Here is a 40,570-nt window from a genome sequence, read left to right on the forward strand (position 1 = left end):
GCCCCCCCGCCCCCCCCCCCCCCGGCCCGCCCTTTAAAAACTTTGTGGGCCCCGCCCCCGGGGGGGCCCCCCCCAAACTTCTTGATCAACTCTGCCGGCGGGTGCGGGTGGGCCGCCGGGGCGTGGGTGAGTTGTGGGAAGGGGTTAGCGTGCCGGGCTGTGATCGATTCCTCGTCGCCGGCTGGGCGGAGTGGGCACAGCGGCGGTACGTCGGCGGCGGTGGGGTTATTCGCGCGGGGCGTGGCGCTGGTGGTGGTGCTGCCACTGCGGCTGGCCTGGGAGGTGTTGGCGGCCGTCGGTCGGGGGCTGTACCGCTGGGTGCTCGCCCCGACGGCGCGGTTCGCGGACCGTTGGCTGCTGCGTCCACTCGGGTGGCTGCTGCGGCACCTGGTCTGGATTCCGTTGCTCTGGCTGGCCCGCGCCGCGCTGTGGTTGTGGCGGACGTTGGTCTGGCTGCCGCTGACCTGGCTCTGGGACGGTCTGGTCTGGCTGTGGCACAACGTCCTGTGGCCGCCGCTGCGCTGGTGCGGGCGCGGGCTGGCGTGGCTGTTCCGGACTCTGGTCCTGGTTCCGTTGTACTACCTGGTGTGGGTGCCGTTGACCTGGCTGGTCCGGGTGCTCACCCCGGCAGTTCGGCAGTTGGGCCGGTGGCTCGTCGCCCTGGCGGACCACACGGGCGCCGCGTTGTCCTGGGCCTGGCGGGTGGCCGGTCGGATCCTGTGGTGGTGCTGGGCGCTCACCCTGCGTCCATTCTGGCTGGCGGGCCGCTGGGTGTGGTGGCACGCGGTGGTGCCGGTGGGCCGAGCGGTACGCGCCGTCTGGCGGGCCACCGTCACACCGATGGCCCGCTGGCTGCGGCGTAGCGTCCTGGATCCGGTCCGGGAGGCCACCCGCGAGGTACTGTCCGCCCTCGGCCTGCACCGTTGAACGGCGGTCAGAGGACCAGGTTGAGCAGTACGGTCAGCACGATCGAGGCGACGATCGAGAAGAGGATCATCAGGAGGCAGCCGACGCCGCCACCGGCGGGTCGGATCTCCGTGTTGCCGATACGCATGGGTTCACCTGTTCGTCAGCGCGTCAAGAGCCTCATGGTCGATGGTCGTCGAAGAGGGCACGAACGGCGTCGGCGACCTGCCGCGCGGGGTGGCGAGCGCAAGCCGCAGCAGCGTCCGGCCCGCCGCGCCCCGGCTGACGTCCTGGCCCGACCACAGGCCGTGGCGCCGGTCGCGTCACAGCTCGCGCAGGCGGGGCAGCAGTTGCTCCTGCGCCCAGTCCAGGAACATCGGCTGGCTGTCCCCGCCGACCTGGACCAGTGCCACATGCGTGAAACCGGCGTCGACGAACTTCTTGAACGCCTCGACGTGCCTGTCCACGTCGGGTCCGCAGGGGATGCCGGCTGCCACGTCCTCCTCGCGAACGCTGCGGGTGGCCGCTTCGAAGGCGTCGTTGTCGGGCAGGTCGGTGTTGACCTTCCAGCCCAGCCCGAACCAGCGGAACTGGTCGTGGGCGATCTTGCGGCACTCCGCCTCGTCCGGCCCGTAGCAGATGGCCACCTGCCCGTAGCGGGGTCGTCCGGCACCGCCGGCCTGCTCGTACATCTCCACCAGGCGGGCCTCGGGATCGGTGGCGACCATGGCGTCGGCGTACTCGGCGGCGAGGGTGGCCGACTGCCGCCCGGAAGCGGCCACCGCCATCGGCACCGGCCGGTCCGGCCGGTCCCAGACGTACGCGTCCGGCACGTCGTAGTGGTTGCCGGAGAAGGTGAGCGTCTCACCGCCCAGCAGCGGCCGGATGATCTGCAACGCCTCCTCGAACATCTCGTGCCGCTGCTGCACGTGCGGCCAGGCACCGACCACGTGCTCGTTGAGGTTCTCCCCGGCACCCAGACCGAGGGTGAACCGGCCGTCGGAGAGCACCCCGATGGTGGACGCCTTCTGCGCCACGACCGCCGGGTGGTAGCGGCGGATCGGGCAGGTCACGAAGGACATCAGCTGCGCGCGGGAGGTGGCGTGGGCGACCGCGCCGAGCACCGACCAGGCGTACGGGGAGTGGCCCTGTGACTCCAGCCAGGGGTAGTAGTGGTCGGACATGACGAGGTGGTCGAAACCGGCCGCCTCGGCCCGTACCGCGTAGTCGACGAGTTCCTTCGGGCCTGCCTGCTCACACATCAGGGTGTAGCCGATGTTGACCATGATGTCTCCTTCCGGGCCGGGTGGCCCGTTCCGGATACCCCGGTCCGGAAGTGCCAACCCTCGCCGATGCTTGACGCTCGCCCCACCCCTGCCTACCGTTGACCTGAACCGGTTCAGGCGTTCGTGGGCCGTACACCCTGTGGTGGGGGTGTCCGCCCCCGTGGCAGCTCGGTCCCGTACGCGGTCACGGGGGCGGCGCGGCCCGTCGAGCGTACTGAACCGGTTGCTTTAATCGATCCATCGGCCTACGCTGATGTCTGCCTCGCCGGGCCCTGCTTCGCGGCTGCCGGGCTACAGCCGCCACCCGCTACCCATTTCACCCCCTGGGCACGGGGGAGAGAACTCATGCGAGGAAAGACATGAGAAAACTATTCGCGGGCGTCGGTGCCATCCTGTTGGCCACCGTCGCCGCCGTGTTCGCCTTCGGCCCGTCGGCGCAGGCTGCCTCCGGCTTCACGGTCAGCGGCGGCAAGCTCTACGACGCCAACGGCAACGAGTTCATCATGCGCGGGGTCAACCACGCGCACACCTGGTACACGAACCAGACCAGTTCCTTCGCCAACATCAAGGCACTCGGCGCGAACACCGTCCGGGTCGTGCTCTCCAGCGGCGACCGGTGGACCCGCAACAGCGCCGACGACGTGACCAACGTGATCGGGCTCTGCAAGGCCCAACGGCTGATCTGCGTGCTGGAGGTGCACGACACCACCGGCTACGGCGAGCAGAGCGGCGCGGTCACCCTGGACCGCGCGGTCGACTACTGGCTCAGCATCGCCAGCGCGCTCAACGGCCAGGAACGGTTCGTGATCGTCAACATCGGCAACGAGCCGTACGGCAACCAGAACTACTCCTCCTGGGCCACCGACACGAGCAACGCGATCCGGCGGCTGCGTAACGCGGGCCTGACGCACACCATCATGGTGGACGGCCCGAACTGGGGTCAGGACTGGTCCTTCACCATGCGGGACAACGCCCCGACGGTGTTCAACGCCGACCCGGCCCGCAACATCGTCTTCTCCATCCACATGTACGGCGTCTTCGACACAGCCGCCGAGATCAGCGACTACCTGGGCCGGTTCCGCAGCCGGCAGCTGCCGATCGTGGTCGGCGAGTTCGGTCACTACCACTCCGACGGCGACCCCGACGAGGACGCCATCCTGTCGTACACCCAGGCCAACGGGATCGGTTGGTTGGGCTGGTCGTGGAGCGGCAACGGCGGCGGCGTCGAATATCTCGACATGGCCACGAACTTCAACCCGAACCAGCTGACCAGCTGGGGACAGCGGTTGTTCAACGGCACCAACGGCATCCGGCAGACCTCGCGGCAGGCCAGCGTCTACGACTCGCTCCCGCCGCCGACCTCGCCCCCGCCCACGACCACTCCGCCGCCGACCTCGCCGCCTCCCACCTCGCCGCCGCCGAGCAGCCCGCCGCCGGGCTCCGGCTGCACCGCGACGTACGCGATCACCAACCAGTGGCAGGGTGGTTTCCAGGGTGACGTGCGGGTGACCGCCGGCTCCAGCGCCATCAACGGCTGGACGGTGCGGTGGACGTACGCCAACGGCCAGTCGGTGACCCAGTCGTGGAACGCCACGGTCAGCACCAGCGGCTCAACGGTGACCGCCCGCAACGTCGACTACAACGGCCGGCTCGGCGCCGGTGCCAGTACCAGTTTCGGCTTCATCGGCGGCTGGGCCGGCACCAACTCCGTACCCGCGGTGACCTGCACCGCGAGCTGACGACCCCGGTGGCCGGGTCCGGGAGGACCCGGCCACCCCCGGGGTTGCTACCGACACCGCAACACTGCCGACTGCCGCGCCCGGTGGGGCTATAACGACATGATGGGCACAACCCCGACCCTCGTCGTCGTCAGCGGGCCGCCCGCGGCCGGCAAGACGACACTGGCTCACCTGCTCGCCCGGCGGATCGGCTGTCCCGCGATCTGCCGGGACGAGATCAAGGAAGGCATGGTCCACGCCGCCGGGGATGTCACGGCGGCACCTGTCGACGAGCTGAGCCTGCGGACCCTGCCCACCTTCTTCACGGTGCTTGAGGTGCTGCTGACCGCGGGTGTCACCACGGTCGCCGAGGCAGCCTTCCAGGACCGCCTCTGGCGCCCCCACCTGCAGCCGTTGATGGGTATCGCCGACGTCCGGGTGGTGCACTGCCGGGTCGCCGCGCAGACCGCCTTCGATCGTGTCTGGCGACGGCAGGACGAGAATCCGATCCGGCGCGCCCACGCCGACACCGCTCTCGGCGACGACCAGCTGACCCATGCCGTCGGCCACCACGGCTTCCAGCCGGTCCGACTCGACGTACCCCAGATCGAGGTGGAGACCAGCGACGGCTACCGCCCCGGACTCGACGAGATCGTCGCCTTCGTCGACGCCGGACGCTGAATAGCGACCGCTTTTGCTGTGTGTCGTGCCGGTTTTCAGCGACCTCACAGCGGCAGTCGATAGGGTGCCAGCGTCAGCGTCCGCTCCTCAAGGGAGACCGGGCACCAGACCCCAGCGGGAGTACCGATGGTCTTCAAGAAGATGTTGAGCGCGCTCGGGGTGGGCGGTCCCAGTGTGGACACTGTCCTGGCCAATCCGCATACCCGGCCAGGGCAGATCCTCGACGGCCAGGTCAACCTGATCGGCGGGGACGCCCCGGCGAACATCGAGCACCTCGCCGTCGGGCTGGTCACCCGGGTCGAGATCGAGAGCGGCGACAGCGAGTACGCCGGGGTCATGGAGTTCCACCGGCACCCGGTCAGCGGCGCGTTCCAGCTCGCCCCCAAGCAGCAGCTGTCCATCCCGTTCCAGCTGGTGGTGCCCTGGGAAACCCCCATCACCGACGTGTACGGCCAGCGCCTGCGCGGCATGACGATGGGGCTGCGCACCGAGCTGTCCATCGCGCGTGCGGTCGACAAGGGTGACCTCGACCAGGTCAACGTGCACCCGCTGCCGGTGCACGAGCGCATCCTGGAGGCGTTCCTCCAGCTCGGTTTCCGGTTCAAGTCGGCCGACCTGGAGCGCGGTCGCATCCACGGCGTACAGCAGATGTTGCCGTTCTACCAGGAGATCGAGTTCTTTGCCGCGCCGCAGTACGCGCAGACCATCAACGAGCTTGAGCTGACCTTCGTCACCAACCCGCACGGTGTCGACGTGGTGTTGGAGTGCGACAAGCGCGGCGGCTTCCTCAACCCGGGCCACGACGTCTTCGGGCGTTACCAGGTCTCGCACGCCGACGCCGAGCGCCCGGACTGGGTGCAGGTGGTCGACGGCTGGATGGCCGAGACGGTCGGACGGTACGGCAGCATGCGCGCCCAGAACTTCGGCGCGCCCGGGTACGGCGCCCCGCAGGGCTACGGTCCGCAGCCGGGCTACGCCGGCCCGCCCGGATACCCGCCGCAGGCCGTCCCGCCGGGCTACCCGCAGCAGGGCTACCCGGCCCCGCACGCCGCCCAGGGCTACCCGCAGCAGGGCTACGGCGCGCCGCAGGGTTACGGTGCGCCCCCCGGATACGGCCCGCCCAACAAGTACGGCCACCCGCAGCAGCATCGCAGCGGCCCCGGCATGGGCGGGATCGTGGCCGGCGCGGCGCTCGGCGCGATGGGTGGCATGGTGGCCGGTCACATGATCGGCAACGCCCTTGAGGGTGGCGAGGAGGAGCTTGCCGAGGCCGCCGGTGACTTCGGCGGCGATGACTTCGGCGGCGACTTCGGCGGCTTCGAGGAGTTCTAGGAGTCGAAGCCTCGGGTCGAGCCGAGGCGAAGTTTAGGCGACAGCAGACGGTGGCCCGCCGGGATCCTTCCCGGCGGGCCACCGTGCGTCAGGCTCGGGGTCTACGCCCCGATGGGGCGCGTCGATCAACGACCCCGTCGACGCTCCTTGGCCGAGCGCTTGGGGCTACCGGCCTTGGCCAGACCACGGCTACCCAGGTAACCCAGGGTCAACAGGGTGATGAAGAACCACGCCTGTCCGGGGTTGTTCAGGTTCAGGCCGTTGGCGGTCGTACCGCGCCAGAAGGCGGAGATCACGACGAGGGTCACGGCCGCCGCGTAGATCCAGAATTCCGTCGTCAGGAACGCCTGCTTGGTCTCCGTACCCTGCGCCTGCATCGGCTCCCGATGACCGTCGTACGCCGGCATCGGCCGGGTGGGTGCCTCGTGCATGGCCTGACGATTCTGTACGTCCTGCGCCGGACGATTCATCGGCCTGGTGGATGCAGCCTGCGTGCTCATCTGTCCTCCTCAGGATGCGATGAGTCCTGCGATCCCTCGCCCCGCTACCGCGTTTCGGCCACGGCACGGTTCGCGTACTGGCGGGGGCACGACGGGTCTACCCGGCGGCTCGGCAGCAGTAACCCTCGGATCCTCCGGCCGGACCCGGCAGGTGTTCACCTTCGACCCGTAACGCGGCGGCTCGACCGAATGTCCCAGGTCTCCCATCGGGCCGTCTGTCCCCGCCGCCCGATTCGCCCGCAGCGGAGGCGGTCTGACGATGCGGGTTTGTCCGCCCGGTCACCGGGCACGCTGAGAGATCGACGCGTTAGTGAGGTGATGGATCATGCGTGAGGACGACATGCGACAGGACGCCGCCCGCCGGGCCGAGGAGCGGGTCACCGCCGGTGTGTACGGCGAGGGTGCCCTGGACGAGGTGACGGTGCCGCGTACCGATGTGAACAGCGCCATCCAGCGCGATGACCCGGACGACCCGGCGAAGGTGCCGATCGACCCGAACGTGCTGCGTGACGGTGGTCCTACGCGCGGGCAGGGCGCGATCACCACGACCGGGGGTACGGCCGGTCCGGCGAGCGTTCGCCGGTTGGCCCGCCAGCCGGAGCGTCACCGAGGCAAGGTGGCCCCGACCACCACGGGTGACGCCACCACCGGTGGCCTGAGCACCCCGTCCGGCGGCTCCACCAGCGACCAGTCCACCCCAGCCACCCACACCGGCAACTTCGACTAACCCACCCACCACCCACCCCACCCACCCCACCCACCCGCTGAACCACGTTGATCATGAGGTTGGCGGCACTCTGAAGATCAGCTACTGCCGCTAACCTCATGATCAACCGGGCGGGGTGGGGGTGGGGTGGGGTGGGGGCTGTTAGGGGGTGGGGGTGAGGGTGGTTAGGTGTTGGGTGGCTCGGGTGAGGGCTACGTAGAGGTCGCTGCGACCTCGGGGGGACTCGGCGACGATCTGGTCGGGGTCCACCACGATGACGGAGTCGAATTCGAGGCCCTTGGCTTCGGCGACGGTGAGGATCACCACCCGGCTTTCCAGGTCGGGTTGTTCGCCGACGGTGGCTTCGGGAAGCGCCGTGGTCACCGTCGCGCCGAGGTCGTCGACGCGGGCGGCCGGCACGATCACGCCGAGGCGTCCGTCGGTGAGTCCGGCGGCCTCCGCCGTGACGACCTCGACCAATTCCGCCGCGAGCCGGTCCGCCGGGGCGTGGCGAGCCACCGGCGTACGACCGCTGGAGCGTACGGCGCGGGGTGGTTGCAGTGCCGGGTCGATCTCGGCCAGTACGTCCGCGGCGACCGCCATGATCTCGGCGGGGGTGCGGTAGCTGACGGTCAGCTCCGTCAACCGCCACCGGTCGGCCACGTAGGGCGCCAGGGCCTGCGCCCACGACGGGGTGCCGGCCAGCGCGCCGGTCTGCGCCACGTCACCGACGATGGTCATCGACCGGCTCGGGCAGCGGCGCATCAGCAGCCGCCAGGCCATCGGTGAGAGTTCCTGCGCCTCGTCGACGATCACGTGGCCGAACGCCCAGGAGCGATCGGCCGCCGCGCGTTGGGCGGTGGTCAGCCGGTCGGCTTCCTCCTGGCGTTCCAGCAACTGGTCGGCGTCGAGCAGGTCGGTCACGCCGAGGATCTCGCCGCCGTCGGCCTCGTCCTCCACGTCGATCGACCGGGAGCCGCGGGCGATCTCCAGGACTCCCTCGGCGTACTCCCGTTGCAGGGCGCGTAGCCGTTCCCGGCGGGCGGCGGCAGCCCGGTCGTCCTCGCCGAGCAACTCCGCCGCCTCGTCCAGCAGCGGCACGTCGGCCGGGGTCCAGCCGCCCGGCTCGCGGTGCAGCGCGACCCGTTCGTCCGCGGTGAGCATCGGCGCGGCGGCGGCGATCCGGTCGGTGTCGGCGTACAGGTCGGCGAGCAGCCGCTGCGGTGTGAGCACCGGCCACAGCTCGTCCAGGGTGGCGCGTATCTCTGGCTCCTCGCGCAACTCACGACGGATCTCGGCGAGATCCGCCTCCTCGAGCAGGTTCTCCCCGCCGAGCGGGTCGGCGCCGATGCGCTCGGCGACCTGGTCGGCCAGCGCGTGGATGATCTCGATGTCGAACACCGCGCGGGCCAGGTTGTGTGGCCGACCGCTGTGGCGGGCCCGGTCCCGGGCCTCGTGCACGGTCGCCGGGTCGAGCACGAGGATCTCCCGCTGCGGCAGTTCGATCTCCAGCGGCTCGTCGGGCACCCGCTGCCGGTCGCGTACCGCGTTGGTCAGGACCTCGACCATCACCGGCCGGCCCTTGACGGCGGCGGTGGTGGCGGGCTCCCCGCGCCGCGCGTACACCCCGGGGAACAGATCAGCCTGGGTACGCAGCAGCACGCCCGTCTCGGCCAGCGCGGGCAACACCTGGGAGATGTAGCGCAGGAAGGTGACGTTCGGGCCGACCAGCAGCACGCCCCGGGTCGACAGTTCCCGTCGATGGGTGTAGAGCAGATACGCCGCCCGATGCAGCGCCACCGCGGTCTTGCCGGTGCCGGGGCCACCCTGCACCACCAGCACGCCAGGCAGATCGGCACGGATGATGCGGTCCTGCTCGGCCTGGATGGTTTCGACGATGTCGCGCATCCGCCCGGTGCGACCCGCGTTCAACGCCGCCAGCAGCGACGCCTCGCCGGTCAACTCCTCGTGGGCGGTGGGGGAGGCGGTGTTCAGGTCGAGCACCTCGTCGTTGAGGCCGATCACCTTGCGTTGCCGGGTACGCAGGTGGCGGCGTCGCCGGATGCCCTGCGGGTTGGCGGCGGTGGCGAGGTAGAAGGCGCGGGCCGCCGGGGCGCGCCAGTCCATCAGCAGCGGATCGTAATCACCGTCGGTGTCGAAGATGCCGATCCGGCCGATGTAGTGGCGCTCGCCGTCGTCGGTGTCCAGCCGGCCGAAACACAGACCGTTCTCCACGGCCGAGAACTGCTCGACCTGATCGGCGTACATCCGCACCGCGCTGTCGCGTTGAGAACGGGCCTGCAATGTGCCACCGGTCACCCGCAGTTCCTCGGTCAGCCGCTGCGACGCCTGCTCCCGCAGGTCGTCCAAGCGCTGGTAGAGCATCGAGACGTACTCCTGCTCGCGGCCGATCTCGTCGTCGGACGGCGAACCGTCGGAGTGCCTTGACAATCCGTCTCCCAATTGGTTAGTCTCCGAGGTAGAACGGCTTTTAACGGCCGTTCTTTTTTGTTGCCTGAACGGATAAAGATACCCCGCGAGGTGCCGACGGAACCAGCCGACGGGTGGCCGTCACAACATGCTGCCGGGCCGTCGGCGGTGACCGTCAGCGACGGTCGGTGCAGATCCGCTCCGAACGCGCCACCACGTCGGTGGACCAGGCGACGGCCACCGTGAAGCAGTAGTCGAGGCTGCGGCTCAACCCGTAGACGACGAAGCTGTCGGTGCCGGCGGGCAGGTCGGCGAACGGGCTGGGCGACTGCCCTGCCCGGCCACCGGAGACGATCACCGGACCTTCGCTACCGGCCGGGTACTCCCAGCTCAACGTCACGCTGTCCCGATTGTCGCGGAGCGCGAGCCCGGTGGGTGGAGCGCCGGGGGAGACGGACGCCTCGGGTGTCGCCGTCGTCGTGGTCGGCGCACTGCCCGGAGCGCCGCTCGTGGCGGGCGCGCCGGGGTTGCCGCCGCCGACCCCGGACACCCCGGCGATGACCGCGGCGGCGCCGAGCAGCACCACGACCACCCCGGCCGCGACGATCGGCACCATCCGGTTCGACTGACGGGGGGTCGGGGCGGCCCGGTGCACCGGCACCGGCAGCAGCCGCGACGGCGGACCCGACTGCTGCGGGTCGTCGACCCGGCGGAGCCGGTAGACCCCGGGCGCCTGCGGTGCCGGCCCGGTCAAGCCCACCACGCTCGGCGGCACCGAGGTGGTGCGGTCCGGGTACGGGTCCGGGGGTGCGGCCTGGTGGGGGTACGGGTCCGGGTTGTCCGGTGCGGCGGTGCGCCCGAGGTACGCATCCGGGTTCGGCTGCTCGACGGCCGGCGCTGTCCACCAGTCGTCCGGTGGCCCGGCCGGGCCGTCGGCGGGCTGGCGGGGGGTGGGGACCGGCGATGCCGCACCGGCCGGTGACGGACCGGCCGGGTGGTAGCCGTGGCTCGGGTGGTACCCCTCGACGGGGTGCTGTTCCTCGGCGTAGCGCGGTTCGTCGGCGTAGCGCTGTTCCTCGACATAGTGCGGTTCGTCGACGTAGCGCTGTTCTTCGACATAGTGCGGTGCGTCGGCGTAGTGCGGTGCGGCCGGGTCAGGTGCCGCCGGCCATCCCGACTCGGCGGACGGGTCGTCGGTCGGCCAGCTCGGGTCGGCGACGGTCGGAGCGACGGTCGGGCCGCTGCTGGTCGGGCCAGTGGTGGTCGGTGGGTCGGTCGGCCACTGTGGTGCGGGCGGGGCGTCGCCCGGGGGCGGGATACGGGCGGCCGGCACGACCGGATCCTGGCTGCTCACCGGCGGGGTGTCGGAGCAGACATGGTCCGGATTGGCCGCCGCGCGGGCCAGGGCCGCGACCTGTGCGGTCAGCGGGTCGTCCGGGGCAAGGTGATGACGGCTCAGTTCGCGGGCGAGGGCGAGGTTGTCGTGTGCCTCGCTGAACTGCCCACAGTCGCGTTGCATGGAGCCGAGCCGGGCCAGCATCTTGATGCCGCTCGGGTGGCCGTCGCCGTACACCTCGCGGTGCAGTTCCCAGGCGTCCTGGAGGCGGTCGCGGGCGACCTGGCACTGGCCGCGGGCGTACTCCACGGTGGCCAGGTCGGCGTGCGCGGCGAGCACCCGCAGCGATTCGGGGCCGTCCGTCGCGGTGAGCTCGATGATGACTTCCTGGTAGAGCCGGGCGGCCCGGGACCAGCTGCCGACCCGGTGCAGCACCGCCGCCAGGGTCGCGGCGGCGGCCACCGTACGCGGGTCGGAGCGGCCGTGCAGACCGGTGGTGGCGGCGTACGCGAAAGCGGCCCAGCCCCGGGCCGAGTGCGGCTCACCGAGCGCGACCAGGACGCGGGCGTGCAGGCTGGCCGCCTCGGCCAGCTCGGGTGTCGCGTTGGCCGGGCGCGGGTCGGCGCCGGTCAGCGCGTCGGCGAGCAGCCGTTGGGCGCCGGCGAGGTCGCCGGCGGAGACCAGGTCGTGAGCCTGATCAGTCAGTTCACCGAAGCCGGAGGGCACGCCCCATCGTGCTCATCCGACGACGTTATGTACAAGTCCCGCGCCGTAGTGGTTCGGTCAGGATCCGGTCAGGCCTGACTCAGGTGATCGGTCAGCGCCTCGCTGATTCGGCGTAGCTGATCCACCTGAGCTGGGCTGAGTGCGTCGAACAGGTGTCGGCGTACGCCTTCGACGTGGCCGGGGGCGGCGGCGGCCAGGGTGGCGAAACCGTCGTCGGTGAGCCGGGCGATCTGCCCGCGCCGGTCGGTCGGGCAGTTCTCCCGGCGGACCCAGCCGTCGGCTTCGAGCCGGGCCACGGCGTGGGACAGCCGGCTGCGGGAGGAACCGGTCGCGTCGGCCAGTTCGCTCATCCGCAGTCGGCGCTCGGGCGCTTCGGAGAGCCGCACCAGGATCTCGTAGTAGGCGTGCGGCATCCCGGCGTCGCGTTGCAGCTCGCGGTCGAGGGTGTCCATCAACGCCCGGGAGGCGGCCAGGAAGGCTCGCCAGGTGCGCTGCTCGTCCGGATTCAGCCAGCGGGTCATGACCACCATCATAGCTGAAGTAGTTGAACGCTCAATCAAATCGCGCTAGCGTCGGTGGCATGGGAATCCACCGCCTCAATCACGCCGTGCTCTACGTCAGCGACCTCGACCGCAGCGTCGCGTTCTACCGCGACGTCCTGGGCTTCCGCCTGGTCCCGATGACCCCGAAGGGCTTCCGTGGCGCCGCCTTCCTCCAGGCGCCCGGCTCCACCAACGACCACGACCTCGGCCTGTTCGCCCTCGGTGCGCAGGCCGGCCGCTCGACCGCCGGTCGCGCCACCGTCGGGCTCTACCACCTGGCCTGGGAGGTGGACACCCTCGACGAGCTGGCGGACACCGCCCGCCGACTGACCGAGGCGGACGCCCTGGTCGGCGCCTCCGACCACGGCACCACCAAGAGCCTCTACGGCCGCGACCCCGACGGACTGGAGTTCGAGGTGGTCTGGCTGGTGCCGGCCGACCGGCTGGACGACGCCGCGCTCGCCGCCCGCACCCGCATCGGCCGGCTCGACCTGCCTGCCGAGATCGCCCGCTACGGCGGCAGCACCCGGGGCGGCGTCGGTATCTCGATCCTCGCCTGAGGGCGTTGACGGTCGCAGTGGACTCACCCCTGCCCACCCCCGTGACGTGTGGGTGGGGTAGAACGGGAGGGTGGTGGGTCTGTGGGTCTGGGAGCAGTACCTGGGTGGATGGTTGGCCCGGGCGTTGGGGCGGGCTCGGCGGGCCACCATCGCGATCGCGTACGCCGGTGACGACGCCCGACCGGCCGAGATCGCGCTGCGGGTGGTCGGCGAGCGCACCGACCGGCTGCGCGGCTGCCGGCTCACCGTGCTGGTGCTGGCCGACGGCACCGAAGACCTGCCGGCCCGGCTCGGCGCCGTCGAGGCCCAACTGCCGCCACAGGTGGCGGTGCACCTGATGCCCGGTGCACCCGGTCGACTGCCGGTGGCGCTGCGGGCGGCCGGTGCCGCCGGTGCTCCGGTGCTGTCCTACCTGGCCGCCGAGGGCACGGTGGACCCGGTGGCGCTCACCGCCGCCGCGACCGGCCGCCCCGCCGAGGCGCTGGTGCGCTCCGGGACGGACGCGTCGCTGCGGCCGGCGCTGGCCGATGCCGGGTTCCCGCTGGCGACCGAGGTGGAGTTGGCCGACACCGGCGAGCGGATCGCCTTCGGCACCGGCTCCGACCGCAACCTGGAAGCGCTCAAGGAGAGTCTGTGGGCGGCCGGTGCCGATCTTCGTGACCCCGACGGCGTACCGCTGCGGCCCGACTCGCAGGTGGACATCGCGCCGCTGGCCCGCGCGCTGCTGGCCGAGCTGGCCCGGCACGGCCCCCGTACGGTCACCGAACTGCGCCGGTACGCCGTCACCGCCACCGCCTACCGGGCGGTGGACGCGCTGCGGGCGTTGACCGGGTTGCTCGACGAGGGACAGGTCAGCCGTACGCCGGAGCAGGGCCGGCTCGCTGGTGACGTGCTGGTCACGGCTGCCCGGTGAGCGGCCGGTCAAGCCGTACGGAGACCGAGCGGGGCGCCGGTGAACTCCGGCGCCCCGCTCGACCTCGGAACCTCACGCCCGGGACTTGTCCTGTTTCCAGGACAGCGGGCCGGGTAGGTCAACCCTGTGCGCCTTGGCCCGCGAGTTCCACGACCATCGACCGAGCTTGATGCTCCAGGACGAGAAGCCGTTCTGGGTGAAGTTCAGGATCAGCGGCCCGAACTTCTTGCGCTTGCGGAACATCAGACCCATCGCGGGCCTCCCTTCGTCGCGTCCCCTGCGCGCTCGAAAATGCCCGTAACGCCGCCGCGGCAAACGCCGCTGGTATCCAGTGGAGGCCAGCGCCTCGCCACAACCCGAATATCCCATTTATCAGGTGGGTTATGCGAAGTTTGAAGAACTGCTGGGATCGTTGTCGTGCAGAGTCGGCGGTACCTGTCCCAGACTATGGAGGTGCACCGAGCCTGCTCGACCTCGCGCACCGGAGAGGACATCCCCATGCATCACCCCGCACCTCTGCGCGCCGGACACCCCACCTTGCCGATCGGCGACATCGACGCCGGCGTGACCACCGCCGGGCGCGAGCGCGTCGACCAGTTGCGGCCGGTCGACGAGGATCTGTTCGACGCACTGCGGCAACGGCAGGCCAGCCCGGTCACCGTGGTCACCGCGGTGGCCCGCAACGGCCGGTCCGCCGGCCCGGGTGACCTGGACACCTCACGGCGAGTCGGGTTCACCGCGACCACCTTCACCATCGTGTCGCTGAACCCGCCACGGGTGTCGTTCTGCCACGACCCCGCCGCGTCCACCGTGCTGGAACGGGCCGAGCACGTCGCCGTGCACCTGCTCGTCGCCAACCAGACCGAAGCCGCGACCATCTTCGCCACCAGCGGCATCGACCCGTTCGCCGAGTACCCCTACTGGGAGTCCGGCCCGTTCGGGTTGCCGCTGCTGACCGGAGTGCTGGGCAGGCTGCTCTGCCGGGTGGTGCACCGGATCTCCGTCGGCGACCAGTCGATGGTGATCGCCGAGCCGCTGGCGCTCTCCGCCGGCATCGACGGTGACCCACTGCTGCACCACCAGGGCGGCTACGCCACGGCTACGTCGGTCTGAGCGGCCGGGCCGCGACGCGGATCAGCGCGGCTCCCAGGCGTCGGGTTGGGTGGTCAGCCGCCGAACATGGGCCGGCAGCCGTCCGCCGAGCACGTCCGCCAGGCTCACCTCGTCGACCACCCGCCGCAGCGAGGCGCGGACCGCGACCCAGAAGCCGGGCAGGTGCTGCGCCACACCCTCGTAGCTGGTTTCCTCGGGACGCAGACCCCGTACGCCGGCCAGCGGCCCCTCCACCGCGCGCAGCACCGCACCGACAGTCACCTCCCGTGGCGGCCGGGCCAGGGCGTAGCCGCCCTCCGCCCCGCGCTGAGCGCGGACGATGCCGGCCCGGCGCAGGTCGGCCAGGACCGCCTCCAGGAACTTGCGCGGCATGTCCTGCTCTGCGGAGATGGTCTGGGTGGACAGCAGTGCCGGGTACGCGGCTGCCAGGCTCAGCGCCGCCCGTACCGCGTAGTCGCCACGCGCGGAGATCTGCACCCTGCCATCATGCCCAACCCGCGTCCGCGCGGCTGCCGCCGGGCCTGCCGAAATCGCTCGCGTCGCCGTCGGTCAGCCCTGGTTGGCGTCGGTCCTCGCGTCCATCGGAGAACGGGGGCGGACCACCGGACCCGGCCCGCGTTGATCGCGGGCGGCGCGGAACGAGCCGGGACTGACACCGACCTCGCGGGTGAAGAACCGCCCGAAGTTGGTCGGTTCGCTGAAGCCGAGTTGCCGGCCGATCTGCGCGATCGGTTCGTCGGTGGCGGCGAGCAGCCGGCTGGCCTGAAGGGCGACCCGCTCGTCGACCACCTGTTTCGCGCTGCGCCCGGTCACCGTCAGGCAGGCCCGGGTCAGCGTACGCACCGAGCAGCCGAGCCGGGCGGCGTAGTCCTCGACCCGGCGACTGTGCTGGAAGCCGAGTTCGACCTCCCGACAGAAACGGCGGAAGGTGGTCTCCTCCGGACGCGCCGCCCGTCGACTGCCCGACGGCAGCATGCTCAACCGCAGCAGCAGCACGGTCAGCTGATGGCGCAGCAGGCTACGGCCGGACGGAGTGTCCCGGTGTCGACGGGCGTCCACGGTCAACTGGCTCACCTCGTTGATGACCGCGTCCTCGTCCTCACCGGCGAGCTGGAACCAGGCCGGCCCGTCGTCGGTGAGATCCAGCCCGTGCAGCGCCTCCGGATGCCAACGGACCACCGTGGCGTCCAGATCGGGCAGAGCACAGCGCAGCACCTGCCCGGGACGTACCCGCAGCAGTGTGCCGGGCCGGCACGGCAGCGGACGGAAGTCGACCTCGGCGTACCCGTGACCGCTGGTGGTCAGCACGATCAGCTCTCGGTCGAGCAGCATCGGCCGGCGCCACCGTGGGTCGGGCGCCAGGCTGCACAGCGTGACCGTTTCGATCTCGACGCGACCGTCGGCTGGGTCGGGCCGGGCTGTGGAGTGGTGACCGGAAGGGACCATCACCAGCGACGTTAGCCCGCGAGCCGGCGGTACGCATCTTCTCCGGCCCCGCGCGTCCGTGTCCTCGTGCCGCGTTGTCGCGTTCCTCGGGTCAGGTTGTCGCGCTGCTCGGGTGTGGCCGGTACGGGTTGTCGTGGCCGGACCCGACGACTAGGTTCCGGTTCGGTAGCGATCTGGCCGCAGGGTGCTCGCGCGGTCCGGGTCGCCGGTCCCGGCCGGCAGGCCGGCTCGCGAGAGGATTCCCATGACCGATCTGTTCTCGGTCGACGGCAAGAAGGTCCTGGTCACCGGCGGATCGCGGGGGATCGGGCTGATGATCGCCCGTGGCTTCGTCGCGGCCGGCGCAGAGGTGATCATCTCGTCCCGGAAGGCGGATGCCTGCGCGGCGGCGGCCGAGGAACTGTCCGCGTACGGCAGCTGTGCGGCGATCCCCGCGGACCTGAGCCGCGACGAGGGCGCGCAGGCGCTCGCCGACGAGGTACGGCAGCGGGTCGACAAACTCGACGTACTGGTCAACAACGCCGGAGCGACCTGGGGTGCACCGCTGGAGGAGTACCCGGAGAGCGCGTTCGACAAGCTCTGGGCGATCAACGTCAAGGCGGTGTTCCGGCTGACCACCGCACTCCTGCCGGCCCTACGCGCGGCGGCCACCCCCGACGACCCGGCCCGCGTGATCAACATCGGGTCGGTCGACGGCCTGCGGGTGCCGTCGATGGAGGTGTACGCCTACTCGGCCACCAAGGCGGCGGTGCACATGCTGACCCGCAGCCTGGCCCACCAGCTGGCCGGCGAGCGGATCACCGTCAACGCGATCGCCCCGGGCCCGTTCGAGAGCAAGATGATGGCGTTCGCGCTGGACGACCCGGGATCGCGGGCCGCCATCGAGACACAGGTGCCACTGGGACGAATCGGTCGAGCGGAGGACATGGCGGGCACCGCGATCTACCTGTCGTCGCGGGCCGGCGCCTACCTCACCGGTGCGGTGATCCCGGTCGACGGAGGTATGACCACGCACGGCTGAGCGGGCGGACCGGGTCGCGTGGGTGAGGGCGGGAGGCTGCCCGCGTACCGCCGGACATGCCGGGGCCGCGCGGACCCGGAAGGTCTGCGCGGCCCTGGCTCGGGTCGTGGTCAGCGCCCGGCGAGCAGCCGGTTGACCGCCGTGTCGACGTCCAGGTGCTCGGCCTCGCGACCGCGCGGAACGACGACGTAGGTACGTCGCAGGAACCGCACCAGCACGCTGCGCGGTACCTCGAACAGGGCGTTGCCGTCCGGCGACGACAGCGCCAGCGCGACGAAGTCGCCGCGCGGGGTGGCCCACGGCCAGACCCGGACATCGCCGATGCCGGCCGGCTCGTCAAGCCCGGTGACCAGCAATTCGCGGGCGAACGACCAGCTCACCGCCTCGCCACCGGCCGATTCGGCATGGAACAGGACATGGACCGCATACGGGTCAGCAGGGTCGTAGCGCAGACTGGCACGCACCGGCAAGGCGGTGGCGTCAGGCGCGACTAGCCTTAGCGACGTCTCGACCTCAACGGTCGTCGGTCGGATGACACTCATGGACGTTCTCCCCCCGGCACCGCGTGCGGAACGCGCGTGTCCCGCTTTTCCCATACTCAGCCGCTACTCCTGGCTACGCTCCGCCATACGCTGACTTCACCCAGTGGTGGGAAGGGGGTCGGAAAGGCCGCGAGAATGTGAAAATTCATCTAGGATTTCCGGTTCTGCCCAGTGCGTAGATCCCGCCCGGCATCGGGTGCGATTCAGTCGTCGACTTACTCCGGTAACGTCCAGTTGGCCGTCACAGTGACGGGCCCGCGCAACACTGGGTGATGAAATGGTCGCCGAGCGATCCTCAATGGATCCCACGGCGCCGCGGGTCGGTCGAACGTCGCGGTCCGCATCAGGCGAACAGCGGGGGTACGGGGTGCCGAAAAAACACGGGGGCCAGCGGAACAGGTTGACCGCCGGACCGGGATCGACAAGCAGCGAACCGGCCGGCGGCAACGGACGCGCGCACGCCGACAGGCATGGTCCCGCCCGACGGGGCAACTCTCACCTCATGCAGGATTATCGCGTGCCGGCAGACCAGGCCGCGCAGCACGAGGGGAGTGGTGTCACCGTGTCGGAACGACGTGACCCACCCCGCTGGCGGCGACGGATATCCACCACCCTCGCACTGATCCGCGCCAACCCCACCGGCCGACTCGCCCTCCGGGTCATCCTCGGGGTGCTCGGTGCCGTCGTGGTAGCCGTCGGCGTCATGCTCATCCCGCTACCCGGCCCCGGCTGGCTGATCGTGATCGCCGGCCTCGGCATCTGGGCGGTCGAGTTCCACTGGGCCAAGCGACTGCTCGGCTTCACCCGCCGCCACGTCCACGGCTGGGCCAACTGGGTGAAACGACAGTCACTCGCCGTACGCTTCGTGATCGGCTCAGTCGGCATGCTCTTCGTCGGCGCGGTGGCCCTACTCTCGATCAAACTCAGCCTCGACATCGACGTGATCGGCGAGGTCCTGCACTACTTCGCGACGCACTGACCCCGGGTTCGCGGTCCGGTCGCACGATCGGGTAGAGTCATCCGCGCTGAGGGCGATTAGCTCAGCGGGAGAGCGCTTCGTTCACACCGAAGAGGTCACTGGTTCGATCCCAGTATCGCCCACGCAGCTCAGGCCACTTCCCGGCTTCGGGAGGTGGCCTTTCTGCTGCCCGTACAGCAGCGAAGTACAGCAGTTCGTCATCGCGTCAGGGATTCGCCGAGGCGCTTGAGCGCGTCTCTCGTCGCCTGCGAGGACACCTGGGTGTAGATCTCCATCGTTACCGAGAAGCGGGCGTGCCGGAGGATCTGAGGAAGCGGCGTGCCTCGTCGCTGGACCAAAACTTGCCGCGGCGACGGCGGACGGTGGCCAGGGTGACCGGCACGGCCGGGTTGCGGGTGATGAGGTCTTCGGCCTGGGCGTGGGTGAGGGCGGCCCGCAGCGCGGCGCGGATGTCGCTGACCGTGCGCGTCGACGGGACCGCCTGGCAGCAGCGGCCGATCGCGCAGCAGCGTCGCTTCTCCTGACGGCGGGCGGCGTCCTTGCCCTGGGCGCAGCACTGGCAGGTGCGGTCCACCTGGTTCAGCCAGGTCTGCACGTCGCGCGCCTGGAGCCGGTCGAGCCGCTTTCCCCCGAGGCCGGGGGCGATGTAGCGGCGGACGAACGTCTCGTAGGTGGCGAAGGTGAGCGGTGCCCGGTTCGGCTCGATGATCTCGGTCAGCCAGTAGGTGAGGAAGTTGTCGACGGTCGGCACGCTTGTCGCCACCGGTCCGGCCTTGGCCTGCTGGTGAAGTTTGATCCACTTGTCGTGGACGGCGTCGCGGGTCCTGCCGTAGACGTACTTGCGGGTGCGTTTCCCGTCCGGCTTGGTGACCCAGACGTACGCGGCGAAGCCGTTGCGGTACGGGAAGATCGAGCCTTCCCCGTTGGCGCGGGCACGGGCGGGCATCAGGCGGCCTCCTGCCGTTCGACCTGGTCGCGGATGTAGTCGTCGACCCATTCGGGGAGGATGCGGCGGTACTTGCCGTCCTTGATGGAACGCAGTTCACCGGTGGCGATCTTCATCTTGACCTTGGAGATGCCGAAGCCGAGCAGGACGGCGACCTCGGCGGGGGAGTACCAGCGCGGGGTGAGGGGTCGGGTCACGCCGCCACCCCCGACCACAGCTCGTGGGCGAGCTCCTCCCGGCCGACGCGGCTGCGTTCCCGGTGCTGGGCGGCGGCGGTGTTGGCGAGCAGCGCGTCCCCGTCGGTGAGCCACCCCGAGCCGACGAAGGCCAGGGTGCCGACGGTGACGGAGCCGTCATCGGCGCGGCGGTAGGTGGCGCGGGTGTCGCGGAGCAGCCCGAAGGTGACCGAGTACCGGCGGGCCTTGGTGAGGAAGTGACCGCCGTAGCCGAGCATGTGCGCCCACCGCCGCAGCCCGGCGTAGGGATGGGGTGTGGTGTCAAGGCCGCCTTGACGGTCCTCGGCCTGGGCGGCGGTGTCGCTGGTGCGGTGCCGGGTGGGGCGGCCGAGTCGCCAGCAGGCGTCGATGAGCCGGGCCAGGTGGTCGCCCTCCGGGTCGGCGTAGGCGTCGACGGTGCCCGGGGTGAGCCGGGTGGAGCAGTGGCCTGTCACCTCGGTGGCCTTGGTGGCGTACTTGGCCAGGTAGGCGGCCACCCTGGCGTCGGTCACGTCCCCGTCGCCGGTGCCGATGCGGCGCGCGTCGACCTGCTCGCCCCAGGCGATCGACCAGCCCTGCGGCCGGTCGGGATGCGGCGGGGTGGCGAAGGTGATCTGCCCGGCGGCGGCGTGCACGGCGGCAACGAGGTCGTCCACGGTGATCCCGGCCGGTGGCGGGACCAGGGCGTGCCGGTCGTCGGGGTCGACCCCGTCGAGGCGCAGCAGGACGTGGAAGTGCACCGCGCCCCGGCGCTGCATCTCGGCGACCTTCCCGTGTGACACCCGCACCGGCGGCACCCGCCGAACCCGCCCGGAGCCCGTGACGACCTCGACCTTGGGGATTCCGCGTCGGCGGCAGAGGGCGGCAAGGTACCGCTCGACGGCCTGCTTGGTGCGTCGCCACAGCTCACCGGCGAAGACGTTCCAGACGACCTGCTGATCGTGGTCGTAGCAGTCCAGGCAGAGCGGCCGACCGAGCTGCGGATCGGCCGAGTCGTGACGGGCGAAGCACCCCCCGGGCCGCCCGTGCGGGCAGGTGACAGCATCACGGCGGGCATGGCAGGGGACCGGTCGGCAGTCGCAGCGCCGCCGGTCGGCACAGGTGTGCCGGGGTACGTGCCGGTGGTGGACCGGGCCGAACGACGGCGCGGTGAAGGTGGCGAAGACGACCGGGTGCCGGGCCACCGAGACGGGGACCGTCTTGCCGCCGGTCAGACCGCAGCGGACGACCTGGAAGGCGTCACCGGCGTAGACCCAGGAGCAGTCCGGGCACTGGGCGGCACGCCGATTGCCGCACGCCTTGTAGAGCACCCGATCGGGCAGCCCGTCGGTGTGCTGCTCGACCAGGACCCGGCCGGTGTCCCGGTCGACGGCGGTCATGGTGCCAGTCAGCCGGATCGGACGGGCACAACCGCCGGCGGTACGGGTGTGCTCCAACCAGCCGAAGTAGTCGGGGGTGGTGGCCCGGTGCAGGGCCTGGGCGTCACGCCCGGCGGCGACGCCGGGACGGTGCAGGGTGGACACGGTCTCTCCTCAGAGCGGGTGGCAGGGACGGGCGACGAACCGCCACCGGTCGCCGGAACGCTGTCCGTCGGTGGTGTTCGTGGTGTCTCCTGGCACCGCCTCGAAGGGCGGCTGACGCCGGAGGGCGGGTGTGGCTGACCGCCGTTGAGGTGTGGTCCTTCCGGTTGCCGTGTTGGGTGAGGCCGGGACGGGTGGGGTGCCTGAAGGTCGGCATCCGGCGGGTTGCCGCAGGCGAGCCCCACCCGTCGAAGAAAGCGAATCCGGGCCATCGTGACGGCGGGAAGGCCGTGCTGGGCCACTCAACGGATTCCGGGGCCGACATCGCGGCCAGCGTGATCGAGAACCGGCGGGATGTGGCCCGCATCAGCGGCAGGAAGACCGCTCAGCATCTCGGAGGTCGAACCCAGCGATCCGGCAGGAAGGCCGCACTGGCGTGCTCGACGATCGCCAGAGTAGCACCGGGTACCGACTCGTCAACCCGTCGTGAACCTCGGTGCCGAACTAGACGATCTTGTCTGCCTCGGACAGTTCGTGTCGACAGAGTTGCGGACGGTACGTGTCACCGAACGTGGTAGCACCACCTCCCTGCGGTAGGGCCTTTCTGTGCTGAGCTCGATACTTGAACTGGATCGACAACGAGAGGTGCAGAGGATGAACGAGCATGCCGGTAAGCAGGAGGTGCCGTCCGAAGAAGAACTCGCGAGCCGCACCAGGTGGTTTGAGCAGTACGTCGAGGCGTTGAACCAGCGATCTGTAGTGGCTGAAGCGGGTGGCGAACCGTACGCGTGTCCCTGCTGTCGGCACCCGACGCTCGAGGGGCGAGGTCAGTTCGAGATTTGCTTCGCCTGCGGCTGGGAGGACGACGGGCAGGATGACGAAGACGCTGACACGGTGCGAGGCGGCCCCAACGGTTCGCTCAGTCTGACGGATGCCCGGCGTGCCTACGCCGAACGGCCGGTCAGCCTGGCGGATGCGCGGCGTGCCTATGCCGAGCGACAAGCCCGTTGGGAAGATCGCAGACGCCGCCGATCGGCGCCCGAGACGACTTGACGTGATTGGGCCGCACGCCGGTCGCTTCCGCGCTCTCGCGGAGTGTCACCCAGGTCCTGATACCGATCTGTCACGGCGGTCCTGAGACCGGAAAGCTGCTACCGGCCTGTCGGGCTCCACTTGAGGTTCCCCCCGGGATGTGGACACCGGGTTATGCCGCGATCTGGTGCAGCGTAGTGGGTGTGAGGGCCTTTTCGTAGTCGGCGGGGCTGAGGTAGCCGAGTGCGGTGTGGCGGCGTCGGTGGTTGTAGAAGGCGATCCATCGGAACACGTCGCGGCGGGCGTCGGCCTCGGTGGCCCAGGGCCGCCGGTCGACGTCGAGTTCACGCTTGAGGGTGGCGAAGAACGCCTCGGCCAGGGCGTTGTCATACGACGACCCGATCCGCCCCATCGAGCGGCGGATGCCGTGGCGATGGCAGGCGTCGGCGAGGTCGCTGCTGCCGTATTGGGCGCCCCTGTCGGAGTGGAAGATCACGCCGTCGACTCGGCCGCCACGGGCGGCGACCGCGGCGTTGAGGGCGTCGATGACGAGGCTGGTGCGCATGTGGGTGTTGATCGACCAGCCGATCAACCTGCGGGTGGCGATGTCGATGACGGTGGCCAGGTAGAGCCAGCCGCCGCCGACGCGTAGGTAGGTGATGTCGCCGCACCACCGCTGATCCGGTGCCGTGGCGGTGAAGTCCCGGTGGATCAGGTCCGGCGCCGGCGGGACGGCAGGGTCGGGGATGGTGGTGCGTTTGCGGCGGCGCAGATGCCGGCCCACCACGTCGCGCTGCCGCATGATCCGCTCGACCCGCTTGCGGTTGACCCGCACACCCTGCTCGTGCAGTTCGACGGTCACCCGTGGGGACCCGTAGGTGCCGCCGGAGTCGGCGTGGATGGCCTTGATCTGCTCGGCGAGGGCATCCTCGCCGGCGGCGCGAGCCTGCCGGGCAGGCTCGCTGGCTATCCACCGGTAGAACCCGGAACGGGACACCGTCAGGACCCGGCACAGCCGCTTGACGCCGAACGTGGCGCGGTGGGTGGAGATGAACCGGAAGCGGCTGGTCACCGATCCATCTCCTTCGCGAAATAGGCGGCTGCCTTACGCAGGATTTCTTTCTCCTGCCGCAGCTCGGCCACCTCACGGCGCAGTCGGGCGATCTCGGCGTCCTTGTCCGCCACCGACAGACCGTCCCCACCCGAGGCCATCGGAGCCGTCCCGGTCTGCCGCTCCTGCTTCCGGACCCAGTTCCGCAGCGTCTCGTGACTCATCCCGAGTTCGCGGGCGACCTGGTTGATCGGCCTTCCTGACGAGCGGACCAGATCGATCGCGTCACGCCGAAACTCTTCCGTGTACTTCGATGGACGCCCCAACGGGGACACCCCCTCCTCTGGACCAACGTCCAGTCTCAGGGTGTCCACATCTCAGGGGGAAGCCCAACTTGATGTGTTACGGATTGCTGTCACTTGATCCGTGACACGTCCGGCTAGACGATCTTGGGTTGTTCCTGCTGCCAGGCTACTGGTGTTCAGTCCCAGAAGTTGAACAGCAGCTCGCCGACTGTGGTCGGTTTCCAGTAGTTGATCTGGTCGTGTTCGTGCGGGCTGAGGGCGCTCAGGTCGACCTGTGACAGGGAGGTCTGTAGCTGCTCGGCGGTGAGGGCCTGGGCGTCAGTCAGGTTGGTGAGGGCGGCCGCGAGGTCGGGGTGGTCGACGAACGTCACCATGACATCGCCGTTGGCGTGGGGGCGGGCGAAGGCGATGAGCGGCAGGGTGGTGTGTCGCAGCACCGCGATGTGGTGCTGGACGCAGGCGATATCGACCGTGTGGAAGTTGGGGGTGACGCCGGCGGGAGTGACGCCGGTGACGGTGGCGTCGATGGTGCGGGCGGCGTGGCGACAGACGGCGGTGAAGGCTTTGAGGTCCACTTGGGCGCCGGGCGGCGGGTTGAAGCCGGTGGCTCCGGGCGGCAGCTTCATGGTCGGGCTCCGTGGTCGTCGCGGTCGGTGCAGGCTATCTGACGCTGTCGTGGAGGTTCGGGCTTGCGGACCTTGAACCGGGCGATGGGCTTGGTGGTCGTGCGAGGCACTTCGGTGAGGAGCTGGTCGCCGTCGTGGACGCGGAAGGTGGTGTCGGCGTCTTCGACGGTCAGGGTTCGACCGGCCTGGCCGATGCCGACGTGGATCTTCTGGCCGGCGATGACGAGGACGCCGCGGCTGCTGACGCGTCGTTCGACGCGTTGTGGTTCAGGAGCGGGTGCGGGCGGGGGGCCGGCGGGACGGGCGTCACGAATGCGGGCCTGCTCTTGCGGGGTGAGCGGGTTGGGCAGGCTGCGCAGCAGGGCCCGGTCGGCGTCGAGGAGGTGCAGAACGCCGTGGTCGAGGCGGATGGTGACGCGTCGGCCGGCGAGGTGGTATCCGATGGGGTGTTGCCGACCGGCGAGGCTCACCAGGCCGGTGGCGTTGACGAGACGGTCGACCTCGACGGGAGCCCCCGGCTTGAGCTGGCCGGCGGTGACCGGGGGCGGTCCGGCGGGGAGGCCGCCGTCGGCGAGGAGTTGACGCAGGTGGGTGGGGGTGAGCCGGGAGGGCACGGTCTTGAGTCGGGCGCCGTTGAGGAGGAGGTGGACGACGGAGGTGTCGGCCCAAAGCCCGATGGCGGCTCCGGCCCTGGCGGGGCCGAGCCAGAACTGTTGCCCGCAGACGGCGAGGTTGCCGGAGGCGGGAACGGTGCGGATGATCTCGACGGCGAGGTTGACCGGGTCGACGCCGTTGGCAGCCATGACCAGCGGTGCCGTCGTGGCGGCCGGCTGCTGGTCGTGTGACCGGCGTGGGTTCGCCAGCGCAATCGGGGGCAGCTCCTCCGTGCCGGTCCGGGCCGTGGTCAGCGTTGGCGGCAGCCGCAGCGGCAGCGCCTCGGTGGGGCGTGTGGCGAACCTGTCTGCCGGGAACGCCATGCCGAGGGACTGGTGCGGCCGTCCGGTGTTGTATTCATGACGGAAGACGTCGATGGCCGCCTGAGCTTCCTCCAGGTCAGCCCAGACCTCAACGTCATCGAGCAGTTCGCGTTGCAGCGTCTGGTGGAACCGTTCGACCTTGCCGGTCGTGGTGGGTGATCGGGGTTTGGTGAGCCGGTGCGTGATGCCGTTCTCCCGGCAGATCCGATCGAACATCACCTCCCCGCCACCGGCGTTGAACCGGGCGGTGAACTGCTTGCCGTTGTCGGTGAGCACCTCCTCGGGCACCCCGAACCGTTGCAAAGCCTCGACGAACGCGAGGCAGACCGCCCGGCCGGTGGCCCGAGGAACGACAGCGGCGATGACGCAGAACCGGGAGTGGTCATCCACGCCCGTGACGACCTTGACCTCCCGCCCGTTGGCGAGCATGACACCGCCAACGATGTCCATCTGCCACAGCTCCATCGACCGGCCACGTTCCCACCTCCGGTAGTCCTCCCGCCGACGACGGCGAGGCACGGGATCGATCAGCCCGTGACGGACCAGCACCCGGTAGATGGTGCTCAACGACGGAACCGGACCGGGACAGCCCCGGCGGCCCAACTCGTAGTGCAGCCGCCGCTGCCCCCACCGAGGATGGTTACGGCGCAGCTCGCAGATAGCCGACTCAACCTCGGCCGAGGTCTGGGCAGGGTGCCCCTGGGGCCGATGCGAGCGATCCCTCAACCCGTCCAAGCCCTCCTCGGCATACCAGCGCAGCCACCGGTGCACCGCCTGCCGAGACACGCCGAACCGGTCGGCCACCTCCGTCACCGCAAGCCCGGCCTGAACCTCCAACACGGCCCGATACCGCTGTTCGGTCACGCTCATCTCCACCAGCACTCGGCGGAGTGTCACGCATCAAGTGAAGCCAACCTGTAACGCATCACCCGGAGTCGGACAAAGCTGCTACCGGCCATGTGGGAGAACTTTCTGTACGTCTATCAAGGCGGCCCTGAACGGGCCGCACGCGCCGCCGCCTGGGCGCGTGTCCGTCGCTCCGCTGGCGCTCCGACTCCGGCCACGCAACACGCCCGGCGGCTGGCGCGGAAGCGGGAAGCCCAAGGGGCCGCCGCAGAACGACAGGGGCGTTGACCGGGTGGTGGTGGGCCGGCAGCCGGCCGGGCCGCGCGGCCACGAGCCCGCGCGGCGTAGGGGAGCGCACGCCGGCCGCGTCAGCGAACCGGCGGCGGTCGCGGGGTTGCGGCTACTGCGCCTCCGGCGGGGGCGCTTGGGCTCCGAGATGGTTGCAACCCCGTCGGCGGGTTGCGGTCCGTGGGTGGTTGCGCGGGCCATCCCGCCAGCCGACGACCCGGGCGAGCCGAGCAGACCACCGCCCGACCCGCCAGCGTCCGACCGTGCGTCAAGGCCGTCTTGACGTGGCGGGCCGGGCGGCGGCCCGCTCCCCAGGAGGGCGGGTCGACGGCAGACGGGATGGCAACACCGCCGAGGGCTGCTGCCGCCGGTTAAAGCAGAGTGGCTGCGCCGTCATACATGTGGCTGTTCTGGTGGGCGGCGCAGCGACCGCCGCCGGTAGCGTTGCCGCAGCGCAGGCCATTCTTCTTGCGGGCACCGCATTGGACGGCTGGATCGTGGACGTGGCAGAGGCCTGACGGGCGTGGGTTGATGGGGCAGGGCGCGCCCTTGCGAGTAGTGGCGCGGCAGCGGGTAGCCGTGGGTGGCGCTGGTGTTGCCGCAGCAAGGGCCGGGTCTACCTCGGCGCGGGAGTAGAGGAGGCGGCCGGAGGCACGGCGGCGGGTAGTGGGGATGTCGACCAGGGCGACCGGATGCGGCACGATCCAGGTCCGAGGGCTACCCCAGCGAACCCACACTGCGACAGCTCCCGCATCGGCCTCGCAGAGCAGTTTGCGGGATGACCACTGCTTGTCGGTCCTGTCGATCTCGACGGCGATCGGTGGTGCTCCTAAGCGCTCACAGACGACATCGAGGTAGCCGGGCCGATCCGGATGGGAACCGGGCAGGCCCGCGATGCTCGGAACTTCCCGTCGGACACGCCAACCATGCGCCACGCCCCAATCTACGACGCCTCTCGTCAGTGCTGCGGTCACCCGTGGTGCCGACCAGTCCGTGAAGCTGAGGGGCGCGAGCCACTTTGTCAGGGACTCAGCCGCCCGCGACGAGCGGAGCGCCAGATCCATAGACACATGCTAACCCGAGAAGAGCAAGATGGCGCTCAATAGGAACGCCTCCAAGTCAGGCGAAATGGTCGGTTTCCGAGATCGGCCGGTGGACCGAGCATCGACACATGCTGAAAGGCGATGTCATTCAATTTCTTTCTGTTGTACTCTAATTGTTTGGCGGAAATGCCTGCCGAGGTCATCCAGTAACTGTTCTGCTACTGCGTCCTCGCCAAACGCTCGCGCGAATCTTGGCTCCGATTCGTTCGCCATCCGCGTTCTAGATGTGCTGACGTAATGAAGAATGTGGGCAATCCCAGTCTCAAGCTCTGGGTTTTTCCGAGCGAGAATCTGCAGGGCGACGAGTCCGCTGACTCGAACTTGGCTTGATTCGCTACCCAGCAATTCCACCGCCTTAAAGTATTTCTCATCGGTCTTCTCGCTTTCCCCAGTCCAGAATCTGCGGGCACCCAAGAAGAATGCTCCCAGTCCGGATGTTCCTAGTGCCACGGTTCCCGCAGTCTTGATCGCCTCGATTCGTGTTTTTGGTCTCTCGTCAGGGGCGACTTTGTCCGCCTCTCGCAATAGCACCCATGCCGAGAGCCCGGCGATGGCGAGCGTGATTACCCCAAGGAGGGAAGCGACGAGCCACGGTGGGCGCTTGATCCCTTTGGCCAACTTATATGACCGAATTGCTTTAAAGAAGCCGAACAGGAAGAGCGTTAACGCAATTCCAAGTAGGACCTCGCCGCGCCAGGCATCTACAGATTCCAGCCACCCGGAGTGGTTACTTGAATATTCTTCAATCCGTTCAATGCTGGGTGGCGGCCCGCCTCTATCTGCAGCATCATGGCTTATAAAGAATAGGGCGGCTACTGTAGCGAGTGTGCCGAGAACTAAACTCGGTGGTAGAGGCGGACGAGGACGAACGCGGTACTTGAAAACTTTTAAGTACATGCGATCGTGTCGGTCCTGCTTTTTGATCTGCTTCTTAAGCTGCTTGTTGAGATCCGCAACAAGCAGCTCTAACTCATCTCTTTTGTCTTGGATTTCTTGCAGATCGGCGGCGTTAATGATTACCGTCTGTTGCTCAATCTCTTGAGTCTCCTCGTCGGAGTTCTGCTCGGGTCCTGGCTCTTGAGGAGTCGTCACCAAAGCATGGTGAGCTGGTCGCGTCGAGACAGCAGTCGCGAAGCTGACACCACGCCCGCGAGGCGGAGAGGGCGGCAGCCCGTTCAAGCCGTGCCGAGCCCCGGCGGTCGCGGAGATCCAAGCCTTGTAGACAGCAGGTCAGCCACCGTTGCAAGATCCGGTATATGTACGGAATGATCAAAAGTTCCACTGGAAAGCTGGCGGACGTAGGTGCTGGTGAGACGTGGCGTGCTCTTGCCGGACCTGAACCCTTCCGAATTCAAGTGTCCTAACGCAGGGGAAGGCAAGCTGCGGCGGACCCGCCTGGGGCACACAGGGGGCACAAGACACTGTCAAACGTCGGCAACCAGCCAGCAGCGACGGCAACCCACGACGGCGCGCGACGAGCGTGCCGACCAGGTCGCCGCAGGTCACAGCCGAGCCGGTCTAAGTTCCGCTTCAACTCACCGCCGTGCTGTCCTGGAGGTACCGCAGGCAGCTGCGGCCGAAGGGTGTCACAGCCCACGCAGCATTGTCGTCGGCGTGGGCGAGTCGGTCTTCCGCCAAGCCGTGCCGCACGAGGGCAGACATCAGCGGCACGATTCCTGCGGCCAGGTTGGGGAACTGCTCTTCAAGTTGAGACTGAAGTGCGACCCCGGGGAGTTGGTCTGCGCCGTCCGGCCGAGGGGGGAGTGAGCCACCGACGATGGCGTCGAGTACCCGGACGTGAGCAGCTTCGAGATCAGCAAGAGCGGTGACGATGAGGATCCCCAGATCTAGACGTGCATCGTCCTGGAGGTTCTCGGTCAGCACAGCAGCGAGTGCCGCGACCTTGTGGTCGTACAGGGTGCCGTACGCGGCTTGAATGGCACCTGTGGTCAACATGAGCCGGCCGTCCTTGCTCTTGGCCCAAGCCTCGATCTCCTCCGCCGACAGGCCGGTGGACTCTGTAATGGCTTCTACAAGGCGCTCAACGTTGCGGAGTCCGCGCCGGTCCCGAACGGCGACAAGCTCAAGCGCGGGCTTGATGAAAGCGGCCCCTAGCGCGCCCGCCGGACCAGCGACAGCCAGACCAACGCCCACGGTTCCGACCTCGATGACGGTCCGGGCCGCAAGCTGTCGTGCTGCTTCGCGCTTCGTCATGCTCCCTGCATAACCTGCTGTGTCAACGGGTTGCTGTCGACAGCAACGGTGACAGCAACCGGCCGGGACGAGGAGAGACGCCGGCCGCCGTACGCGGACGGTCGCCCGAGGTCGCGGACACCGACGGAGCCCACCGGACGAAGCGCCCAGAACTTACAACCGAGGGGTCGGGCTTCGCCATCTCCGGGCAGTTGAGCCGCCGCTGAATCCCTAGGCGAGTATTTAGGGTAACCGGATCGCCGCCGCCTAATGGATGCCAATGATTTCTTCAATGATGTCGAATAGTTCAGTAAAGCCGGAGAAGTCCATTTCACTAAATTGCCCGCGACCATCTCTGACCAACTCCGCGAACCGTCCCTTAGAAATGGCAACTTGTTCGCCGGCTTCGTTTACTGTTCTCTCGGCGCGCGCTCTGGCAAGCTTTCGGTGCCTTGGTGTTGGCTGATTCGTGGAACGCGTAATATAGATAGGTCCCTTGCCGTCAGCGGCTACTCGACGTTCAAGCTCATCCTCAAAGTAGAGGCGCCTGCCCTGATCGTCTGATTTTGCTAGGTCTGTATCGATATAAAGATCTTCGATGCAGATTCCTGCGTCCGCAGGGCGGTGCTTGGGAGTTGGAAGGATTAGTGAAAAGACATTGTTGCCCCAGCTTTGAAAGCGGGTTGAACTGGAGTTCATGCTCCGGAGTTTCCGGACGACCTTCTCCGCGTCGCTGTCAAATACGGCGATTATTTTGTTGTCATTCGGTCGCCCGCCATGGGCCATGAATTCGCAGGCTTGCAGGAGGCGATCGTTGCCGCGCATGTGGTCGTCGGGAGTGTAGAAGCCCAAGTCGAGCGCTGGGGCAACGCGGCTCCTCGCGGCCGCGATGTGCATCTCGTCGGTCTTGCCCTCGGTCATTACATACGGCCTAGACTCAAGATCGGCAGCGTCCTGTAACGCTTGCAAGTCTCTCCTGAGGTGCAGGATGTTGCTTAGTTCGCCTAGGAGTGACCAAAGATGATCGCTGTCTCTGATCTTGCCTGTAAAGTCGAAGAACAGACCGAATCGCCAGCCAGACTTGATTACGCATACCGCTTTATCCCCTGGTCGTACGCTCACCTCAGGGATCTCGTAGCGAGTTATATCCCGCACGCGAGCAACTGTAACCTTCTCGCCTGCTGCGATATCGCCGACCGCGCGTCCTGTCATCGTAGGGTGGTAGTCGGTGAAGATCTCGGCCTGGTTGTCGGCGTGGATTAGCGCTAGAAACCTTGTAAGGCTGTCGCCGACTATTCCTGCGGGCGCGAGCAGGATTGGTTCCAGCGCGTTTAGCCATAGGTAGAACCGAGAGTCGTCGGCAGTCACCATCGCGCTTGTGATCATCTCTGCCTTGCCACCTGGGAGGGCGGCGCGCGCTAGAAAGCCGTCAATGTTGCCGACTCGGATGGAGGAGCGCTCGGTCATTCAGAGTGCCGCCTCGGCGACGAAAACTCCCACGCCCGGTAGTGTCTCAGTCATCCTCTTGATCCGTAGCACCTGCATGGCGCGGTCGATCACGGGCTCCGTAACGCCGTAGTGCTCGATCAACTCTCGCCGGCTCGGCAGCTTGGAGCCCGGCGGGAACTCGCCGGATGCGATGCGTTGGGCGAGGTCGTCGGCGATCTGCTCGTAGCGGTAACGCGGTGGCACGGTGTTCCCCTCGGTTGGCAACACGAGTAGACCACCTACACCAGCCCTTGACTACCCAACGGTACCTATGGGAGGTTGCTGAGGAGGTCGTTCCCCCCGGTTGGCGCTGTGGGCCGTCCTCACCGGCGTGGGTGCCCGGCGCATCCCCCGTGATCGGGCATCCACGCCCCCGGACACCTGCGGCACGAGGAGGCGGCAGTGCTCCCTTGCGATCCCCTGACGCAGCGAAGAGTCGCCCGTACGGCTCCGGCGAGCCGATGAAGCGCGTCTCGTACGATGAGTACGTCCTGGCGGCAGCGCTCACCCTCGCCCGCCGTCATCGGCCCGTCTGGTCATGGCGGCACTGGCGACACGTCTGCCGCTGCGGCGCGACCCTGCCTTGCCGAAGCCGCCATCGCATCCCGATCAACCGCGGCCACTGGCCCAGCCAGGACGGCCCGCGATGACCATCCATCACCCGATCAAACCAGCTTGGTCCTGCGGCGGCTGCGCGGGAGAGTGGCCATGCCAGACCCGGCGGCGGGAGCTGCGAGCCGAGTACGACCGAGCCCCCGTATCGTTGGCCCTCTACCTTGCCGCCCAGCTCGTCGACGCCGCCCAGGACCTGGCCCACGTTCCCGCCGGCCACCTGCACCACCGATTCCTCGGCTGGACCCGATGAGCATCCTTCGACCGGGCGACGAGAAGTTCCACTACAGCGATGGCTCCCACAAGTGGACCCCGCCGGACCCGGACTACGACCAGGAGGTCTGGGAGGAGCAGGTCCGCCAGCACAAGCAAGCAAGGCCACCTCAGAAATGAGCGCCCCAGCGTCCGCATCCAGCGTCTGATCTGATGCCAGCAGTACAGCAGCGAAGTACAGCAACCGGGCCAGCCGAACACGACTGGGACGAGCGTCACCAGGCCGGATGACCTCGTATCAAGCCCCGATCCGACCGGCCTGCCGAGAGTTCACACCGAAGAGGTCACTGGTTCGATCCCAGTATCGCCCACGCAAAAGAGGCTCCGGTCACATCGATGATCGGGGCCTCTTGTCGTTTTGAGGGGTGTGACTACGCGTGGGCTGGCTGTCAAACTGCCGGTAGGCGTACTGGCGCAGGGTGTGAGGAGTCGACTCGTGGTGCGGAGGTACGAACCGCTGACGGTGGCGCGGTTGGGGGCTCTGCTCGCCGACGTTGATGAGACGCGACGCTGGCGGCTGGTGGCGGAGTTTCTTGAGGAGTATCGCTGGGAGCCGCCGGAGAGGCGCGCCCTCCTGCTGCAGCAGGAGCCATCCGCCACTGGCGATGAACATTGGGACGTGTTCTTGGCGGCGTTGACAGAACACCTGGCGGCCAAGGACGGACGTGGTGCACCGTCATGGGTCGAGACGCGTTCACTGCGGCGATTCTGGTTTCCCTTCAACACTCGCGCCGCTCGGGTTGACGCGGTGGTCAATGCCCCAGCGGCGTTCCGTCGTCGTGGGGTGTTCGTGTCAGCGCAGGAGCTCAATGTCGCATGAGCGCTGATGACCCACTGCTCGACCGCGCGGCGATCGAGGATGCCTTCCGCCGACTCGGAGAACGGTTGCACCGGCGCGGCGTGGTTGCTGATCTCTGCATCTTCGGCGGAGCAGCTATGGCCTTGGCCTACGACGCACGACGGGCTACCCGTGACATAGACGCCGTGTTCCAGCCCCGAACAGGCCACCGCAGCCGTCCTGGCCGGACTCGCCCACCGGGTCAGCACCTTGCCCTGTCCGTCCTAGGGCCGTCAGTCTCAGACGGGTGATCTCACCGAGTGAAGTCTAGAGCGGGCGCGAGGCGCGCCGGAAGTAGGCGGGCACGGGCCTCGTCGTGGTCGCGGAACCCCGGGGTACACACGAGGCACAAGACAGCGTGGAAACGTCGGCAACCAACCATCGCCCGCGTGGATCCAAGGGTGACGTGGTCAGCATGTCGACCAGGCCGCCGCAGGTCACGGACGGAGACGGTCAAAGTTCCGCTTCGACGTCTGACGACGGAAGCTCGGCCATGACTTACCGAGGCCGCTTGTCTTCGACGTGTACGACGTCCAGCTCATGGCCGTCCTGGTCTCGCTTGCGGCGTCCGTACAGACCAACGGCTAGGTCGCTGCCGTCTGAGATTTCGTCGGGCCCCACGTAGGTCAGCACGTCGTTGTGGTGGCCGTAGACCACCCATCCGGGACCGGGATCGAGGGTGATGGTGCCGAAGTCTCCAGCAGGTGAGCCGGCGTGTACGGGGCCGTACTCGCGCAGGATGTCGACGGCCTGAGCGGCGAGGTCGACGCTGGGTCCGGGATCTGGTAGGACGACGCACGTGCCGTGGGCGAACACGACCCAGGACTTGCTATCCCCTTGGATGATGCGACGCCAGGTTCCGGCCAGATCGTGCTCCGACATGCGATTGATCATTCCCGAGTTGGTGCACCAGCGCTATCCGAAGGGCGCCCCGATACAGCGGTCAAGAGAGGCAACCCGAGGCGGCAGGCCGTGGCAGAACTGAGCAATCCGGATGCATGAAGCTCGCCCGCACCCGTGCGGCGTGCGCCGTCTGCTGAGGACGATCAGGTGAGTCAGACACAGCGCACAGTCATGTTGGCTAGATACTCATCTAGCTTGTATATTCGATGCCATGGGATCGACTTCGCGTCCCGCGCTACGGGAACCGTCGTACTTCGTGCTTGCGGCACTGCTCGGCGGCCCGCTCCACGGTTATGCCGTGATCAAGCGGGTGAACGAGCTGTCCGATGGGCGGGTGGCACTCGCTGCCGGCTCGCTGTACTCAGTGATCGATCGCCTGCTCGGCGAGGGACTCATCACCGCCGACGGTGAAGAGATCGTCAACGGGCGTGCCCGTCGCTACTACCGGCTCACCGACGAGGGCTACGGCGTACTCGCCGAGGAAGCCGATCGGCTCGCCCGGGCCGCCCAGGTGGTCAAGGACCGCCTGCAGCACCGGAGCTTCCCGCAGGGAAGCATCCACCAACCTTCTACCGCGAGGATCAGACCAGCATGAGTGTTCTGGAGAAGCGCTACCGCATGCTGCTACGGGCCTATCCGGCCGGTTACCGTCGCGAGCGCGCCGACGAACTGATCGACACGTTGATCAGCGACGAACCAAGCACCCGCCGCTGGCCCAGCTTCCGGCAGACGGCCTCGCTGATCCGGGGCGCCCTGCGGGTGCACGGCGGCAGCACCGCGGCCCGGCCCACCGCCGTGCTGCTCTGGCAGGGCCTCCACCTGGGCGCCATGGCGGTGCTGGCGCTGGGTGTGCTCATCGGCCTGGACGACATCGTCGACGTGTTCCAGCTCGGCGGATTCTCGGCCCCCCTGAACGTCCTGCGGGACGATGGCATCTACCTTGTCATGATGGGCGCGGCGCTGGTGGCGCTCGTCGCGGGGCGCACCCGCACCGCTGCCGTCCTGGCGGTGGCTGCAGCGGTGGTGCCGACCGCGATCTCCCAGTACCTGTTCCTCAACAGCCTCCCGCAGTGGTGGGCACCGGTTGTCGCCGCACCGTTGATCATTGTGGGTCTGCGGCGTCCGGCGGACGTGCCGCCGACGCCCCGGGCCAACGCCGTTCTGGTCACCGCCGGCATACTCGCCCTGCATCTGATCCCGGCGGGAGATTTCCGCTTCGTCGACACGACCACGCAGATCATCACCGCCGCCAAGGTGCTCGTCGGCGCAGCCGTCTTCCTGTGGGTGGCGACGGCCGACCAGCGACTGCTGATCGCCGTCGCCCCGACCCTGCTACTGGGTACGCTCTACCAACTGAGCAACTCCGGGGCGACCTGGGAACTGGTGCTCCGACCCGACGCCATGCCGTCCCTGGTCGTCGCGGTCCTCATGGTGGTCGGCGCGATCGTCTCGACCCGGCTGCGGCAGCGTACCCGGGCCTGACCGACCGCCGGGCGGTCCGGCCACGGCCGGACCGCCCGGGCAAGAATCGTGGCACAGCCTATTACCCTCCGAGTTGCGCACTCCGAAACCGGGTACGCCGGCGATCCGCTCGTGCCGGGAACTCGCCCTCATGGCACGGTGGACAGCCCGACAGGCCGCCACCATGCCGGTCGTCGCCGATCCACCCGCTGGCGTCAGTCGAACAGTCGGTCGAGTGCTTCCTGTTCGAGGTCGCGCCAGCGTTGGGCGTTCTTCAGTGCCTTGGTGATTTCTTTTTCGTCGAGGTGGTGGGCGCCTTCTTCGCGGATGCAGGTGACGCTGAAGGGTCTGCCGACCGATGGTGAGGTGCGTTCCAGGGCTTCCAGTACCCGTGCCACGCCGACTATGCCGTAGTCGACGGTGCGTGTGGTCATTCGGAAGTGGGAGAGCAGTGCGCCGGCCTGTTGGGCCATGGGTGCGCCGGAGCCGATGGCGTGGAAGCCCACGTCTTCGTAGCGGCCGATGAGCCCGTTGGGGTTGATTTCCACGATCCACGGGCCGCCCTGGCTGTAGCCGGCCGCGAGCAGGTACGCCGATACTCCGCCGCCGCCGTTGTCCTCGCCGGGTACGTCCGGGATGTAGTTCTCGTAGTGCTTCTTGAAGACGGGTAGGACGCGTTCCTGCAGCTCGTCGCCGATGTCGGGTGCTTCGAGGATGGCGGTGGCGGATTCTTGGAGGAGGGGGCGCAGGTCGTTGAGTACTCCGCGCGCGCCGCTGCCGCCCCAGGCGGCGCAGGAGCCCAGCGGGTGCAGTTTCTGGGCGGGGAAGCTCAGACCGCGGTCGCTCTCGGTGATCTGGGAGTCCGCGCCGATCACCACCCCGTCGCTGCAGACAATGGCGAGTACGACGGTCATGGGTTCCTCCTGGGGCGGGGGTAGGGGTAGGGCGCGAGGTACCCGGCCTCCCGCCTGCCTACACCCCGACAGGTGCCGGGCCCGATCGCGGCTCCGGAGGATGGTTCCGCCGTCGTCGTCCACGCTCGGTTCCCCGCCTCGAAGGTCGAGAAGCCTCATCGGCGTGATCCCAGCCGGCGGCGGCATGGGTGTCCCCCCGTCCGATGCGGTGTGTGCCTCGCGGCGCATCCCGTCGGTCAGCCTGCTGAGTGACTCAGCGAATGGCGACCGTCAGGCGCACGAGCAGCAGAGAGGCAGCGAATGCGGTGATGGGCGAAGCGTCGGGCGTCGCGGGCTCAGCTCGCGTCCCTCTCACCCGGGCGTGCCGAACTGCAGCCAGACGCGAATGCGCTCGGTGACCTTGTCGCGCCCTCCGAGGGCGTCGCGGACCTCGTCGGTGAACCTGGTTCGGCCCCGTGCGGAGGGTAGCCGGTCTGCCGACATGGCGGAGAAGACGCTGCCGACCATGTCGTCGATGGTGAGCACTGCGTCGTGGTCAACAGGGTTCGCACTAGGCCCATCACGGGCAAGTCGTACACCACTTCGGTGGACGCAACCGGCGAACGTCGCGCGCCTGACCTGCGCACATGGCTACAGTGACCGAGGCTTCAGGACGATCGAGGCATTAGGTCGGAGTGGCCAAGCAGAGTGACGTGGATCTGTCGGTGAGCTGTGGGTGAATGCCTCCAAGCCTGAGGCGATCATCGGTCGCGTTGGGGGTGTGCCATGGCTTCCCGCTTCTTGTTCTGCCCTCTGGCCTCGCCTGGTCATGTCTTCCCCATGATCGGAATTTCTCTCGAACTGGCCCGCCGCGGCCATAGCGTTGCATTCGCGACCGGGACCCCGTTCAGGGATATCCTCCGCGAGCAGGGGATCCGTCGCGTTTCCCGGGGCCCTTGCGACGGCGATTCGTTCCAGCTCGAGACGTGGTGGAAACCAACGAGCGTCGCCCTCCAAGCCGCTCATGTCCTCCACGCGGCGTCGGAATTCCGTCCCGATGTCATTATTGGTGGCCAACTCGCCTATGGCCCGATGCTCATGGGAGAGATCCTTGATCTGCCGGTGGCGATCCTCGGATTCGCCACGCACCTGCTCCCTAAGCCCCGAAGAGACACCAATCAACCTGATGAACATCCCGTTGAGGCCCAAGAGCGCGCCACCTGGCGGCTGGAGTCGATGTCCGAAAGCCTCCAGGCAGCCAGAAGCCTCCTGCACCTCCCGCCCCTTTCTCAAGAGCAGGCGGCCGACTTCTTGTTGGGCGACCTGTTCCTGCTCCAGTCTGTCCCGGACCTGGAGCCTGGGGTGGGAGACCTGCCGTCGGCAGTTCACTGTGTCGGGTCCTGCGTCTGGGAGCCCGCGGTCCCTGACGAGGATCTTGCCAAGTGGTTGGACAGCACGGGCAGATTAGGCCCGGTCGTCTATATGCAGCACGGTCGTCTATTCCACCTGGGAAACCTGTGGCCTGCGGTGACCGAAGGTCTCAGCGGATCGAATATTCGACTCGTAGCTTCGACCGGAAGAATGGATGGGAAGCCGGCAGAGCCGCCACCCTTCAATTTTTTCGTCCGGGACCATGTCCCTCAAGGTCAGGTTCTTCCGCATGCTACAGCCGTGGTGAGTACGGCCAACACCACCGCTGTCTTGGGATCCCTGTCTTTTGGCTTGCCGCTCCTCCTGCTTCCTGGCGGGGGCGAACAGTTGGAAGTGGCCGCCATGTGCGAACGCGTCGGCGCGGCGTTGACACTTGACCCCAAGAGCGTCACTCCGGAAACATTTCGCGCGTCACTGCGAGAGATCGACGTAAATCCGCGATTCCGGGCCTCGGCCAGGCAGGTCCAGTCCTGCCTGTCAAAGGTCCAGGGACATCTTCTGGCGGCCGACCTCCTGGAGTCCCTCGCCGAAGGTGGAACGGCCCTCAAAGGTCCGCGACCGGCGGATGATTTCCATCGACGGACGGGTCGTCGCAACCGCAGCATCGCGGACGGCAACGTCGTAGTCACGTCGCTTCTGTAGGAATCGAATATGGGTGTTTCGCTGCGACCTGCGCGACGAAGGAAGGAAAGGCATGGAAGACTATTCAGCAAAACAGGCCCCGAAGAGAGAGCGGGTCGATAGTGGCTGGGTACTGCGGCCGGGCATTCCGAACGAAAGCAGTATAGAAATCGCCGCTCTCACCAAGGCAAACCGACCCACTCCCGAAATGTTGGAACTACTTCACCGGTTGATGATTCGCGTCCAGGAATTCGAGGCCGCCGAAGGGTCTGTGCTGAGGTCGTCGCCAGATTGCCCGAAGCTCAAGCGGTGCGGCTCATACAGCCTCGCCTGAGGTGCTGGGTCGAGTAAGGATCAAATATGTGTTCGCCCCGATGGGCTGCGGAAAGAGGAAAGGCATGGAAGAGAATTCAGGGTCAGTCAAACAGGCCACGGAAAGAGAGCGGGCCGACAGTGCCTGGGTGCTGAGGCCGGGCGGGCCGAGTGGAACCAGTATCGAACTCGCCGCTTTCACCAAGGAAAGCCGTCCCACTCCCGAGACGCTCGAACTACTTCACCGACTGATGGTTCGCGTCCAGGAGGACGAGGCCGCAGCAGAGGCCATGGAGCGCGAAGCGTGTGGGAGCCTCACCCATTGCAGTTCCTACACCTCCGGCAGCTGCCCCGACCTTGTCGAATGTGGGACATTCCATGCGCCGAAGTGACACCTCATTCCGTTCTCCAGCCAGTCCTCAAGTGAGTAGGCCATGAGAGAGTCCCGTTACAATGTCTGGGTCCGGCGCCCCGATGCCGCCTATGTTTTCAACTCGCGCAGTGGGGCTATGCTGCGCATTCCCGCCGAGCATCACAAGGCGTATCACGCATTCATGGCCGGCGACACGGGAGCCCCCTGCCCGCCGAGCCTCCTGGCCAACCTGATCGCAGGCCTCATGATCGTACGCGATGATGCGGACGAATTGCAGAGCTTGGCGAAGCGCTACCACGCCAGCCGAAACACCACCAGAAATTTCGCGCTTACCGTGGTGACCAGCCTCGGCTGCAACTTCTCGTGCCCTTACTGCTTCGAGGAAAAGCATCCCTCACTGCTCGACGGAGATGTGGAGGCGCACATCCTGAAGGTCCTCGACGCTCAACTCCCGCACATCGATTCGTTCCATGTCACCTGGTTCGGTGGAGAGCCTCTGGTGGGAAAGAAATCACTCCTCCGACTCTCGGACGCCTTCATCCGTCGCTGTGATGAAGCAGGAGTGCACTATGACGCCAGCATCGTCACCAACGGGTACCTGTTGGACGAGGCGACCTGCCGGGAGCTCGCAACTCGGCGTGTAACCAGCGTGCAGGTCGGCATCGACGGCCCGCCGGCCGTACACAATCAGATGCGACCCCTCAGCAACGGAAGGGGCAGTTTTCACACCATCCTGACCAACCTGCGCATGGCAGTCGACCAGCTCAACGTCACAGTGAGAGTCAACATCGACGGAGGTAACGCATCGCGCGTGGAGGAACTCTTCCAGCTCCTCGCGAAAGAGGGCTTCGGGGGTAAGCTGACCGTCTACCCCGGACAGATCGTGGGCGTCCAGCAAAACGTTCGCGCCCCCTCCGCCAGTTACCGCGGCGGGTGTTTCTCCAAGGCCGAGTTCGCACACGAGGAGCGGCGCTTCCTGGACCTGGCGGCGCAGTACGGTCTTGCCAAACCGCGCCTGCCCTCGCCGACGGGCGCGCCCTGCACCGCAGTGCGCGTCAACGAACTCGTGGTGGGCAGCCGTGGCGAGTTGTACAAGTGCTGGGATTCGGTCGGCGACCAGAATGAAGTCATCGGTGACATTCGTGACCATGCAAGCCCCAACGGTCGACTGGCCAAGTGGCTTTCCTATGACCCCTTCCAGAACGAGGAGTGCCGGGGGTGCATCGCTCTTCCGGTTTGTATGGGCGGGTGCGCCCATCACGCCTTCGATAAGCTCCTTCACGAAAATCGGTGCGGGACGTTCCGCCACACCTTCCAGGAGCAAGTGAGCAGGTTCGTCGACTTCGCCGAACAGGAGCGGCTCAGTGGCCTGATGAGCATCGCAGCGCTGTCCCGGACCGTTGAGACGGCGGAGGCTCCCGAGTTGCCCACTGAGCCATTCCGCGCAACGGTTTGATTACCTGTAGTGATCAGGTGGTGCGGGCGTGTTCGGTGTGGAGCAAGACGAGCGCGGCCGCCACGATCTT

The 40,570-nt window shown here is 68.1% G+C and carries 39 protein-coding genes, 1 tRNA gene and 2 pseudogenes; 20 read left to right on the plus strand and 22 right to left on the minus strand.

Annotated features, from left to right (window positions below):
* The first annotated feature begins 219 nt into the window (after positions 1–219).
* The gene (locus AB0M35_RS05555) at positions 220–927 is read left to right on the plus strand and encodes a hypothetical protein (protein ID WP_363741725.1); all 708 of its coding nucleotides are present in this window, start codon (positions 220–222) and stop codon (positions 925–927) included.
* Positions 928–1,229: 302 nt separating this feature from the next.
* Here AB0M35_RS05555 and AB0M35_RS05560 read toward each other — a convergent pair whose 3' ends face one another.
* A complete protein-coding gene (locus AB0M35_RS05560; protein WP_363741727.1) occupies positions 1,230–2,192 on the minus strand; it encodes a TIGR03557 family F420-dependent LLM class oxidoreductase in 963 nt (320 codons plus the stop codon).
* Between the two features lie 359 nt (positions 2,193–2,551).
* On the opposite strand from AB0M35_RS05560, the gene AB0M35_RS05565 reads away from it, so the two are divergent.
* The 3 genes from AB0M35_RS05565 (at position 2,552) to AB0M35_RS05575 (ending at position 5,923) form a co-directional block, all read left to right on the plus strand.
* Positions 2,552–3,931: a cellulase family glycosylhydrolase gene (locus AB0M35_RS05565; RefSeq protein WP_363741729.1), complete on the plus strand. Its 1,380-nt coding sequence runs from the start codon at positions 2,552–2,554 to the stop codon at positions 3,929–3,931.
* Between the two features lie 102 nt (positions 3,932–4,033).
* Positions 4,034–4,591, plus strand: coding sequence for an AAA family ATPase (locus tag AB0M35_RS05570; RefSeq protein WP_363741731.1), 558 nt, complete (start codon positions 4,034–4,036; stop codon positions 4,589–4,591).
* A 126-nt stretch (positions 4,592–4,717) separates the two neighbouring features.
* A complete protein-coding gene (locus tag AB0M35_RS05575) occupies positions 4,718–5,923 on the plus strand; it encodes a sporulation protein (RefSeq protein ID WP_363741733.1) in 1,206 nt (401 codons plus the stop codon).
* Positions 5,924–6,048: 125 nt separating this feature from the next.
* Here the strand turns inward: AB0M35_RS05575 and AB0M35_RS05580 are convergent, their stop codons facing one another.
* Positions 6,049–6,423, minus strand: coding sequence for a hypothetical protein (locus AB0M35_RS05580; protein ID WP_363741735.1), 375 nt, complete (start codon positions 6,421–6,423; stop codon positions 6,049–6,051).
* 325 nt (positions 6,424–6,748) lie between these two features.
* On the opposite strand from AB0M35_RS05580, the gene AB0M35_RS05585 reads away from it, so the two are divergent.
* Positions 6,749–7,150 carry a hypothetical protein gene (locus AB0M35_RS05585; RefSeq protein ID WP_363741737.1) on the plus strand — a complete coding sequence of 134 codons (402 nt, stop codon included), beginning with the start codon at positions 6,749–6,751 and terminating at the stop codon, positions 7,148–7,150.
* Positions 7,151–7,291: 141 nt separating this feature from the next.
* Here AB0M35_RS05585 and AB0M35_RS05590 read toward each other — a convergent pair whose 3' ends face one another.
* The 3 genes from AB0M35_RS05590 to AB0M35_RS05600 form a co-directional block, all read right to left on the minus strand.
* Complete coding sequence (locus AB0M35_RS05590) at positions 7,292–9,514, minus strand: AAA family ATPase (RefSeq protein WP_363741991.1); 2,223 nt, start codon at positions 9,512–9,514, stop codon at positions 7,292–7,294.
* Positions 9,515–9,734: 220 nt separating this feature from the next.
* Positions 9,735–11,621: a tetratricopeptide repeat protein gene (locus AB0M35_RS05595; RefSeq protein WP_363741739.1), complete on the minus strand. Its 1,887-nt coding sequence runs from the start codon at positions 11,619–11,621 to the stop codon at positions 9,735–9,737.
* 68 nt (positions 11,622–11,689) lie between these two features.
* Positions 11,690–12,151, minus strand: a complete 462-nt coding sequence (locus AB0M35_RS05600; RefSeq protein ID WP_363741741.1) for a MarR family transcriptional regulator — start codon at positions 12,149–12,151, stop codon at positions 11,690–11,692.
* Between the two features lie 50 nt (positions 12,152–12,201).
* On the opposite strand from AB0M35_RS05600, the gene AB0M35_RS05605 reads away from it, so the two are divergent.
* Positions 12,202–12,723 carry a VOC family protein gene (locus AB0M35_RS05605; protein WP_363741743.1) on the plus strand — a complete coding sequence of 174 codons (522 nt, stop codon included), beginning with the start codon at positions 12,202–12,204 and terminating at the stop codon, positions 12,721–12,723.
* A 70-nt stretch (positions 12,724–12,793) separates the two neighbouring features.
* Positions 12,794–13,636 (plus strand): hypothetical protein, encoded by an 843-nt coding sequence (locus tag AB0M35_RS05610; RefSeq protein ID WP_363741745.1) that lies wholly within the window; start codon positions 12,794–12,796, stop codon positions 13,634–13,636.
* A gap of 72 nt (positions 13,637–13,708) precedes the next feature.
* Here AB0M35_RS05610 and AB0M35_RS05615 read toward each other — a convergent pair whose 3' ends face one another.
* The gene (locus AB0M35_RS05615; RefSeq protein ID WP_327021984.1) at positions 13,709–13,888 is read right to left on the minus strand and encodes a DUF4236 domain-containing protein; all 180 of its coding nucleotides are present in this window, start codon (positions 13,886–13,888) and stop codon (positions 13,709–13,711) included.
* 246 nt (positions 13,889–14,134) lie between these two features.
* Between AB0M35_RS05615 and AB0M35_RS05620 the strand changes: the two genes are divergently transcribed.
* Complete coding sequence (locus tag AB0M35_RS05620; protein ID WP_363741747.1) at positions 14,135–14,749, plus strand: flavin reductase family protein; 615 nt, start codon at positions 14,135–14,137, stop codon at positions 14,747–14,749.
* A gap of 21 nt (positions 14,750–14,770) precedes the next feature.
* Here the strand turns inward: AB0M35_RS05620 and AB0M35_RS05625 are convergent, their stop codons facing one another.
* Together AB0M35_RS05625 and AB0M35_RS05630 are read right to left on the minus strand one after the other, a co-directional pair.
* Positions 14,771–15,226 (minus strand): Rrf2 family transcriptional regulator, encoded by a 456-nt coding sequence (locus AB0M35_RS05625; protein ID WP_131307628.1) that lies wholly within the window; start codon positions 15,224–15,226, stop codon positions 14,771–14,773.
* A 72-nt stretch (positions 15,227–15,298) separates the two neighbouring features.
* Entirely contained in the window at positions 15,299–16,081 is a 783-nt protein-coding gene (locus tag AB0M35_RS05630) for an AraC family transcriptional regulator (protein ID WP_363741749.1), read from the minus strand.
* Between the two features lie 358 nt (positions 16,082–16,439).
* Here AB0M35_RS05630 and AB0M35_RS05635 point away from each other — a divergent pair, with 358 nt between their 5' ends.
* Positions 16,440–17,216 carry an SDR family oxidoreductase gene (locus tag AB0M35_RS05635; protein WP_363741751.1) on the plus strand — a complete coding sequence of 259 codons (777 nt, stop codon included), beginning with the start codon at positions 16,440–16,442 and terminating at the stop codon, positions 17,214–17,216.
* 110 nt (positions 17,217–17,326) lie between these two features.
* Here AB0M35_RS05635 and AB0M35_RS05640 read toward each other — a convergent pair whose 3' ends face one another.
* Positions 17,327–17,758 carry an SsgA family sporulation/cell division regulator gene (locus AB0M35_RS05640; protein ID WP_007457244.1) on the minus strand — a complete coding sequence of 144 codons (432 nt, stop codon included), beginning with the start codon at positions 17,756–17,758 and terminating at the stop codon, positions 17,327–17,329.
* A gap of 562 nt (positions 17,759–18,320) precedes the next feature.
* Between AB0M35_RS05640 and AB0M35_RS05645 the strand changes: the two genes are divergently transcribed.
* Positions 18,321–18,737, plus strand: a complete 417-nt coding sequence (locus AB0M35_RS05645; RefSeq protein ID WP_363741994.1) for a TIGR02611 family protein — start codon at positions 18,321–18,323, stop codon at positions 18,735–18,737.
* A gap of 50 nt (positions 18,738–18,787) precedes the next feature.
* Positions 18,788–18,859, plus strand: a tRNA-Val gene (locus AB0M35_RS05650).
* A gap of 176 nt (positions 18,860–19,035) precedes the next feature.
* On the opposite strand, the pseudogene AB0M35_RS05655 reads toward AB0M35_RS05650, so the two are convergent.
* The 3 genes and pseudogenes from AB0M35_RS05655 to AB0M35_RS05665 form a co-directional block, all read right to left on the minus strand.
* Positions 19,036–19,683 (minus strand): annotated as a pseudogene (locus tag AB0M35_RS05655) (site-specific integrase); the annotation flags it as partial.
* A complete protein-coding gene (locus AB0M35_RS05660; protein WP_363741753.1) occupies positions 19,683–19,880 on the minus strand; it encodes an excisionase family DNA-binding protein in 198 nt (65 codons plus the stop codon). The pseudogene AB0M35_RS05655 and the gene AB0M35_RS05660, both read right to left, overlap by 1 nt.
* Positions 19,877–21,421: a replication initiator gene (locus AB0M35_RS05665; protein WP_363741755.1), complete on the minus strand. Its 1,545-nt coding sequence runs from the start codon at positions 21,419–21,421 to the stop codon at positions 19,877–19,879. The genes AB0M35_RS05660 and AB0M35_RS05665 overlap by 4 nt, the downstream gene beginning before the upstream one ends.
* Positions 21,422–22,072: 651 nt before the next feature.
* Between AB0M35_RS05665 and AB0M35_RS05670 the strand changes: the two genes are divergently transcribed.
* Positions 22,073–22,471 carry a CPCC family cysteine-rich protein gene (locus AB0M35_RS05670; protein ID WP_363741757.1) on the plus strand — a complete coding sequence of 133 codons (399 nt, stop codon included), beginning with the start codon at positions 22,073–22,075 and terminating at the stop codon, positions 22,469–22,471.
* 151 nt (positions 22,472–22,622) lie between these two features.
* Here AB0M35_RS05670 and AB0M35_RS05675 read toward each other — a convergent pair.
* The 7 genes and pseudogenes from AB0M35_RS05675 to AB0M35_RS05705 all read right to left on the minus strand — a co-directional run bounded on the left by AB0M35_RS05675 (position 22,623) and on the right by AB0M35_RS05705 (position 31,555).
* Positions 22,623–23,827 (minus strand): annotated as a pseudogene (locus tag AB0M35_RS05675) (IS3 family transposase).
* A 155-nt stretch (positions 23,828–23,982) separates the two neighbouring features.
* The gene (locus AB0M35_RS05680) at positions 23,983–24,432 is read right to left on the minus strand and encodes a hypothetical protein (protein WP_363741758.1); all 450 of its coding nucleotides are present in this window, start codon (positions 24,430–24,432) and stop codon (positions 23,983–23,985) included.
* Complete coding sequence (locus AB0M35_RS05685) at positions 24,429–26,279, minus strand: IS481 family transposase (protein ID WP_363741997.1); 1,851 nt, start codon at positions 26,277–26,279, stop codon at positions 24,429–24,431. Before AB0M35_RS05685 ends, AB0M35_RS05680 begins: the two co-directional genes overlap by 4 nt.
* Before the next feature lie 1,451 nt (positions 26,280–27,730).
* Complete coding sequence (locus AB0M35_RS05690) at positions 27,731–28,738, minus strand: hypothetical protein (protein WP_363741760.1); 1,008 nt, start codon at positions 28,736–28,738, stop codon at positions 27,731–27,733.
* A gap of 438 nt (positions 28,739–29,176) precedes the next feature.
* The gene (locus tag AB0M35_RS05695) at positions 29,177–29,860 is read right to left on the minus strand and encodes a hypothetical protein (protein ID WP_363741763.1); all 684 of its coding nucleotides are present in this window, start codon (positions 29,858–29,860) and stop codon (positions 29,177–29,179) included.
* A 246-nt stretch (positions 29,861–30,106) separates the two neighbouring features.
* Positions 30,107–31,306, minus strand: a complete 1,200-nt coding sequence (locus AB0M35_RS05700; protein WP_363741765.1) for a hypothetical protein — start codon at positions 31,304–31,306, stop codon at positions 30,107–30,109.
* Entirely contained in the window at positions 31,307–31,555 is a 249-nt protein-coding gene (locus AB0M35_RS05705) for a GntR family transcriptional regulator (RefSeq protein ID WP_363741767.1), read from the minus strand.
* A gap of 418 nt (positions 31,556–31,973) precedes the next feature.
* On the opposite strand from AB0M35_RS05705, the gene AB0M35_RS05710 reads away from it, so the two are divergent.
* The 3 genes from AB0M35_RS05710 (at position 31,974) to AB0M35_RS05720 (ending at position 33,032) form a co-directional block, all read left to right on the plus strand.
* Positions 31,974–32,192, plus strand: coding sequence for a flavin reductase (locus AB0M35_RS05710; protein ID WP_363741769.1), 219 nt, complete (start codon positions 31,974–31,976; stop codon positions 32,190–32,192).
* Complete coding sequence (locus AB0M35_RS05715) at positions 32,189–32,332, plus strand: hypothetical protein (protein WP_363741771.1); 144 nt, start codon at positions 32,189–32,191, stop codon at positions 32,330–32,332. Before AB0M35_RS05710 ends, AB0M35_RS05715 begins: the two co-directional genes overlap by 4 nt.
* A 316-nt stretch (positions 32,333–32,648) precedes the next feature.
* Entirely contained in the window at positions 32,649–33,032 is a 384-nt protein-coding gene (locus AB0M35_RS05720) for a hypothetical protein (RefSeq protein WP_363741773.1), read from the plus strand.
* Positions 33,033–33,548: 516 nt separating this feature from the next.
* Here the strand turns inward: AB0M35_RS05720 and AB0M35_RS05725 are convergent.
* A complete protein-coding gene (locus AB0M35_RS05725; protein WP_363741775.1) occupies positions 33,549–33,932 on the minus strand; it encodes a hypothetical protein in 384 nt (127 codons plus the stop codon).
* Positions 33,933–34,164: 232 nt separating this feature from the next.
* Here AB0M35_RS05725 and AB0M35_RS05730 point away from each other — a divergent pair, with 232 nt between their 5' ends.
* Positions 34,165–34,548 (plus strand): helix-turn-helix transcriptional regulator, encoded by a 384-nt coding sequence (locus tag AB0M35_RS05730; RefSeq protein WP_363741777.1) that lies wholly within the window; start codon positions 34,165–34,167, stop codon positions 34,546–34,548.
* Entirely contained in the window at positions 34,545–35,435 is an 891-nt protein-coding gene (locus AB0M35_RS05735) for a hypothetical protein (protein ID WP_363741779.1), read from the plus strand. The genes AB0M35_RS05730 and AB0M35_RS05735 overlap by 4 nt, the downstream gene beginning before the upstream one ends.
* A gap of 194 nt (positions 35,436–35,629) precedes the next feature.
* Here AB0M35_RS05735 and AB0M35_RS05740 read toward each other — a convergent pair whose 3' ends face one another.
* Complete coding sequence (locus tag AB0M35_RS05740; protein ID WP_363741781.1) at positions 35,630–36,328, minus strand: proteasome protein; 699 nt, start codon at positions 36,326–36,328, stop codon at positions 35,630–35,632.
* A 351-nt stretch (positions 36,329–36,679) separates the two neighbouring features.
* The gene (locus tag AB0M35_RS05745) at positions 36,680–36,853 is read right to left on the minus strand and encodes a hypothetical protein (protein WP_363741783.1); all 174 of its coding nucleotides are present in this window, start codon (positions 36,851–36,853) and stop codon (positions 36,680–36,682) included.
* Positions 36,854–37,093: 240 nt separating this feature from the next.
* Between AB0M35_RS05745 and AB0M35_RS05750 the strand changes: the two genes are divergently transcribed.
* The 3 genes from AB0M35_RS05750 (at position 37,094) to AB0M35_RS05760 (ending at position 40,500) form a co-directional block, all read left to right on the plus strand.
* Positions 37,094–38,380, plus strand: a complete 1,287-nt coding sequence (locus AB0M35_RS05750) for a glycosyltransferase (protein ID WP_363741785.1) — start codon at positions 37,094–37,096, stop codon at positions 38,378–38,380.
* 341 nt (positions 38,381–38,721) lie between these two features.
* Complete coding sequence (locus AB0M35_RS05755; protein WP_363741788.1) at positions 38,722–39,063, plus strand: hypothetical protein; 342 nt, start codon at positions 38,722–38,724, stop codon at positions 39,061–39,063.
* A gap of 42 nt (positions 39,064–39,105) precedes the next feature.
* Entirely contained in the window at positions 39,106–40,500 is a 1,395-nt protein-coding gene (locus tag AB0M35_RS05760) for a radical SAM protein (protein ID WP_363741790.1), read from the plus strand.
* The last annotated feature ends 70 nt before the right edge of the window (positions 40,501–40,570 follow it).

Origin of the sequence: Micromonospora sp. NPDC051196, from assembly GCF_040682415.1 — a bacterium.
Classification (GTDB): domain Bacteria; phylum Actinomycetota; class Actinomycetes; order Mycobacteriales; family Micromonosporaceae; genus Micromonospora.

Bases quoted from the DNA above. Each gene is read 5' to 3' on its own strand.
- AB0M35_RS05560 (WP_363741727.1), bottom strand. From the start codon at position 2,192: ATGGTCAACATCGGCTACACCCTGATGTGTGAGCAGGCAGGCCCGAAG.
- AB0M35_RS05565 (WP_363741729.1), top strand. From the start codon at position 2,552: ATGAGAAAACTATTCGCGGGCGTCGGTGCCATCCTGTTGGCCACCGTC.
- AB0M35_RS05570 (WP_363741731.1), top strand. From the start codon at position 4,034: ATGGGCACAACCCCGACCCTCGTCGTCGTCAGCGGGCCGCCCGCGGCC.
- AB0M35_RS05575 (WP_363741733.1), top strand. From the start codon at position 4,718: ATGGTCTTCAAGAAGATGTTGAGCGCGCTCGGGGTGGGCGGTCCCAGT.
- AB0M35_RS05580 (WP_363741735.1), bottom strand. From the start codon at position 6,423: ATGAGCACGCAGGCTGCATCCACCAGGCCGATGAATCGTCCGGCGCAG.
- AB0M35_RS05585 (WP_363741737.1), top strand. From the start codon at position 6,749: ATGCGTGAGGACGACATGCGACAGGACGCCGCCCGCCGGGCCGAGGAG.
- AB0M35_RS05590 (WP_363741991.1), bottom strand. From the start codon at position 9,514: ATGCTCTACCAGCGCTTGGACGACCTGCGGGAGCAGGCGTCGCAGCGG.
- AB0M35_RS05600 (WP_363741741.1), bottom strand. From the start codon at position 12,151: ATGGTGGTCATGACCCGCTGGCTGAATCCGGACGAGCAGCGCACCTGG.
- AB0M35_RS05605 (WP_363741743.1), top strand. From the start codon at position 12,202: ATGGGAATCCACCGCCTCAATCACGCCGTGCTCTACGTCAGCGACCTC.
- AB0M35_RS05615 (WP_327021984.1), bottom strand. From the start codon at position 13,888: ATGGGTCTGATGTTCCGCAAGCGCAAGAAGTTCGGGCCGCTGATCCTG.
- AB0M35_RS05620 (WP_363741747.1), top strand. From the start codon at position 14,135: ATGCATCACCCCGCACCTCTGCGCGCCGGACACCCCACCTTGCCGATC.
- AB0M35_RS05630 (WP_363741749.1), bottom strand. From the start codon at position 16,081: ATGCTGCTCGACCGAGAGCTGATCGTGCTGACCACCAGCGGTCACGGG.
- AB0M35_RS05635 (WP_363741751.1), top strand. From the start codon at position 16,440: ATGACCGATCTGTTCTCGGTCGACGGCAAGAAGGTCCTGGTCACCGGC.
- AB0M35_RS05640 (WP_007457244.1), bottom strand. From the start codon at position 17,758: ATGAGTGTCATCCGACCGACGACCGTTGAGGTCGAGACGTCGCTAAGG.
- AB0M35_RS05670 (WP_363741757.1), top strand. From the start codon at position 22,073: ATGAACGAGCATGCCGGTAAGCAGGAGGTGCCGTCCGAAGAAGAACTC.
- AB0M35_RS05680 (WP_363741758.1), bottom strand. From the start codon at position 24,432: ATGAAGCTGCCGCCCGGAGCCACCGGCTTCAACCCGCCGCCCGGCGCC.
- AB0M35_RS05685 (WP_363741997.1), bottom strand. From the start codon at position 26,279: ATGAGCGTGACCGAACAGCGGTATCGGGCCGTGTTGGAGGTTCAGGCC.
- AB0M35_RS05695 (WP_363741763.1), bottom strand. From the start codon at position 29,860: ATGACGAAGCGCGAAGCAGCACGACAGCTTGCGGCCCGGACCGTCATC.
- AB0M35_RS05700 (WP_363741765.1), bottom strand. From the start codon at position 31,306: ATGACCGAGCGCTCCTCCATCCGAGTCGGCAACATTGACGGCTTTCTA.
- AB0M35_RS05710 (WP_363741769.1), top strand. From the start codon at position 31,974: ATGACCATCCATCACCCGATCAAACCAGCTTGGTCCTGCGGCGGCTGC.
- AB0M35_RS05715 (WP_363741771.1), top strand. From the start codon at position 32,189: ATGAGCATCCTTCGACCGGGCGACGAGAAGTTCCACTACAGCGATGGC.
- AB0M35_RS05725 (WP_363741775.1), bottom strand. From the start codon at position 33,932: ATGTCGGAGCACGATCTGGCCGGAACCTGGCGTCGCATCATCCAAGGG.
- AB0M35_RS05730 (WP_363741777.1), top strand. From the start codon at position 34,165: ATGGGATCGACTTCGCGTCCCGCGCTACGGGAACCGTCGTACTTCGTG.
- AB0M35_RS05735 (WP_363741779.1), top strand. From the start codon at position 34,545: ATGAGTGTTCTGGAGAAGCGCTACCGCATGCTGCTACGGGCCTATCCG.
- AB0M35_RS05740 (WP_363741781.1), bottom strand. From the start codon at position 36,328: ATGACCGTCGTACTCGCCATTGTCTGCAGCGACGGGGTGGTGATCGGC.
- AB0M35_RS05750 (WP_363741785.1), top strand. From the start codon at position 37,094: ATGGCTTCCCGCTTCTTGTTCTGCCCTCTGGCCTCGCCTGGTCATGTC.
- AB0M35_RS05760 (WP_363741790.1), top strand. From the start codon at position 39,106: ATGAGAGAGTCCCGTTACAATGTCTGGGTCCGGCGCCCCGATGCCGCC.